The sequence below is a fragment of the Chryseobacterium sp. Marseille-Q8038 genome (assembly GCF_965111995.1).
In genome coordinates, this window is sequence record NZ_CBCOPN010000002.1 from 1 (window position 1) to 57,671 (window position 57,671).

Here is a 57,671-nt window from a genome sequence, read left to right on the forward strand (position 1 = left end):
ATTTAAGAAATCACAAAAACTAAAAGACGAATTATCTAAATGTTTAAAGGAAAATTATATTGAAGGAGTTGCCAAAATTTACATTGAAGAATTAGTGTAATTTACAAATTGGATACTAATTGTTTATAACACCGCATAAAGAGTAAGAAGAAACTTTCTGCATCGGAAAATAAAACCTTAATTCCTATTGACCATCCTAAAAACCGTATTAATTACAAAAAATAATAATTGCTAATCCTGCATACATCTTCACAGTAAGCTAAACAGCTACCTATCTGTATTTTCAGATAAGTAGCTGTCATATTTATCAGGCCTGAGTGATGGCCGTTTCAATGTCTTCTACAGCTTTCAGAAAGCTCGCTTCCCTCAGTTCCGGTATCACTGTACCTTCTGTTTTGAAAACTTCCACATCAGTGATTCCTATAAATTCAAAAAACGTCCTCAGGTATTTTTCCATATTCTCTACGATTCCATTATCATAAACTCCTCCTACCGCAAAATTCAGGTATACTTTTTTATTTTCAAGAAGACCTTTGAGTGTGCCGTCGGAGTAAGAGAATGTTTTCCCTGCAATGGAAATATGATCAATCCATGATTTCAATGTTGAAGGAATCCCAAAATTGTAAAACGGAACACCAATCACAATAATATCTGCTTCCTGGATTTCCTTTATCGCCTGATCTGAGAACCTTGAAACTTCTCTTTCCTGTTCATTTTTTTCTTCGTCTCTTACATTGAAGGCATTGAAGTGCTCAAGTTCCATATGAGGAATGATATCATTAGCCAGGTCACGAACAACAACCTTGCTCAAATTATCTTTTGTCAATAAATGTTCAATTACTGCCTGTGACAGTTTGCTACTTACCGAATCTTCACCGCTGATGCTTGTTTTGATATTTAAAATATTTGCCATTTCTAAATTTTTTGTTTTTGACAGGGACAAAATTATTGTAAATTCACATTCCAAAGTATAGCAGTTACCTAAAGGAAAGCAACATGGAAGAACATCATGATCATAAAGAATGCCTGCAGGCACTTAGACCCATTCGGGACACCCTGGACATCATCAGCGGAAAGTGGAAATTGCAGATTATCATTTCCGTGAATGCAGGAAACAGACGTTTTACAGAAATACGAAAAAGCATTCCAAAGCTGACACCAAAAGTCCTGGCAAAGGAATTAAAGGAACTGGAACAGAACGGACTGATTGAACGGATCGTAACGGAGAGCTATCCCGTCATTATTGAATATTTCCCGACAGATTATACCAGTACATTGGATCAGGTGGTAACTTCATTACAGGATTGGGGCGAGAATCATAGAAGACATATTTTTGGGACAACTCGTACACCTATAGAAAAAAGTAAGGTTACCGAAACCACGAATGAACAACACAAAATTATTTCTTCAAAATAGGAATTTACAGGTTGACTCTTTACCCTCACTACTCCTGGTACATTTCAGTTTCAGAAACGCTCAGTTCAGGAATTCTTCTTTGCTCTCTAAGTAACAGTGATCACTGCAGTTTATTTTTTTGGCCGGAAGTAATTTAATTCCCTTTATTTAATCGTTTGCTTTGAAAAATAGCGAAAAAGGGTAATGTTTTAGTATTTGTTTACAGCGGTAACTTTATCAAAAAATAAGTACCATGAACACAATTATTAAAAAACTATCCATTTTAAGTGTATTCGCTTCACTTATGGGTTTCTGCGCTATCCTTTTTGCTCAAGTTTATCCAATCGGGCAAATGGTTTTGACCACTTACGGTCAGTCTTTTACCATGTATAACACGGGAGTAATTGTTCAAAATGGAAATCCGGGAAATGCAGGCCAGGCAGTATATGACCAAACCGGAATTAATTATCTGTGTTTGCCTTCAGCAGTTCCTTATCAAAAGGCATTTTTTCTTGACTTTGATAGAAATATTATTGAATTAGATTACAGATTGGGATACCGGATTATTGGCTATTCCACGATTCCTGTCCCTCCCCGACCTGTGATGTTCCTGCCAAAACCAACTTACGATAATCAAATAGGGATTGAAACCGCTGACGGATTAAGACCCTTACCTACACAAATTGTGGATGAACAAAAACCTTTCGGGGACGTCATGATGACAAGCGAACAAACGGCTGTAGACTGTTATAAAAACACCATGAATCCTGACGGAACAATCAATCAGCTGGAATTCGGGGATTGTATGGTAACAAATATGGCTGGTAAAAAAGAACTTGAAATTTATAAGTGCGCCAAAAATTCAGAAACCCCTGAGGAACAAAGTCTTTGTATGCTCAGTATATTGGGAGGTTCAAAAGAAAGACAGATTACTCAGGATATGATGAAATGCTATAAAGAATATGGTAATAATTACGAAATGTATCCGCTTTGTTTCGCTGATAAAGTAAATAATCCGGAGTTAAAACAATTAGTTTCCTGCTTTAAAGATCAGGCCAGCAGTGGTCAGGTAACCTTTATGGGAACTGCTGTGTGCTACGGTGCAGGTAAGCTTAATCTGAATACGGAAGCACAAATAGCAGTGGAATGCGCTGTAAGTACCGGAGGCCAGCCTTATGCATTTGCAGGTTGTGCAGGCGGCCAATTGACCTACCGTGAATTAAGCAAATGTTTAACAAACGGTGTAGGTGGAGATCATGGATGTTTTGGAAAGAATAATACGATTGTTAAAGGATTAAATCAAATTGGAGATGCCTTAAAAAATCAGTTCGGACCTACAAATGATATCGTTAAAACATGGAATACGACCGTTCATGATTTGCAATACAGTCCCGGAAAAAACCATGAAGCCGTAAAAGTGGTCAGAAACATAAGTAATGAACTGGGGAAAGCAGGAACTAATGTAGGCAAAGAAATAAAAAAAGTAGTTCCCAAAATAAGAATCAAATGGTAATGAAGAAATAAAACAGATGCACTTACAGAAGTGCATCTGTACAATATTTAATCCTGCGACTACTTCTTCAGCATTTGAAAATTATATTTTATAGGGTTGAAAGGATTGACAGCTGTTCCTTCAACGGTTATTTTACTCGCAAGCAGTTCAAAATTCATATTTTGCGTGTTCTGTTTGGTAAACAATCCTTTTTTAGAAGCTGTGAATGTTATGACAACCTTTTTGTTTACCCCATCAATAGGAACCTGAACCGTTAATTCTTTAGGAAGAAGATTAAGTTCTATTTCCTTTTTATGCTGGTATAAAACTGCCGTATAATCCAGGTCATATTTTATTTTCCCGATGGCTGTTAAGGCTTGATTGGCTTTCACAGGATCAGAAATTACAGAGTAAATAATTTCTTTCATTGGAAATTCTGAATAGGAAATCAGGTTTTTCTTGGCCGTAAAAGCAACCGCTGTTTCTCCGTTTACAGTTCCCTGGGATACACTTGCTTTTCCTGTGTATTCACCATTAAGATCATCAAAACTGATGGTCACAGGATTAGGTTTTGGAGATTCATCATCATTACTGCAGCTTGCCAGAGCAAAAGGAATAGCCAGTAAGATCACAAGCATAGATATCAATTTTACATGAATGAATTTTTTCATTTTGATTTTAATTAATTATTTTGATTAAAAAAATATTTTACTGAGTACTCATCTATATAAATACAGAAATTCCATATCCTTGCTTGCGATTTAAAAAAATAAATTTAATCACTTGATTTACTGCACATTATTTTCAATACGGATTTCTATTGATCATGATTTTTTAAATTAATATCTCAACATTGAGACATTTGTCGTAAATTTGAGCCAATAAAAAATAATGAGTACTCAACAAAAAATTATTGATACCGCTATAACGGTTTTCAATGAAAACTTTTCGGCAACATTTGAAGAGATTGCAGAACATTGTAATCTTAACAGAAGGACATTGCACCGCTATTTCAAAAACCGGAACGAATTACTGGAAGCCTGCAACAAAAATATGATGCAATCCTGGGAAAATGCAGCTATTAAAGCTTATAACAGTTCCACAGATCCGCTGGTACAACTTGAAAACTTATTATATGCAGGAATTGAGAGCGGAACAAAGTATGCTTTTTTGATAAAACTGAATGAAATTGAACCTACCTATAAAACCGAAACAGGTAAGGAATATTTAAAAGTAAGAAATGAGCTGTTCAGTACAATTGAAAAACTACAAAAAGAAGAATTGATAGACAGCCAGTTACCATTAGTCTGGATAAAAATTCTTTTCACAAATACGATCACTGCAACCATCACCGCTTACAGATCCGGAGATATTGCTCCCAATGAAATAAAGAAACTAGCCTGGAATTCTTTTAGCAGAAGCATAGGCATGCAATTAAATAAACAATAATGATACATTCTTTTTTAATGATAGGCCAGTCCAATATGGCTGGACGCGGCTACGCAAAGGAAGTCCCTCCTATTTTTGACGAACATATTAAAATGCTGAGAAACGGATTATGGCAAATCATGTCAGAACCGATAAATTATGACCGTCCAAGTTCGGGTGTCGGGCTTGCTTCTTCATTTGCTGCTTCCTGGAGACTTGATAATGCGCAGAATGAAATTGGATTAATTCCATGCGCTGACGGAGGCACCAGTCTTGATGACTGGGCTGTGGATGGTGCTTTATTTGAAAACGCTATATCGCAAGCCAGACTTGCCCAACGAACAAGCGAAATCAAAGGAATCTTATGGCATCAGGGTGAGAGTGACTGCTCTTCTGAAAAGGCAGAAAAGTATCAGGAAAAGTTTTCTGAAATTATTGAAGCGCTGCGTAAAGAATTAAACAGTCCGGAAATTCCTCTTATCATTGGCGGCTTAGGCGATTATCTATCCCATGGAATATTAGGGCAGTATTTTATTCATTATCCTTTAGTCAATCAGCAATTGGAACAGTTTGCGCAGACTCATGAAAACTGTTATTTTGCCACCGCCAAAGACCTTACTGCCAATCCTGACGGTGTACATTTCAATGCTTATTCACAAAGATTACTGGGAATCAGGTATTATCATGCGTATCGGGATCTGAAAAACATCTTCAATCCTCTGCCTGATGAGGACAGCATACTGGAAAACATCTATAAGCGGTCTTACACTAAGACAGAAAAAATCAAACTGCTGGAACACGAATTTGCGGTCGGGAATATTGAAAGTAAAGATTACTTAAACGAACTAAAAGCGATCAGCCAGGAGTAAAAGAGCACTTTATAATCAGTCATAAAAAATCCAACATCTTTCCGATATTGGATTTTTTTATTCAATCAATTGATTTTACTCAAAATATAATCTAACAAATCAACAGCAACCTGTATGCTCCATCATTTTCAACAGGTGCTCTGTGAACACAAGGCAAGGCTGATTGCTCAGGATGATCTACAGCAATGCGCCAAAGATGGCCAACACCCAAATTGACAGGCTTTGCATCAGGCTTAGGCTGATAATGAAGATCAAAGAAATACTCTTTCAGGAAGTCTTCAAATTCTTCTTCCGGACCGTCGTGTAATGTTTTGAGCTGTTCCCGGATTTCAGGAATTAAAATTTTCTGTTCAACCTCATCATTGGCTATGATATCACTTGCTGCCCCGTGATAAGTACATAAAAAAGTATCTGTTCCTACAGGAGAACGGTCTACATGATATGAGTATACATCTGTTGAAATAAAACCAAGTTCTTCGTCACGTTCATAACATTTCAGTAAATTAAGAACCGGAGATGCTCCAAAATCTGTCAGTAACTGTAAATCATTTAAAATAATTTCCCTTGCGATACTGCCTTCTTCTGATAGTTGCAGTGCTAAAAGATCTTCACTGGTGACTTCGGTGATATTATCTTTTAACTGAAGCTTTGCCACAATTTCTTTAAAATCACCCGTCATATTTCGATGCCAGCAAATGGCATTCATCACTCCCTGAAAATGAGTATTTACAAGTTCAGAAAAGGAAGAAACCACTCCAATTTGACGATTATCAGAAAACATATTGTTCATATTTTGGAATAAACAGTTTAGCCATTTAATTCTGTGCAAAAATACGGAATAGGTTATTCAATTCCATCAACCAGCCATGATAAAAAAAACAGCGCCCTCTTTTGGAGAACACTGTTTTATATATAAGGTTATTAGTTTTCAGTTTTGTTTTTTTACTTCTTCAATATTTTTTCCGTTACTGTTGAAGATTTGGTTTTAAGTTTAACGTAATATACTCCTGTCTGAAGAGAAGATACTACAATCTGTTCCTGCATCATATTCAAAGTTCCCTGTTTTACCAGTTGTCCCGCAGCCCCAAAAATCTCATAAGAAACCAAAGGCTCTCTGCTTCTGATATTGAGCACCTCCTGAACCGGATTTGGGTATAATTGTATTCCAGCCTGAGCAGCAGTTTCTTCTACAGACATCTGGCTGCAAGCTGATTTAGCAAATTTTGTAAAAAAAGACTGAGATTTCCCTCCTGCTACATTAACAGCCATTGTATTGACATTATCATTGGCCTCTGTAAATAACTGATCATGAAAAAAACCGCCTACTACATAATTACCGTCTTTATCTGCGGCCACTGCCGTAAATTCATCGATAACATAATAGTTACTGCGAATCTCCCCTGTTCCCAAAACATCTCCGGTATCTTTGTTAAGTCTCACCAATAAAGGATCTGACCGATCTCCATCAGGGCGCACCATGGCATAGCTTCCCCAGATATCAGACCAGCTTCCTTTCGCAAATGCTATTTCATTTCCATTAATGGCAATTGTTCCTTTGGTAAAACGATAGCCAAACTGAAGGCCAGACATTCCGTCCGGAGTTCTTGCCCATTGTACTGTACCTGCTGCATTCATCTTCATAACAAAGGGAACGGCTTCAACATAGTTTCTCAGAGGAAAAGTATAGCTTCCGAAAGTTGCAGGCACTGTTATTCCGTTAAAATAACGTCCTGAAATATAAATATCTGAAGTCACCGGATCTTTTATAATGGAATGAATTTCATCATCCGTACTTGTGGTACCATTATTAAGTTCTTTTCGCCACACCTCAGCTCCGGTAGTACCATCAAAAGCAAACACATAAGCCGCTTTCGTAAATGGAACATTATTGTAGGAAAGATCAACCAGATTACTGAAGCCGGGATCCATCCTTTTACCTGCAATGTAATAACGATTTAAACCTTCATCATAGACAACATTCACTTTTCCCTCTCTTCCCACAATATTTATTGCATTTCCTGTGATAGGAAGAAGCAACGGAGTTGCTGGTGTCATATTACCATTATCATAATTAAACTTCACTGCATAATACTGATAAGTTGACGTAAAGGTTGAAGGTACCGTAATTAATCCATTTAAATGTGTTCCTGCTCTGAACCCCATTACAGCATGAATATTTTTGGCAGAATCCATATACATCATCTGCACATCGCACATGCGGGAAAAATAGTTAACATCTCCCTGTAAAGGCTTACTCCATGCCAATGTACCGTCCGAAGTATTATATTTCAACAGAAAAGCAGCTTTATGGGCAGGCTCTGTTGTCTGGTCATAATAGGTATACAGCGGTTGTGTGTGGGTATCATCAAAATGTACGGGAACCGCATTTGGATCTCCGATATATGAATTGTTATAAATGGTAGCCATAACGTATAATCCACCGTTATTATCCACTTTAATATGCCATGCATTTTCTCCGTCTCCTGAACCTCCTATTGGCCTGGACCATCTTATATTTCCTGCACAGTCTGCAGAAAACAGAAAAAGATCACTCAGTCCGTAATTGGTTACAGAAGTACCATTCAGGTTTTGTCCCTGTTCACGCATTGTGGCAAGATAGTAGGTGTTATTGTTGTCATCTACTACAATATCCCTTATGGATTCATCAAAGACATAATGAAACCCAGGATCAGCAGAACCTGTAAGCCCTCCTGCCTGTTTTCCCCATTGCCATTGATAATTCTGACTAAAAGATAATCCTGGTAATATCAGCAGTAATCCCCACAGTTTGTTTTTTAGTTGTATCATAAAAATTCATTTAATTATCACATACTATAAAAAAACAGTGCTCTCCGAAGAGAACACTGCTTTATAAGCTACTAATTTTTAATTAGTTTTCCTTGTAATGATGTGTCTCCCGTTTGTACAATAACGATATAAACACCTTGCAGCCAGCTTGTAACTTCTACGTCTACCTCTCCGGAAGCCGTTTTCAGTTCCTTACGGAATTTGACATTGCCCATGGCATCAAAAACTGTAATCTGTTTTGCCAGTAATTTTTCATTACCTGTATTATACGAGATTTTCACTTTTTCCTTCGCAGGATTTGGTATCATTTTCAGAGAAGAAACTGAAGCAGCCATTACACTTCTTCCTGCGCTTCTCATACCCATCCAGTTAGGATCTACCGCTTTGGTAGTAAACTTACATGTTTCATTTGAGAATAAGATCTCATCAGTACCCTGGAAGTTTGAGTTTGGATAGAATGCCAACGGATTAGCGTTCATATCATATACCCCGCCTGCCGGAATAGTAATAATGGACGGAATATAAACTCCAAATCCATTAAGACTTGAAACAGTAAGGCTTATAGGCTGGCTTCCACCATTGTAGATCACACCATATACTTTATAGTGATCTCCAGCCCATTTCATGTCTTTGATATTTGCTTCCAGCTTACATTCTGTTTCGAATCCACATTCTTTACCTGGATAGTAATTCATGGTTCCCGAAGTAAACTGACATCCCAAATGATCGATCTGAAGCTGATATGTTCCCGGAGCATTAATATACAACGGATAGATATAATCATTGTTTCCGCTCTGGATATTGTTTCCGAACAACTGCCACTCATGATGATCAAAGATTCCTTTAGGTCCTAAAACATAATTCTTTCTAAGACATTCATCATAACATCCTGTTGGGAACACCCACATCAGACTCTCAAGGCTTAACGGAACCTGAGTATTGCCTACTACTTTACATCCGCTTGGTGCAGTGTAAATAACCTGATAAGCACCCCCTTCATTTACCGTAATAGACTGACCTGTCATTCCGTTGCTCCAATTGTAAACTCCTGCAGATGGACCTGATGCTGTTAACACAACCTGATAAGGCTGGCAGTTTACCATATTATAGGTTACCGAAATTGGAGCTGGCGGACTATTTACCGTTACGGTAAAGCTTTTACTGCTTGTACATCCTGATGTACCCGGAGTTCTTACTTCCAGAGTATAAACATACGTACCTGCCGTTAATGGCCCTGTACTTAGAGCAATTGGATAAGGAGCAGAAGTCCATGGTACAACTATTGAATTTCCTTTTTTCCATTGATATTCCAATGTATTATCCGTTACAATACCAGTAAGGACTGTTGAAGATCCTTCACAGATATTAGCCACTCCGGATATGTTAACATATGGAGGATTTTTAAGAGTCACAGGGATTGCTTTAGTACTCATAATGCTTGTTCTACATCCATCTGATGATACCAGCACCGGCCAGTAATTACCAGATTGTGTTGGCGTGAACACAGGAGAGTTTGGCGCTCCTGATACAGGCTGAGAACCATTCATCCAGATATACTGGCTAGGAGATCCAAGCGTACTGGTAAATACGATATTAGGAGCACTTCCGATACATGCTACAAGAACAGGAGGCGCTATATCACCATCAAGAGTTGCCTCTTTCACATTCACAGTAATGACCGGAGAAAGATATTCACATCCCTGAGGAGTTCTAATTTTCAGCTGAATGGTTTTTGTTCCTGCAGTATTATACGTTATCGTAGCATCTGACCCTGTCGTAATATACGATGTACCATCAAAGATCCAGGTATATGTATTTCCCGGAACATAGGTTATTGGACTGAACGTAATAGGCGAGCGTGCACATAACCAGGCCGGAACCAGGAATGATGTATTAGGAATCGGAGCTAATGTAATAGTCTGCGTAGTGGTACATGTTGGTTTCCCAGGTGCAGACACTGTCATCGTAAAGGTATAAGTACCTGGTGCCAGATTATAAGTAGCAGATTGCCCTGTTTGAGTAGGCTGTCCCGGCGAAGTAAATGTATATGTAATAGATCCCGGATTAATTTCAAATATTGTAGAAGTGTTGAAAAGTGTTACACTGTATCCGTTTCCGCTACACACTGTACTGATATTGAATTTAGGCTCATAATTCTTTCTTACTTCTACTCCTTTACTGTACCAACATGAACCGTATCTCAGACGCACAAAAACAATGTGTGCTCCTGCAAGATTAGTCTGATATACCGGTGAAGCTGTTCCCTGACCAGAAACTAATGTAAGCATAGGATCAGACAACCATTGGATTTCGTCCGGAACTCCATTATAGGTTAAACCTGAAACTGTAATATTGTTACAAGCTGACCATGCCGGAACGAAGTTAATCTGAGGATTTGCCGTACAGCTTCCACTGCTTGGACAAGACTGAGTTACATTAATGTTTTGTGAAGAAACCACACAACCGTTAATATCTACAGCCTGTACTCTATAAGTTCCAAAAGCACCTGCTCCTGAGATAGTATACGAGTTGGTAGTTGCCCCCGGTATGATTGTATTATTTTTATACCATTGCCATGAAAGAATATTCGTAAGTCCTGTAGAACTGTTAGCCGTAATGGTATACGGTGTCATTGTTGTAGGATCACAAACTGCAATATTATACACCGGAGAAACAGTAATAATCGTTTCAGGGTATACAATAAAGTTAGCACTTGCGGTAGGTTTATAATTACATCCGTTCGTACCTGTATACGTTACAACAACCGTTTGAGAAACATTATTTCCTGAATTGTTCTGGATATATCCGTTATTCGGGAAGCTGTAAATTCCACTAGGGTTAAAGGCTGTAGTATACGTTCCACCAGGGAATGTGAAAGTCACATTCGTTGCTGAGGTAATGGTTCCTTGGTTAACTGTGAAAGTAAGGTTTGATCCTAAACAAATTCCTCCAACATTTGTGAAACTCACTACCGGAAGGGTTATTAAAGATACCGGCATAGTGATAATTTTCGTCACACCACACTTTACTATTTTTAAAACCAAGTCCGTAGTACTGGTTGAAGAAATCTCATTGAAGTTAACTGTAATATTAGCAGTACCCTGTCCTCCGATAACACTTCCAAAGTTGGAACTTGCAAATGACCATTCCATAAAATCCGGAACAATTCCATTCAGATTAGCACTGAAAGTTTGAGTGCTACTCGGACAGAAAGGTCCTGAATTTGGATTAATAACAATCGTGCTAAGATCCAGTTTCGTTACATTGAACGATTTTGGAGCCGAAAGACATGCTGCACTACTGATCGATTTATTCTGTGCAGACACTGTATATGATGTAGCACCAGCGTTAAATATAACCGTTACAGAAGGTCCCGCATTACTTCCCTGAATGGTTCCGTTGGTAACACTCCAAACCGGTACCATTCCCGAATCCACTGAGCTGATCGTATAAACATAAGGTTTTCCAGGGCATACTTTTGTTTCTCCGGAGATTGTTCCGTTGGGAGCCTGTGGAATTGGTAATACCTTAATAATTCTTGCATTGCTTTCACAACCTCCACCCTGCTTAGTAGCTGTAATGGTATACGTTCCTGCTGTCGCAAAGTTGTAGTTGAATATTCCCGTCATTACAGGAGAAGTATAAGTAGAACTTCCTGTGGTTACTTTCCAGATAACAGGCACGTTAGGAGAAGCCGTAAATCCCTGGCTTGTTCCTGCACAGATTTCATCTACGCCTCCACTTATCACTACCGGTGCCTCTACGATGATATCAATAGATGCCTGCCCTTCACATGTCAATAAAGTATTGAAATAATTAGCAGTAAGATGATAAGTACCCGGCTGACTTGCTGAGAAAACAACTTCGTTTCTCTGCTGTGTATTGGTCAGCAGACCTCCTGCAGGCCCCGATACATTCCATTGAACTTTCGTTGTAGGCCATTGAGGAATTGAATACGTGTACTGTCTTCCAGTACATATTACTTCCTGTCCTTTAACTTTTGCATTCTTTAAAACTACAGGAATTTTAATTGTCGTCCACTCAGGACAAGCACAATCAGACATATACATTACGTATCCGAAGCCGTCAAGCGGATCTACCTGATCCCATACTACTTCGATTTCGTTACCGTTATTGTTGATAATTGATCCTCCAATAACTTTCCATTGTCCTTTGTTACATCCATCCTGTGCACTGTATTTCTCAGTACTTCCTTCACATACTACGGAAGCACAGTTGATCTGTACAGGATCTGCTTTTAATACCTTGATCTTTTTTTTAATCCTGTCCTGGCAGCCGCACTTGTTGGTTACCGTTAATTGGATGGTATAATTTCCAGGATTAGCATACAAATGAGAGGGTTCAAAAGCGGTGGAAGTTGTACCATCGCCAAAATCCCAGAAGTAATTGATGATATCCGACCCTCCGTTCTGTTCAGAAAGATTGTCAAAATAAATCGTTGTATTTCTACATACCGTATCACCTAAGTTCAGTAATTCAAATTTAGCGATCGGTCTGTTAATCTTCACAATACAGATCGTCTGTGTTTCAACAGTTCCATCATTGTACGTGATCACAGCCTGTAAAGATCCGTTACCTGCTGATCCCCAGCCCACATTGGCTATGGTATTCGCGGGCCCTGAAGTAGTTACCGTTCCTCCGGAGACTGTCCATTGTACGGCTGAAACATTAGGTCCCTGCACCTCATAGGTGACATTTGATGCCTCGCAGACGCGCAGACATTGGGATGAATTGATGTAGGAAAAGGCGGTTCCGTTATCAGGGACCTGATCATCTTTCTCGCCACGGAATTCCTGGCATCCGACCTGAGCGGTCCATGTAATTCGAGCTTGAGCTTGTAGTACCCATGGTACCAAAAGCCAACATAGCAGGAGCCATCTGAAGATGTGCTGCCTACCAAAATAGGTGTTGTTTTTCATAGTTATTAAAAAAGTGTTATTAATTTTTTGTCAAATTAATAAAAAATTCAATACAATAATCATTTAATAGTGAAAAAATAACATAATTTTATAACTGAATTCCAACAATATAGATAAATTCATGCTTATATGTTATTTCACTACTCTATTAGTTATGCAAAAAAAATCCGCCCTTTCTTAATTTTTATAGCTACAGTCCATTTTAAACCAAATAAAATTCTAAATTTTAATGTATTAAATCCAAAAATAAATAACTAAAAGAACAATTTGTTTATTTTTTACTAATAAAAATGATTTTGAATTAAAATTAATCACATTAAAAAAGCTAAAAATAAAACTGCCTGTCTATTCATTATTCATAAATAACTTTCCATACATTTTAACAGTTTCAGTCTTCATGTATCAATGCGGCCAGCCCAAAATCACAATGATATTCTCAGGCATGATAAAGGAGAATTGCTGACAAGATTAAAAAACTATATCTTTGTTTTTTAAGGCTTATCATAAACATTTTATTTGAAGATCTTCTCTATGAAAAACAACAGCTTTTTATTTTCTGCAAAAGGAATCTGCACTGCCGCTTTTCTTTCCTTAAACACAATCGTTTATGCACAGAAAACAGCAGACCTCTCAACCATTTCAGAAAAAACATTAAATACCATCCTGGAAAAAAACAGAACATATTACACCCAGGGAAAAGTAGCAGATTACATTCCGGAACTGGGAAAAATGGATGCTAAAGCAATCGCTTTTTCAGTGGTAGATAAAAACGGGAAAGTATTCAACACCGGTGATGTAAGTAAGAAATTTACCATGCAGAGTATTTCTAAAATTATATCATTAATGGTTGCTGTAAACGAAAAAGGAGAAGCTCATATTTTTGATAAAATGGGATACTTTGGATCAGATAAACCTTTCAACCACTTTTCAAACCTTGAAACGACAGGAAAACCCCTTAATCCAATGATGAATGCCGGGGCTATTCTTACCACTTCACTGATCTCAGGAGATGGTGAGAAGCCATTCCTTAAAATACTGGATATGGTAAGATATATTACCAAAAATTCATCAATAGATTATAATAAATCAGTTTATGAATCCGAAAAATCAACAGGACACCGTAACCGCGGTATGTTTTACATCATGAAAAACAGTGGACTGATTTCAGGAAATGAAGACCAGCTGGACAACTATTTCAAGCAGTGTTCCATTGAACTTACTGCTGAAGATCTTGCAAAAATAGGCTACTTCTTTGCCAACCAATGTGTAAGATTCGACGGAGATTCCACCTATAAAAACGCAGATATGGCGAAACTGGTAGAATCACAGATGCTGACAGCCGGAATGTATGAATTCAGTGGCGAATATTCCAGAACAGTAGGCCTACCAAGCAAATCCGGCGTAGGAGGCGGAATTACCGTAAGTGTTCCCGGAAAAATAGGAATCGGAGTATTCAGCCCTGCTTTAGATCAGCATGGAAATTCACTGGCCGGATATCATATGATTTTAGATCTGGCAAAGCAGTATGGGTTAAGTATATTTTAATTCCTACCGTTCTTTTCTTTATATAAGCAGCTCACCAGATATTTGATTCAATAAAAGGTATTTTAATATAATTGATCCGAGATCATCTTTAAAATCCTTATTCGTTCAAAAAAACTCAACAATCAACCGATTCAAAAACAGTAAGTATATCAGATACTTACTGTTTTTTTATGAATTTCGGAAAGATATTTAAATTATTCTTAAAAATACCTATCTGTTTATTTATCAAAAAGATAGAAAAAATTCACAAATAATTCAAATTAAATCACATTATATTGATTAATTTTATTTAAATTCGCCTAGCCATTTTATCAGATTGATAAAGGTAATTCTTGCATTTCAGAACCCTATTCATTGTATATTATCTTTTTGTAATATACCTAAAAACAAATCTCTTGTTTTTGAAATATTTTATTTTTTATTCCTATATTTGCTTAACATTTTTTTAACTATAAATATTTATAGTTAAAATTTATAAGATTGTACCGGCCATGTTTCTAAGAATAAGGAAACAATAAATATACTTTAATAGTATTTGAATAATTGATATTTTCATATTAAAAAATCATTATCAAATAGCGTTTATAATTAAAGATATATTATAGTTTTATTATTTTTATTTCCTCATACCAAAAAATTGTTATTTATATGAATAACATTGATATTTTGCTATGAGATATCATTAATCATTTCTATACCGTAAATGCTATGAAAAACTTGACCAAAATCAGGCTGATGTCTTTTGAAAAGCCGGATATAACTACCACAACCCAAAATCTATCCAATACCGATAGATTATTAAATAATTACCACAAAATAACACCTATTGTTAACGATTTAATAAAAACAATTTTTACTATATCGTAGCAAAGAGTAATGGTCTTACGATCGAAAGACCTTGCATTCTGTTATGGAACTCTTGCTATCATTCAATAATTCAATTAACACGCCATGAAAAAATTAACCATTATTGGACTGACGCCTTTTGAAAAGCCGGACGTTAACCTTATATCTAAACTGCACCAGGCGGGTGCACTTCCCGTTTTAAGTTTAGGAAATGAGCTAACGAAAGCCCAGGAAGCGTTACATCAACTTGACCAGATAGACGTACCATCGTATGGTATTTATTTTTCTAACGACAAATTCACTACTCTTCAAATTCCGGAAAAAGTACGATTTGCGATCCTACCATTCGGAATGTCTAAGCCACTCAATGTACCTGTTATTTATCAGGTAACCAGTTTAGAAGAAGCAAGACAAGCTGAACAGGCGGGAGCACAAGGAATTATTATCAAAGGAAATGAAGCTGGCGGATTAGTAGGCTATGAATCCACGTTTGTATTATTCCAGCGTGTGATCAAAGAAATCCAGAGCATTCCGGTGTGGGTACAGGGAGGAATAGGTCTCCATACCGCAGCCGCAGCAAAAGCTTTGGGGGCAACCGGAGTTATACTGGACAGCCAGCTGGCATTGTTCCCGGAAAGTTCCGTTCCTAAGGACCTGAAAGAAGTATGCTCAAAACTGAATGGAACAGAAACTAAAGTGATCGCGAACCATCGTGTATTGGTAAGACCCAATTCACCGGCTTTATCTGAAAACGTAACCGCTGAAGAGCTGAAACAATATTTTACCGGTTTTGACCTTAGCACATGTTACATCCCAATGGGACAAGACATATCACTTGCAATTGACCTGTATGAAGACTTCAAAACACTGAAAAAACTGATTTTCGGATTTAAAGAAGCCATGTATGGACACCTGAAGCAGGCAAAAGCACTGAATGTCATTGATAAAGGCAACTCTTTAGCTCAGGAACTGGGATTACAATACCCTATTGCTCAGGGACCAATGACCCGTGTAAGCGATGTCCCTTCATTTGCCAATGCAGTTGCAGATGCCGGAGCTTTACCTTTTGTTGCTTTGTCATTATTAAAAGGAGAATCCGCGAAGTCTTTGGTAATGGACACCAAAAAACTTGCTGGTGAAAAAACATGGGGTGTAGGAATTTTAGGATTCGCACCACAGGAATTAAGAGATGAACAGACCTCCTATATATTAGAAGCAAAACCTCCCGTAGTTTTAATTGCCGGAGGAAGACCTGCCCAGGCCAAAGTATTTGAAAAGGCCGGAATAAAATCATTCTTACACGTTCCTTCCCCTGCCCTTCTGGATATTTTCCTGAAAGAAGGTGCTAAAAACTTCATTTTCGAAGGACGTGAATGCGGAGGACACGTAGGACCACTTTCAAGTACAGTACTTTGGGAAAAACAAATTGAACGTATTTTAAAAGAAGACCATCCTGAGAACATCAGTGTCTTTTTTGCAGGAGGAATCCATAATGCATTTTCAACGGCATTTGTTTCCATCATGGCTGCACCATTGGCTGCAAGAGGAGTAAAAATTGGAGTATTGATGGGTACTGCCTATCTGTATACTCATGAAGCTGTACAAACCGGAGCCATTCAGGAAGAGTTCCAGTCTCAGGCAATGCAGGCAAAAGATACCGTTTTATTGGAAACAGCTCCGGGACATGAAACGCGTTGTTTAAACACTGCATTTGCCCACCATTTCAATAAAGAAAAAGCAAAACTTCTTGCTGCCGGAATGGATAAGAAACAAGTCTGGGAACAGCTTGAAAAACTAAATGTAGGTCGTTTGCGTATTGCTGCTAAAGGTATTGAACGCCAAGGCGACAAATTGGTCAATATTCCTAAAGATGATCAACTGGATTTAGGAATGTACATGATAGGACAGGTTGCTACGATGCATAATCGTGTAATCTCATTGGCAGCCCTGCATCAAAGTGTGGTAGACAATTACGAATATATTCAGGATGCTGCATTATCAGAGGAACCTGTTTCAACAGAAAAGCCACTGGATATTGCTATCGTAGGAATGGAATGTATCTTCCCGGGCGCTAAAAACCTGGATGAATACTGGAGAAATATTATTTTAGGAAAAGACAGTGTTACTGAAGTACCGGATGAAAGATGGAATAAAGAATTGTACTACAAACCAGATTCCAACGAATCGGATGTATCCCATTCCAAATGGGGAGGATTTATTCCTAAAATTGATTTCGATCCACTGGCATTCGGAATTCCGCCACAGTCTCTTGCAGCGATTGAACCTACACAATTGTTGACCTTATTGGTCGCAAAACGTGCAATGGAAGATGCAGGATATGGTGAAAAACATATCAATAGAGAAAATATCTCTGTAATTATCGGAGCTGAAGGAGGTAATGACCTTGCCAACAGCTATAGTTTCAGAGGATACTATAAACAGGTTTTCGGAGAACTTCATGAAGAAGTAAAAGAAGCCTTCCCGCATACCACAGAAGACTCATTCCCGGGTATTCTTGCCAATGTTATCGCTGGTAGAATTACAAACCGACTGGATCTTGGAGGCAGAAACTTTACCGTAGATGCAGCTTGCGCTTCTTCTTTGGCCGCTATTGATTTGGCATGCCAGGAACTTGTATTAGGTAAATCGGATATGGTTCTTGCCGGAGGAGCCGATTTACACAACGGAATCAATGATTATCTGATGTTCTCCAGTACGCATGCTTTATCCAGAAAAGGAAGATGCGCTACCTTCGATGGCGAGGCAGACGGTATCGCTCTTGGAGAAGGTATTGCCATTCTTGTTTTAAAAAGATATGAAGATGCAGTACGCGATGGTGACCGTATTTATTCGGTAATCAAAGGAGTTGGAGGATCCAGTGACGGAAAAGCATTGGGATTGACGGCTCCTAGACAGATAGGTCAGGTAAGAGCATTAGAACGTGCTTATTCCCAGGCTGGTATCAGTGCTGCTTCTGTAGGTTTAGTGGAAGCTCATGGTACAGGAACCGTTGTAGGGGACAAAACTGAATTAAGTGCCTTAACTAATTTATTCAGCCGTTCAGGAGCTTTACCCGGACAGACTCATTTAGGTTCTGTAAAAACACAGATCGGGCATACAAAATGTGCGGCAGGATTAGCAGGATTAATCAAGGCTTCCCTCGCTGTATATCACGGAGTAAAACCACCTACCCTTCACCTTCAGCAGCCTAATGCTTATTATAATGCAGAAACCAGTCCATTTGCTTTCCATGCAGAAAGTGGACTATGGAGCGAGAAGAACCGTTATGCCGGAATCAGTGCTTTCGGATTTGGAGGAACGAACTTCCATACGGTTATTGCCAACCATCCTAAGCAGGATAATTCAATCGCAATGCAGTCGTGGCCTTCGGAACTATTTGTTTTCCGTGGAGATACGTATGAAGAAGCCAAAGGACAGTCAGGCCAGATTAAGGCTTTATTAGAAATTAATGATGGTATTCCATTAAAAGATATTGCGTATAGCTTAAGCATCAGTTCGGAAAAACCAATTCAGTTCAGTATTGTAGCGGATACAGTTGAAGACCTGATGATGAAGCTTGAGCTAGTACTGCTAGGGATTGAGACAAAAGATACTTTTACTGTAAATAAAAAAGAAGGTAAAGTAGCGTTCACATTCCCTGGACAAGGCAGTCAGAGAATCAATATGGCTCGTGATTTATTCGTCGTTTTCCCTGCTATGCGTAAGATTATAGATGAGTATCCTGAACTTGAAAAAGTCGTTTTCCCATCTAAGACCTTTAATGAGGCTGATTTAAAACAACAAAAAGAAACCATTAAAGATACCCGTTTAGCACAACCTCTTTTAGGAATTGTAGACCTTGCACTGGCTAAATTCCTGGAATCATTGGGTATTATTCCGGATATGCTGGCAGGCCACAGTTATGGTGAAATACCGGCTTTATGTTTTGCCGGAGTATTTGGAGAAAATAAACTGGTTGACTTAAGTATTCAGAGAGCTCAATCTATTTTAGATTCAGTGGAAGGTGGAGATCCGGGTTCAATGCTGGCTGCAAGTGCCACTGCGGAACGTTTACAGCCGATCATTGCTAAAGTAGAAGGATGTTATCCGGTGAACTTCAACGCTCCTACCCAATGTGTCATTGCAGGAAGTACAGAAGCGATTAATACATTACTGGAAGTTCTTAAACAGGAAGGTATTTCTGCTAAAAAACTGGAAGTAGCATGTGCTTTCCACAGTCCATTATTGGCAAAATCCAAGGATTTGTATGCTGAAGTCTTGAAAGACGTTCCTTTCCAGGAAATGCAGATTCCTGTGTGGTCCAATACCACGGCAGAAGTATATCCAGCGAATCCTTCAGAAATAAAAGAAAGACTTACTGATCATCTGGTACAGCCTGTAAGGTTTGTAGAACAGCTTCAGGCCATGTATAACGACGGGGCAAGAATCTTCATCGAAGTAGGACCAGGAAAAGTACTTACCGGACTGGCCAAATCCTGCCTGGAAAAAGATCAGCTGACCTTATACGTTGAAGACAACAGCCGTAATAAATTCAGTCATCTGCTTTGCATGCTGGCTCAATATTTAGGAACAGGTCGCAGCTTCAATATTAATAAACTTTTTGATGGCAGAAGCGTTAAGGTTATTGATATCAACCAACCTGAGCTTTATAAGAAAAGCCCAGCTATCTGGCGTGTTAACGGGCAAACTGCCCATCCAACTACTGGTAATCTGCCATCTAATGGTGCGTTGCCACTAATAAACCCTATTCCCATGAACAATTTTACGAATAATCCACAGGCACCTGCAACTGAAGCTCAGTCTACTGCTGAACGTATGCTGCAGGAATATTTAAACAGCATGAAATTAATGATACAGGCACAGCGTGATGTGATGCTTTCCTTTATGGGACAGAATCCTCAGGCATTCCCTGCTCCTGTATACCATTCACCAATACCAGCTCCTGCACATCAGCCAATATCTACCATTCCGGTTCAGCCTGTTCATCAGGAAAAACCTGTAGCTGCGGCTCCAGTAAAACAAGCTCCGTCAAGAGATATCAAATCCTTATTACTTCAGGTGGTAAGTGACAAAACAGGATATCCACAGGAAATGCTGGGTATGGAAATGGATCTGGAAGCTGATTTAAGTATTGACTCTATTAAAAGAGTAGAAATCATCGGAACACTTCGTAACGAATTGGGAACTCTGGGCAACGGAAACACCAGTGAAGATACTGTTATGGAGCAATTAGCAGGAATAAAAACCTTAAGTGGTCTTGTTTCATGGCTTACTGAATTCTCAGGAGCTGAAACAACTGCTGCCCCTGAAAAAAACGGATCTACAGCTGAATCAATAGCTTCAAAATCACAGGCTCAGCCTGCATTCTCTCTTGAAGACCTTCAAAATGCTATTCTGAATATTGTAAGTGAGAAAACAGGATATCCAAAAGAAATGTTAGGTCTTGATCTTGATCTGGAAGCAGATTTGAGTATAGATTCTATTAAACGTATGGAAATCATCGGTGATCTTAAAACCAAGATCGGTTTTGGTCAAAATCTTGAACAGGCTGATGATGTCATGGAAAAACTGGCTGCCATTAAAACCCTTCGTGGTCTGGCAAGCTGGATCAGCGAAATGAATGGGGAAACCAATGAAGCAGCTCAGGAAGTAAAAGCAACAGACATTGCAGAGCCAGCTCAAAATGTATTATCCCGACTTCGCTTTGACATTACTCCAACCGATGCTTCTTTAGTACAAAATACAGAAGTATTGCAGGGAAAACGTTTTGCCATCACCCAGGATGACAGCAAGCAAACCTCAGCGATCAGGGAAGCACTGGAAAAACATGGAGCCATCGTAGAATTGGTAGACTCAGAAAAAGATCTTTCAAATGTTGATGGATTAATTATGCTGGACCTATTCTCAACAGTTGATAAACCAAGCATTATCGACCATGTAGATCTGATCAAAAAACTGGATTTTGATAAAGCAAAATGGGTATATCTGATCTCTGATATCCCTGCACATCTTCAGGAAATTTCTGATGTAACCGTATTACGCCACCACCAGGGATATCCGGGACTTTTCAAAAGTTTAGCAAGAGAATTTGACAATACAACTTGCAGATTGATCAGCCTGAGTACTCCTCAGGAAGTAGATCAGATTGCTGAGATTACTTTAAAAGAGATTTTGACCAACGATAAACCTGCTGAAATCATTTACAAAAATGACCAGCGACACAAAGTAGATATTATCCCTTCTCCATTATCAACAAGTCTGAATGAAGCGCATATTCAATTGGATAAAAAATCTGTAGTCCTGGTATTGGGAGGTGCTCAAGGAATCACTGCCGAATTGGTAAAGCATATGTCTCAGGCTTATCCGTGTACTTATATTCTGGTAGGAAGATCTGCTGACCCAAGAAATGAACTTTCGGCTAAAGACTTTGAAGGAATGAAAACCAAAGAAGAAATTAGAAGCTTCTTAATCAAGTCAGGTCAATTCACATCTCCTGCAGAAATAGAAAAAGAAACGACGAAGATTTTCAAAAACAATCAGATCCTACGCACTATCCGTGATATGGAAGACCTTGGAAATACCATTATTTACCAATCATTAGATCTTTGTGATGAAGAAGGTTTAAGCAACCTGATCAGCAGTATCTATGAAAAATATAACCGTCTGGATGGAGTAATCCATGGAGCAGGCCTTTTAGAAGATAAATTATTCAAACAAAAGACGACAAGCTCTTTCGGACGTGTATTTGATACCAAAGTAAAACCCCTTCGTGTATTGGCAGAACAGCTTCGTTCAGACTGTCAGTTTGTAGTTCTGTTCTCAAGTATTGCTTCCGTATACGGTAACAAAGGTCAGACAGATTATGCTGCGGCCAACAGTGTACTGGATGATTACGCCAATGCTTTAAATAAAAGATTAAAAGGAAAAGTGATCTCTATCAACTGGGGACCCTGGAAAGGTGCCGGAATGGTTTCTTCCACCCTTGAATCAGAATACGAACGCAGAGGTATTTCTATGATTCCATTGGATGAAGGGAAAGAAATCTTCCTTAACGAAATCAAATACGGAACAGAAAGCCAGGTGCTGATCATGTCAGGAAATAATTGGTAAAACACTGCATAAACTCAATATGAAAAAAACAGATGTTGCTGTAATTGGTTTATCCTGTGTCTTTCCCGGGGCACAGGATGCCAACACTTTTTGGCAGAATATTGTCAATAAAGTTGATTCTACCGAACTGGCTCCGGCCGATCGGATAGATCCCGTGCATTTCAGTGATGCCACAAGTCCCGTTGACCGTTTTTACTGTCAGCGTGGAGGGTTTATCCCTGATTATACTTTCGATCCTACAGCATTTGGTATCTTACCATTGGCCGTTGAAGGAACGGAACCTGACCATTTGCTTACCCTTGATCTGGTGCAGAAAGCCCTGGAAGATGCCGGCGTATTTCAAAAGAACATTTCTCTTGAAAAAACGGGAATCATCATCGGTAAAGGAAACTATACCGGTCCGGGAGCTACCCGCGCTATTGAAATTGTAAGAACCGGAGAACAGATTTCTTCGTTACTGCAGGAATTACTGCCTCATGTTTCTTCCGCAGATATTGAAAAGGTAAAACATGCTTTCCAACAGCGTAAAGGACGTTTTGCAGCCGATACCGCCATGGGATTAATTCCCAATCTCGTTGCTTCTCTTGTTGCCAACCGTTTCAATTTAGGAGGAGCCGCATTCACTGTAGATGCCGCTTGCGCTTCTGCATTAATTGCTGTAGATCATGCCGTGCAGGAACTTCAGAGAGGTCGTTCTGATATCATGATCGCAGGAGGAGTCCACACAGGACAGAACGCTGCTTTCTGGAGTATTTTTGCCCAGCTGGGAGCCATGTCCCGCCAGCAGCAGATCAAGCCATTTAGTATAGATGCTGACGGTCTATTGATTGGTGAAGGTTGTGGTTTTGTAGTCTTAAAAAGATTGGAAGATGCCGTTCGTGATCAGGATAAAATCTATGCGGTAATCAAAGGAGTTGGCGTAAGCAGTGACGGTACCGGAACCAGCGTGATGAGTCCATCCGTGAAAGGTCAGTTAAAAGCTTTGGAACAGGCATGGATCAACGCTGATTTAGATAAAAATAAAGTGGGATATCTTGAAGCTCATGGCACAGGAACACCCCTTGGAGATAAAACAGAACTTCAGACCTTAGCTCAGTTCTTCGGAAAAGAAGGAAACGCTCCGGCAGCGGGTATCGGATCTGTAAAGTCTAATATCGGGCATGCTATGCCGGCAGCTGGAATTGCAGGGTTAATTAAAACCTGTCTGGCTTTACACCATGATATTTTACCGCCAACCTTATATTGTGAGAATCCAACCTCGGAAATGCAGAATACAAGGTTTAAACCGGTACAGGAAGCCAAAAACTGGTCAAAAACCGGACTTCCAAAAGTAGCAGCAGTAAATGCTTTCGGATTTGGAGGAATTAATGCACACGTTGTTCTGGAAGGCTATGATATGCCGAAAAAAGATCATGTACTGATATTAGCCAGACCTACGCACGAAGAATTGCTTTTCGCATTACAAAATAATGAAACCGCCATTGGTGAAGGAGATTTCAGAGTAGCGATATTCGATCCAACACCTGCAAGAATAGAAAAAGCCATTAAAATTGTTTCCAAAAATATTATCTGGAAAAACAAACAGGACATCTGGTACACCTCTACCCCATTATTAAAAGATGGCGGTAAAGTAGCCTTTGTATTCCCTGGACTGGATGGTCTTGCAAAAGGTGAGGTAGAAACGGTAAGCCGTTATTTTGGATTGACAGCGCCAATAGAAACAGAAGGTGAAGGTCTTTTAACCGATGCTTTAAATATCTTCAACAACTGCAGTATCCTTGATAATTCATTGAAAAAACTGGGAATTATTCCCGATATGAATGCCGGACACAGCTTAGGAGAATGGCTGGCAGGATATTCATCCGAATTAGCGGAAGCCAATTCTGTAAAAGCGTTAATTGATGTACTAAATCCTGAAACGTTTGAATTAAAAGATTCCAAATTCATCGCTATAGGAGCCGGAATTGATGTCGTAAAACCTTTTATTACTGAAATTTCAAACCTCTATGTTTCCAATGACAACTGCCCTAATCAGGTCATTCTTTGTGGAAGCAATGCTGCGCTGGATGAATTGGTTCCTTTGTTAAAGGCAAAACAGATTTTCCATCAGGTGCTACCTTTCCAGTCAGGATTCCACTCTCCTTTTATCGCGGATAAACTGGATGTGATCCTTGCAGGAATGGAAAAAGCGCAGTTCCAGCAGACAAAAATTCCACTGTGGTCTGCAACAACCTTAGAACCTTATCCTGCAGATCAGGCAGCGATCAGAAAACTGAGTGCAGAGCATTTGGTTCAGCCTGTTCGTTTCCGTGAACTGACCGATACATTATACGAAGAAGGAGCAAGAGTATTCATTCAGGTGGGTACAGGTGGATTGATCGGATTTATTGATGATACCTTAAAAGGAAAAGCATTCAGTACGATTGCTTCCAGCGTTCCGACCCGTTCTGCATTGGCGCAGTTACAACGTGTGGTCGCTTCATTATTTGTAGAAGGGAAAACCATTGCGCTTGACTTTTTAGAGATTCAGAATCATACGAAGAGAGCATCAGGAAAAGGAATTAAGCTGGAATTAGGTTCGCCTATCATCCGTAATTTTAAAGAAGTGAAAGCGTTGGCTCAATCCTTTGAGACACCAAAACAATATACTGCAACGGCTTCAGCGATTGCCACCAAAAGCGGTCATCCGCTAGTACAGGCATTCCAGGACAACGTTGCCGATATGATCCGTATGCAGGAAGAAGTATTGACTTTATTCCAAAACCGTCCGGAGATTACGATCCAACGTCCTGCAGCTCAGGCAGCTCCTATTGCTCCAAAAGCACCAAGAAGTACAACCTTCTCAAAAGACTTATACGTAACCCTTGAAAGTCATCCTTACCTGATTGACCACAGCCTGTTGAGACAGCCTAAAGGTTGGGCTCATGTAGCAGATATGGAACCGGTAATTCCGATGACGATGATCTTTGAGCAGCTCGCAGAAATTGCAGAAGCCGAAATTCCGGGAACACTGGTTCATAAAATCATGAATGTAAGTGTATTTCAATGGATGAATGTTGCCAAACCTTTTGAAAAAACCGTAAAAGGAGAATGGCGCTCACCGAACCACGCTTACCTCGATATTGAAAACTTTGCCAACGCAGAAGTAATTTTAAAATCGGCTCCTGTTCCAACACCAGCCTTCAATCTTTCCATCGGTAATCTTTTGCCTATCGAAAGAACTCCTGAAGAAATCTATGACATGCATATGTTCCATGGAGATAAGTATCAGGGAATTACTGAAGTTTCAGCGGTTGGAGACAAAGGAATTATCGGAAAAATAAAAGGAAACGGCGGTAAAGGTTCTCTATTGGACAATGCAGGACAGTTATTTGGACTTTGGCTGCAGCTTACTTTGGTGAAAGACCGTATTGCATTCCCTGTAAAGATCAGAGATATTGAATTCTTCGGCGATATGCATGACCAGGAAGGTATTTTTGAATGTACCTGTATGCTGACAGAGCTTAATGATGAATTTGCCATCGCAGATATCATCCTGAAAAGAGACGGAAAAGTATGGTGTGCCATTACGGGCTGGCAGAACAGAAGACTGGAAATAGATGCTCCGTTATGGAATGTTTCCATGTCACCACTTCACAACAGGCTTTCGGAAGAGATTGCTCCTGAAGTATTCTTTTTCCATCAGGCATACACCAGAGTGGCTTCATGGGATTTTATCCTGAAAAGGTACTTCAACCAAACGGAAAAACAGCATCACCAGCAGCTATTACCCAACAAGAAGAAAAGCTGGATGGTAAGCCGTGTAGCCGTGAAAGATGCCGTAAGAAATCTCCTTCGTCAGGAAAAAAATCATGCATGCTTCCCGATCACGTTTGAAATTCGTTCCGATGAAGTAGGAAAACCTTACCTCATCAGTGATTTTACAGAAGATATTCATATTTCTTTAGCTCATAAAGGCAAAGAAGCCGTAGGAATCGCGAGATATGGAAAATCTGTAGGAATCGATATGGAACTGATGGAAGAACGCAGCTCAGGATTCTACGACATGGTATTTACCGACAAAGAATTAACATTATTAAAAGACAGAAATCAGGCAGAATGGACCACACGTTTCTGGGTAGCCAAGGAAGCCTACGGAAAGTTCCTGGGAACAGGACTGAAAGGAAATCCTAAAGCCTTTGAAGTCGAAATGATAAAAGATGATCACCTGTGGATCAACAACATTGAAATCAAAACTATTAAACATAAAAATTATATTATCGGATGGACACTGTAAACGCAACATTAAAAATGAACCACGAAGAACTTTTTACTTTATTAAAAGGTTTTATTACTGAAGTGATTGGGGCTGAATTTGTAGAAGAAATGGATATTACTCCTGAAAGTTCATTCACCAAAGATCTTGAAATGGACAGCATCGAGATTGTTTCTTTCTCAGAAAAAATCAAAGCGCATTTTGGCGATCAGATCGACTTTACAGGTTGGTTATCTTCTATGGATCTTGACCAGCTTATTAATCTTGACCTTAGTATGATCATCAATTATATCTACGAATGCCAATAATCACTGTCAATAACAGACAAGTTCATATACAGGAACTCAACAAAGGAGCTGAACAAACCGTGGTACTGATCCACGGTATGTTCAGTAACCTGTCCATTTATTATTTTAATATTGCCCCTGTGCTGGCCAGGCATTTCCATGTGGTGATGTACGATCTGAAAAGCCACGGTATGAGTGAACGCTTTTTGGATGGGTACGATCTTGACAACATGTCATCCGATTTAATAGGTTTAATAGATCACCTTCAACTGGAAAAAGTACACCTTGTCGGCTATAGTTTCGGAGGTCTTATTGCGCTGAAAACAGCTTTAGAATATCCTGACCGCGTCAATCAGCTCGTGGTGATGGAAGCTCCTGATCCTCAGGACGAAAAAGCCCGTAACATCATTGATGAATACAGCAAAGAATTTCTGGAGCATTACGTAGCCAATTTTACAGATACTACCAAAGTGCAGATGGGTAAAAGACAAATGGAAAAGAACCATCGTATGTATGAATTTCTCTTTAATCAGACCACCATTAAAGCAGATATGATCAGGGAAAAACATTTCCTGGGTGAAGCTGACTTCAAGGAATTGGAAACTTCCACTTTATTGCTTTATGGAGCTAACTCCAACTGCAGACCTACCGGTGAGTGGCTTCAGTCTCAAATCAGCGGATCTGAACTTGAATTAATTCCGGGCGATCATAACATTCCTATTCAGGAACCCAATCTGATTGCGGAAACAATCGCTCAATTTTTATCTAAAATTTTAACACAAAACCATGGCTAAATTTGCATTTATAGTTCCACCATTAACAGGACATGTCAACCCTACCCTAAGCATCGGTGCTACGCTGCTGGAAAGAGGACATGAAGTAGCCTGGATCAGCCTTGACCCAACGTTAGAGGCCAAACTTCCCGAGGGAGGAAAATTATTACTGATCCAATACGATCAGACCGACGAAGAAAAGAAAGAAAGTGAACAATATCTCGATATCATTTCAAAGAAAGTAGTCTACGGCATAGACAGCGTTAAGTTCCTGTACGAAGAGGTTCTTATCCCGCTGAACAGACATTGCTATAACGGAATTATTGCCTTACTGAAAACATATCAGCCTGATTTGATTATCGGAGACCATCAGTTATTTGCTGCTCCTGTTGCCGCTAAAACTCTTGGAATCCCTTATGCTACTTCCGTTACTGCTCCGGCCGCCATTAAAATCATGAATGAACTGCCAAAAGTACACGAGTGGGAAGTGAATCAGATCCTAGATTTACAGAAAGAACTTGGTTTCCAGGAAGAATGCTCTCTGGCAACCTCTGACCTATTAACACTTGTGCTGACCTCCAATTATTTCTTTGGGGAAATGGATGATCTGCCTTCTCAATATCAGTTCACAGGTCCCGTTCTTACCGAAAGACGTGTTTCATGTGAGTTTGACTGGGAAAAGTTAAAAAGTAAAAACAACAAAAAGATCCTGGTAAGTATTGGTACTACCTTCGATCATGATCATAAAAAAGCTTTCTTCCAAAAGGTCATTGATGCCTTTAAAGATGAAGATTTAACCGTTATAGTGGTTTCCGATCCGCAGCTTTTCGAGGAATGGCCGGATAACTTTATGGTGTATCAGCAGGTTCCTCAGCTGGATATTCTGCCTCATCTTGACGGTGTGGTGTGCCATGGCGGTCACAATACCGTATCCGAAACACTATCACACGGTATTCCTTTGGTCGTGATCCCGATTGCCTATGACCAGTCACATGTTGCCGGACGTGTTGTACGTACAGAAGCTGGTGAACGTCTTAATTTTAACAGATTTAAAGGAAATCACCTGAGAGAAGCGGTACAGCAAATCCTGAACAATCCGAGCTACAAAGAAGCGGCTCAGAAAGTCGGACAGTCTTTTGTGGAAGCAGGAGGTTCTGCTACAGCAGCCAACTTATTGGAGCAGGCAATATTGAAGGCTTCAAAACCTGAAAAACCGTCTAAGTTTTTATTCGTAGTTCCTCCGTTCTTCGGACATGTGAGCCCTACTTTAAGTGTTGGAGCAAGTTTAATTGCCCGTGGCCACGAAGTAAAATGGTTCGGAATTACGCCTTTAGACAGCAAACATATTCCGGAAGGAGGTTCTTATTTCTATCCTGAAGAAGATCTTATTCCGTATCAGGAGGAAATTGCCCGCATTCTGAAAAGACAGGATGACGGACCCGCATGTTCCGGACCTGAAGTGATGAAACTGGCACTGGAAGAAACCTATGTTCCTTTTGCTAAAATGATGATGCCGGGACTTACCAGACTGACCGAAAGCTGGATGCCTGATGTGATCGTGAATGACTGTATTACATTCGGAGGAGCTCTTTTCGCTCACAAACATAATATTCCTTGTGTAACCACTACTCCGGTGCCACCGGATGTGATGGGAGATACAGAAAAAAGTGCTCCAAAAATCTGGGAATGGCAACAGAACTTAATCAAAGATCTGCAAAAAGAAGTAGGCATTCATGAAGAAGGAATTTATATCCATTCTCACAAACTGAATATGGTGTTTACATCACAGGCTTTCGCTGGCTTTGAAACGGTTCCATCTCATATGAAATTTGTAGGTCCGGTAAAAGGCCGTCCGAATGATGCCCAATTCGACTGGGATAAACTGAATGCATCTACCACTCCGAAGATATTTGTATCATTGGGAACGCTACTGGTAGATATCAGAAAAGCTTTCTTCGAAAAGATTATCGCTGCATTTAAAGACCAGCCGGTTACGGTGATTGCCGCTACTCCACCGGAAATCTTTGAAGAATGGCCGGATAATTTTATTGTGAACAGTTTCGTGCCTCAATCTGCAGTGATGCAGAGAATGGATATGGTGATCTGCCATGGTGGTTTCAATACCGTTAACGATACTTTTAGAAACGGATTACCGATGTTAATCACTCCTATTGCTTATGATCATTTCCATATTGCAAAACTGATCGAGCAGGCAGGTTGCGGAATGAGTATCCGATATAAAAGACTTCGTGTAGATGCTCTTCGTGAAACTACTTTTGAATTATTGGAAAATCCGAAATACAGAGCCGCCGCTCAGGAAGTCCGAAACACATTTACCCTTGCCGGAGGGAACGATAAAGCGGTAGAACTGTTAGAAAATTTTGTGCAGGAACATTCAACATTAGCTTCTGTATAGCCTATGAATCAACACATGAAAAGAAAATTGTTATTTGGTGAACGCATGTTATTGGGAGACGGTACAGAACCCTTTAACGCGGTCATTCCGTTCAGACTGAGAGGTACTTTCACCTTAAAAGAGATCCAGCAGGCTCTGGCTCAAATTCAAAATAAACATCCATGGCTGAAAGCATTGATCAGCCATGATGAAAAAAATATTCCATGGTTTAATGTTCCTGAAAAACCTATTTCTATTCCCGTAAGAATCATCACCCGACAAAGTGAAGATCAATGGCAGGAAGAATCCAGGAGAGAATGGAACACCATTTTTAATTACGAAAAATTACCTCTGATCCGGTTTGTATGGATCAAAGGGGAAAACGTTTCTGACATGCTTTTTGCGTTCCATCATTGCTTATGCGATGGTGGTTCTGCAATGGCTTTTTTAAAAGAATTTCTTCTGGTACTGGATAATCCGGCTGCCGATATTGGAACTGAAAATCCAATCTTAGGTATTCAGGATGTTGTTCCCTCCAATATTCTGAACAGCCGCAGGCAGAAACTGAAAGCTAAGTTTATCGGAAGACTGGCCGCTACCGCAATCAAATGGATTCCGGTAGGTAAAAAAGCGGTGGAAAGACAGAATGACTATCTGATCAACTGGAAACTGGATGAAACCCTGAGCAAAGAGTTGATTAATTACTGTAAATCCCAGGAAGTGACCGTCAATACATTTTTGAGTGCATCCGTATTGCTGGCATTTAAAAAAGTAAGAGGAGAAAAATCCTTTAACAAAGTTTCCTGTCCGGTAGATATCAGAAGATTTGCCAATCAGATCAAAGAAGATCATATTTTCGCTTTCGGGCTGATGATTGTGGTTTCTTCTGATGAGAAGCTAAGTTTTGAGGACAATCTCAGGACAATGCAGAAATCTGTGGAACAAAAGACTTCAAAGCTGAATCCTTACATCACGATGATGGTGATGGAATCAGGGCATGATGCACTGAAGAATTTTACCAGGCTGTTAAAAAACGGAAAGTCATCCAATGACTGTATGTTTTCCAATCTGGGACGGATACAGATTCCTCACGAATACAAAGAGTTTACGGTGGAGACGATTTTCAGTCCGTCAGTTATTGGCCCATTAGGAAATACAACGACTCTTGTAGTCTCTACTTACCGTGGAAAAATGGATTTTTCATTCATGGGAAGCGAAGGATATCTGCCTTACACCGATGCTCTGGCAGTCCGTGATGAGGTGATGCAGATTATACATTCACAACTGAAACAAATGGCAGTATCATGATCAAAAGACCTTTAATGATGGTGGAAAGGATCATGTATGTAGATCCTGAAACGCCTTTAAACTGTGTTTATACAGCAAGAATCAACGGGGAGATTCCCGAAGAAAATTTTAAAACAGCTTTAGTAAGAATTCAGCAGAAACACCCGATGCTGAGAGCTAACATTGATCATAGCAATGGACGATATCCTTTCTTTATGGGACAGAGAGATATCGAACCCATTCCGCTTCGTATTGTAGAGCGAAAAACGGATGAAGATTGGTTCAAAGAATCTGAAAAAGGATGGTTCCAGCTTTTTGAAACTCCTAAAAAACCACTGGCTGAAGTAGTCTGGGTAAAAGGACAGAACACTTCCGAAATCCTTTGGATCATGCCTCACTGTATTTCTGACGGAACCACCGGAGTGACTTTAATGCGTGAACTTTTGAGTTTACTAGATAATCCTTATGCTCCTTTAATTCCTTATGTTGCTTTTGAATCTGTTGATGATTTTCTTCCTTCAGATTTTAATACGGGAATTAAAAAATATAAAGCCGGTCTTTATCTGCTGTTTGCTAAAATTTTCTTTGCAATCCAACGAAAAAGTAAAAAGAGAAACATAGGAAAAAACTACGCGATTCACTGGAAAATGACACCGGAAGAAACCCGGCTGATCACTGAAAAATGTAAAGCCAACGGAATCTCTGTACATGCTTTACTGTGTTCTTCTGTGATGCAGGCATTCCGTGATGTTCAGGGAGACCGTGCCAAAGGTAAGGTGATCAGCCCTGTAGATGTGCGTCATTTTATTCCGGAAATTAAAGAAGATCATTTATTTGCTTTCGCTCCAACGGTAGAGCTTTCTGTGAAGAAAGACAACAAAAATGTGATGAGCAATGCCAAAGAAATCAAAAGGAATCTTATTGAGAAAATCAGTAAAATGGAAGCCCGTGAACTCCTCTGGATGGGCGAACATATGCATCCCATCGTGGAACGCATGATCCATATGCTGAAATCCAGCGAAGGCGGACATGATGTAACCTTATCCAATATGGGAAAGGTCAATATCCCGAATGATTACAAAAATTTCAATCTGGAAACGGTATTCAGTCCTACTGTGGCTTTCCCATGGCTGAACTCAAATACCTTAGTCACCAGTACGTACAACCAGCAGATGGACTTCACCTTTATGTCCAATGAAAATTTTCTTCCCAAAGAGGAAGCCCATCAGATAAAAGATAAAGCCATCGAGCTATTGACCACCTCTCTATGAAATTTAAAATAAAGCCGCCGAAGCCGAAACTCATTAAGAAAACTACCCTCAAACGCTTTCTCATCAAGCGTACGATTTACTATGTCCTTCCGAATGTGTTTTTTAATTTCATTATCGCCTACGCCAGCTTCAAAGAATTAGGGTACACCCATTTTTTTTCGGGAACTCAAAATCTGGCGCGTCTTACCCTGCCTATGGCTATTTTTCTTCCCGTTGTTCTTACCATTGACATTATTAAAAGAGTAACGGATGCCGCCAGTCAGGAAGCGATAGAGTTTACAGTAGATGAACAGCTGAATATTAAAAAACTGATGACCAGGCTAAGCATCTTACATGGTTTGATTACAGGGTTGCTTGTACTATCCCTGCTCTTTATCGGACAGTACAATTTCTCCAAAGATTATAAACTGGATGCTACCGCCATGGCTGTAGTGGTGGGTATATTGGCAGGAGTGTTATCTGTGATTTTTGTGTATCTGCCCGTGTGGAGATTGAGAAGGTGGATGTCCAGAGTAAGACCTCTGCCCGCAGACATCAACCCATAACCCACGGCCAAACAAACTTACAGCACTGTATTTCATTTCATTACGAATCAAAAAATACTGAATATTCCCGGATGACTTAGTAGCCATCCGGGATTTTAATGCATTAACCAACTTAATTTTTTCTTTAAAACTCAATATTTGATAAATTTTTTATATTTATATCAATAATTTTCCAGAATTTTTCTTGGGCAGAATGAGCAATAATGTATGTACAAAATCACGGATCAGTTAAAAAATATAGGATTCAGTATCAATCGTTTAGATTATATTATTACCAGAAATAATTACAGAAGAGAATTCAGCACATTAGACTATTTTTGTATTTATATTATTCTTGAAGACATCCAGTTAACGGTAGAAAATGTTCCGTATTCATTAAAAAAGGGAAATATAGCCTTCGTAGGACCACAAAAGAAGATCGTTTTTGGGGAGACCAAAAGATCAGATGTCTATTCCATTGCTTTTTCATCAAGTTTTTATGAAAGATCAACCAAGGACAGCCTTTTTATCAATTCACAGCTTTTTTACAATTATAATTCTGAAATATTTATAGCGCCATTCAACAATATAGAACAGATGAGGGTCATATTTCTGGAACGGATGGAAAGTTTCCGGAAAAAGGATGAAAGTCTCTATATATCTGCTGCACACAATGCTATAGAAAGGCTGATGCTGGACGCATTTTTTCATATTCCCACTGAAGATATCAAAAAAGATATCAAATTCAACTATATGTATTATGTGAACCGCTTCAAAGTGCTTTTACAAAGAGATTATAAAAAAGCAAAAAAGGTAGCCTACTATGCAGGAGAATTGAATATCTCCTCAAGAAAACTGACCGAGATGACAGAATATGTACTGGGAAAAACAGCCAAACATATCATCATTGAAAAGCTGATTACCGAGTGCAAAAAAGCACTGGCCTTTTCAAACGCTACCATCTCTGAAATCTCTTATGAGCTGGGTTTCAGCAATGAAGGAAACTTTACCAATTTCATCAAAAAACATACAGGAAAAAATCCCTCAGAAATGAAATAATTTGTATATTTACATAAGTAACCTTTTGGGGAAAAATATAGGTTATATGCTTGCAAAGTACATTTTATTCATTTTGTTATATTTTGCTTTTACAAAATCATTTGCACAGGCAGCAGACGGTTTAAGGCTTAACGTAAGGCTTTATCCGGTACAGATGCTTGCCATTGGCTCAGGATTTTCTGACGATGGGAATGAGTCTTCCTCCCGGGAAGTTCAGTCTGTGACGATCTCAAGTCCGTCAGGGTTTCAGCTGAATGCACAATATAATGAATATCGTGATACAATCGGACATTCCGAAAGCAACCGGGAAAGATCTGATGAATATCATCTTATCAACCATCATAAAGGAGTGGTTCAGAAGAGATATCCCATCAATCATGAGATTAAAAATGCAATAAAAAATTTAGCCACTAATCCGAGTGATGAGCGTAATTTTTTAATATTAACTCTAATTTCTCAGTAAAAAATTAAGCAAGGCCTATAAAAATAACTATGCAACGAATAACACTTTTGCAATTTATTCATTCCCTTTGTATTAAGTAAGTTTAGTGTTTAAGATTAATAAAACATTAAATTTGCTTTATGGTGATTTTATCAGTATTTAAATGATACTTTTTATGTAATTATTCATAAAAGGTATTTATTGCTGTGCACTAATCTGTTTGTAAAAATTCACAAATAATAAGTATCTTTTCACAAAGGCCCTGATGTTCTTTGTATTTACCTTTGCATCCGCAATTTTAAAAACAATTAATACAAAAAAAACATCCTTAACCTTATGAAAAATTTAATCTTAGCATCTTTTGCTATCCTGGGATTCACTACATTACAAGCACAAAAGAATGTAACCCTTAACGTGAGACTTAAACCTATTCAGACTCTTGTTGTGAACAACGCTCAAAAAGTCGTTAATTTAGACTACATCACTAAAGATGACTATGCCAATGGTGTATCTTCTGTAAACGCAGATCATTTAAGCATCTACAGTACAGGAGGATTCCAGGTAAAAGTAAGAGGTGGTAACGATGCATTAGAGTATGGAGGTAAAAGCATCCAGGCTAACACCATCCAGATTAAAGCAAGCGCAGGTTCTGACGCTGTAAACGGTGCTCAATATGCTCAGAATGTACAATTATCAACTAACGAAGCTACTTTGGTAACTTCTTCTACCGGAGGAGTAGACAAAAAAATCAACATTGAATACACAGGAGCCGGAGATAATAAGTACCTGAACAATTATATTGCCGGACAAGATCCTACAGTATACACTACTGAACTTACGTATACCATTATTTCTCAATAATAGCTATCATTTTGTAATGATAAAGTGTTGTACCTACCACAGCACTTTATCAACACTTAAAAACTAATCTCCGCCATGAGCAGATTCTCTCTTCTCCTTTTCAGCCTTCTTTTCCTATCCTCTTTTCATGGATATGCACAAACAGGAGTTTCGGTTTCACCGCCAAGACTGTACTTTGAGTCGGGAAACGGAAACAGTAATACCCAGACCATAACGGTAACGAATGTAAGTGCCAAGAATTCTCTGGATCTTGCCATAAGTTTGGGAGACTGGGAGTATGACGGCAAAGGTGAGAATATAACGTATCCCGCCAATACGCTTCCCACTTCCTGCGCAAGTTGGGTTTCGGTCAAAAAAGAAGAGAATTACTTTACCCTGGCTCCCGGAGAAAAAAAAGATATTGAGGTAACTCTTACCGCTCCGAATGCGCTTTCAGACCAGCTGGCTACCCATACGGCCGTTCTGTATGTAAGCCAGATGAATCCGGTAGATGACGTGGATCATAAAGGAGCGAATATCAAAGTAAGCATCCGCTCAGGAATCAAATTATTCCACAAGCTGCCTGCAGCCAAAACCAAAAAACTTGAAATCCAGAATCTGGTACATGGAAAAACAACCCATACCATCAACCTCTTTTTTGAAAATCAGGGTGACGTATGGGGAGACGGAAAAATATACACCGACTTTGTGAATACGCAAACCGGAAAAAAAGTATCGCTGGATCCCGTTATCTTTTACACCATGCCCGGAAATAAAAGGGAAATGAATATCCCTATTCCGGCAAGTCTTGAAAAAGGAAAGTATACCGCTTCCGTCATGATTGATTACGGAGACAACAACAATCTTGAATTAGGAGAATTAAGTTTCAGCTATGAGTAGTAAAAATTTCTTCTGCTTCTTTCTGTTGGTTTCTCTGAACTGCTTCTCACAGGTCAATTACAACTCATGGATAAACAGCTATCTGCAGATTAATTCTTACAGCGGAAATACCAATCCTGACGCCTATACTTTTACTCTGGCCGGTAATGGAGCGTTTAATATTCCGTACTGGAAAATATCCATGAGGCTGAAACAGCCTATCACTTCTACTGAAGGAAACTATACGATGCCTGCCAACAAAATATCATTTCAGCCCGTTTCCACTTCAGGACAAGCTTATCCGGGGCCCGTTCCCACGATTCCTCAGATCGGAATGCCGCTGAATACTTTTCTTCAGGCCAACCAGGAAGTCTTTTTAATTCCGCAGTCCAATGCAGCGCTGTACAATCAGCCGCCACAGCCCAATGGCTACTATAACCTGCAGGTAAAATACAGCCTGACCGTTATGGGAGGATCCTATCTGGGAAGCTACCCTTCCTGGACCAGATTTAATGTTCCGGTACAGTTTACGGCGTATGACCAGTACAATAATATTATCGGCAGAGCTGATCATAATTTTCAGATTCACATCGGGCCACTCAGCGGAACTCCGACTGATGTACCCGAAATGTCGCTTCAGTTTTCAGCAAAAGCAGTCAACGGATCACTGGAATTCAAAAGCATGTCAGATTATGTAAACGGAGTAAGTGTCACCTATTCTAATGGACTGATTGTAAAAAGCAATACCAATTACCAGATCAAATTACATTCTCTTCAGGGACAATTCAGCTCTCCGGCAGGAAATTTCATTCCTTTAGAAACCGTAAAAATGAATCTCATTCCCGTTTCGGGAAACACAGGCAATGTATATCCTATCCTGCTGAGTGCTTCTCCCCAGCTTATTGCTACAGGAGGCTCTACAGGAAACTCAAGCCTGTATTACGATATCAGATATTCCACCAAAGCTAATGATGAAAGACTGATTAATGCCAAATCAGAAGAATATTCTACCACCCTTCAATACGAGATTATCCCCCAATAACCATGCTTCAAGACCTGTTCAAAAAAATCTTTTTCATTTTTTTGATTTCGTTTCAGATATGGATTCCGGCACAGAACAGCTCCGGAGTAAGTCTTGATATCCGTAATGAATCCAGAACAGATAAAGCAGGTATTCTAGATCTGATCATCGTTCTTGACAATCAAAGCACAAATGATTTTAAAGGAAAAATAAACATTACGATTCCTAAGGGCTTCAGAAATATTTCAGGAAACAGTCTTCAGGTCGAAATGAAATCCGGGGAACACCTTTTTTTACCGGTAAAGATTGTGGTCAGCAACAATGCCGTTTCAGGAGATGCCCGACTTACGTTCCGACTTTTGGACTCGCAGAATAAAACAGCTGCAGAAAAAGAAATCCTGTATACAGTCACAGAAAATAATGCAATGCGCATCACGGCAGAAAACCCAGTGATCTATATGAATAAAGTCACTGATTCAGTAGAGGTCAGAGCAAGAGTTTCCAATCTGGGCAACAGAAAACAGAAGGTAACGGTTGTATTTAAAATTCCCGAAGCAGAACAAGGAAATGCTTTCATAGAGAAAAAAGGAAGTATCAGCGTGCAGACGGATTCGGTGTTTGTATTTCGTTTTCTGCCATCCAGAATACGATCGCGGGGCAACCAGCTTTCCGTCAATATTGCAGGTTTCAGGGAGCCGGATAGAGAAATATTCGGCAATACCTCAGTAACTGTACAGAATGTTTCTTCGGTACAGCGTTATGAAGATCTTGAATCTACCGCTTTCTCAAATTTCACCAGGAACAGCATCACGGCAAGCTACAGACATGCCGGGGAAAATCTGGATATGTATCAATTGGTAGGTTCAGGAGGATTCAATCTTCCGTCAGGATATATTTTCATCCGGGGAAATATCTATACCATGACGAATCAGAGCGATCCTATTGTCAACAATACCTATCTGACCTATCGCCGCGAAAACAGTGAATTCACCATCGGAAACATCAACAAAATGCTCGAACTTTCCCTGTTTGGAAGAGGGCTAGAATATGCCTACACTTCTCCGGATAAGGACACAAAAATTGAAGCAGGTTTTGTAGATCAGACCTATAGCCTTATAGAAAGAAATTCATTTCTGAAGTATGGCTACGGATTCTATACCAGAGGAACCCTTGGAGCCCAAAACGCGTCCCGCAATATCTCCGGAACGTATATTTTCAGGGATGATCCTTATGAAAAGGCCAGACATCATGTGGCCGGAACAGACCTTCAGCACGCCTTCGGGAAAGACTGGAAAATAAATACAAAAGTGTACGGCGGACTGAGTTTTTACGAAAATAACCAGTCTACCAAACCTTCTCTCGCTTTGGAATCCCAGTATTCAGGGAAGATCAGAAAGGTCAATCTGAACGGAAATTATTTCTACAGCACCGATTATTACCCTGGAAACAGAAGAGGAATTTTACAGATCCAGCAGAATTTTTCCACGATAATTTTCAAAGACCATTATGTGTATGCCAACATCATGGCTTCCCATTTTTCGCCCAAGTTCTACTTTTACGACAACACTTTGAATTCAAGCAATGTAAGACTGGATACAGGAATCAATTTCCCTAAAAAAGGGAATTTCGGGATGGGACTCGGCTATCAGTATCAGGAAGAAAATTCCAACTCTTACAATAATTTTTTCAATGCTCAGCCTTACGAGAATACAAAACAACTCAAAGCACAACGTTTTACGGAATATCTTACCTGGCTGAGCCCTGATAAACAGCATACCTCTATCCTGAGCATGGAGACAGGATGGGTGCAATATCCGGACAACGACAAACAGCAGTTCCAGATGAAGGTAAGCGGAACCTATGGCTACAAATGGCTTACGGTGAATGGTATTTATCAGCATGGAAGTTATTTTCTTTCCGAATATGCTTTTTCAAAAATGATGAACCAAAACACTCCCTACAAAAAGCTTTCGCTTTCCGCTTTTGTCAATAAAAACTTCTTCGACAATAAGCTCAATGTGACCACAGGAGTTTCTTATACGGATGATGTTCTGTACGGAAAATCGCCTTCAGGCTTTATGAATCTGAAATATTCAAGGGAAAGATATGCCCTGTATCTGAATTCTTCCTACTTCAGTTATACGGCAGGAAGTTTTACCAATAATCTTTTGACCGTTGAAGCCGGAGTGACCGTCAACCTTAGAAACAGCACCCTGGATCCAGGTAAAAAAGGCGATATCAAAGCGTTCGTCTATTATGACCTGAACGAAAACAATACCTATGATGAAGGCGACAAAGAAGCGGCAGGCTACCTTATTATGCTCAACAATATTTCATTTAAAACTGACCCTTCAGGTTCTATCAGTTACCGCTCTATCCCCTACGGAAAGTATGCTCTGAAACAGGTGATCCAGCAAGGCTGGTATTATGATGAAACCGAATTTACCGTAGACAAGCACCACTACTCTTTTCAGATTCCCCTTCATCAAAACGGAACTACCCAGGGAAAAGTAACCTATGATTTTGATTCCAAAACCGCAGTAGATTTCACCCCAAAAACCGGAGGCATTCTGTTCAATATTTACCGCAACGAACAGTTAGTACATCATATCATTACCGATGACAACGGTGAGTTTGCCTCCTTCCTACCTTCCGGAAATTACAGGATTGAACTCAACAAAAACTCCCTGCCTGCCAATACCTATTGTGAACGCTCTACTGATACTTTCAAAGTGGAAGCCGGGAAAATAGTACGACTGGAGCCTTTTGTGATTAAAGTGAGGGAGAAGGCGATTAGGGTGAAGAAGTTTGGGGGTTAAATTATGACATCTTATTAGTATTTCCCTTGCATTAGTAATAACTTTATCTGGCATTCTGCTCATACCACGATTGAAGATACTAATGTGAATAAAGACGACAGTTTTATTTATTAATCAAATATTTTATAGATACACAAAGGTTTCCCGTTTGTTTTATACCACAATTTTGTCTAAATTAATCCCCTCTTATTTTAGACAATAACACATGAAAATTAATAAGCTCGAGCCACAGAAAGCATTAAACCCTGCATATAAAAAATTTAAACCTTTAAGAGCAGATATCGATGATTTTTCAGTGAAACTTCAAGACTGCATTAATACTATCAATTTAGTTGACAGTAGGAATGAAAGTGAAGAGCATTTAAAATCTCCAATATCAAAATTTCTTTCGTCTACATTCTATTCTGAAAATGAAATCAATACAAAGGAAAGAATTGATTTGGCAATTTATTTAGGTAAAGATGCAACTTCTGACGTGGGAGTTTTAATAGAAGCAAAAAAACCTAGTAACAAAGCTGAATTCCCGACAGAAAAACAACTTAATAAAAAGGCATTTCAGGAAATGCTGTTATATTATCTTAGAGAAAGAGTTGATTATAAGAACAACAATATTAAGCACCTTATTATAACTAATGGTTTTGAATGGTTCTTTTTCAATGCAAGTGATTTCTACAACTTATTTTATAAAAACAGTGAATTAATTAAAGAATACAAAGCGTTTAGAGATGGTCTAAAAGATACCATAAAGAACGAACTTTTCTATAATGAAATAGCAAAGAAATATATAGAACAGGTAGAAGATACTCTTCCGTTTGTTTATCTTGATTTTAGAAATAAAGAAGTTTCAAAATTCAAAGATAAAGAGCTTGTTAATATTTATAAGTTATTTTCTGATGTTCATTTACTGGGAAAAAGTTTTGGTAATGACAGTAATCAACTTAATAAAGCTTTTTATAATGAACTACTTCACATCATAGGACTTGAAGAAGTAAAAGAAAGTGGTAAAAAAATTATCCAAAGAAAAAAGAATAAAGAAGAAGACTATGGCCCTTTGTTAGAGAATGCAATTTTTACCCTTGAAGACAAAGATTATCTTATCAAGGTTAAAAATATTCCTAACAGTGAAGAAAAATCGTTTACCGTTGGGTTAGAACTTTGTCTGACATGGGTTAACAGAATTCTTTTCTTAAAGTTACTGGAATCTCAATTGAGAAGTTATAATAATGATTCTCCGGAATATAAATTTTTAAATTCAGAATTTATTCCTGGTTTTGATGCACTGAATGAAATGTTTTTCTCAGCATTAGCAAAGCCAATAAAAGAACGTCACCAACGATACGCAGAAAAATTTAAATATATTCCTTATCTAAACAGTAGCTTATTTGAAAAGAGTGAGCTTGAAGATCTTACTTTTGACATTACAGCATTGATGGATGAAGAAATGGAGGTTTATTCATCTACAGTATTAAAAAATTCCAATGGAAAAAAACAAACAGGAAAGCTTAATACTTTAGAATATCTATTTAAATTTTTAGATGCTTATGATTTTTCTGCGGATGCATCTGTTGAAATTAATGATAAGCAACAAAATAAAACATTAATTAATGCCTCTGTTTTGGGATTAATTTTTGAAAAAATCAATGGTTATAAAGATGGATCTTTCTATACTCCTGGTACTATTACCATGTTTATGTGTAGAGAAACATTGAGAAAATCTGTAGTTCAAAAATTTAAAGAGGAAATTACAGAAACCATTGAAACATTTGAAGATGTTATTGATTATTGCAATACTTTTTTCAAGAAGGAAGATCGTAAAAAATTCAATGAAGTAGTTAACTCTATCAGAATTTGTGATCCTGCAGTAGGATCAGGACATTTCCTTGTTTCTGCTCTTAATGAAATGATTGTCATAAAAAGCGAACTGGGAATTTTAGGAGATGAGGACGGAAAAAAACTGCCATGTACAATAGAGATTGATAATGATGAAATTTATATTTCTGATGCTGATGGAGAATTATTCAGCTATAACCGTAAAGACCCACAAAGTCTAAAAATTCAAAAAGCAATTTTTCATGAAAAGGAAACTCTTATTGAAAACTGTTTATTTGGTGTAGATATTAATCCTAACTCAGTAAATATCTGCAGACTGAGACTCTGGATCGAGCTTCTTAAAAATGCTTACTATACAGATGAAGGAGAACTGCAAACCCTTCCTAATATTGACATTAATATTAAATGCGGAAATTCACTCATCAGTAAGTTTAAATTGAATGACAGTTTAAAGAGTGCATTTAAAAGCAAGGAAATTACATTCTCAGTCGAAGATTACAAACAGGCAGTAAAAGACTACAAAACCACCAACTCCAAAACTAAAAAGAGAGAAATTGAAGATATTATCAGTACCATCAAAAACAATCTTAAATCCAGTCTTGACAATAAGGAAAAAGAAAAGGTTTCTAAAGCATTAGGCGAATACCAAAATGAAGAGCAAAGACAAAACAACTTAATTGCTTTTGGAGAGACTATAAAAAAAACAGAGAAAGATAAACTCAAAAAACTCAAACTAAAGGCTGAACAAGCTAAAAAACAAAAAGAAGAAATTCTGAATAATGTTATTTATCGTAACGCTTTTGAATGGCGTTTCGAATTTCCGGAAGTACTGGATAATGATGGTAACTTCACAGGTTTCGATGTTATTATTGGGAATCCTCCATACATCCAGTTACAAAAGATGGGAGCAGCTAGCGATGCATTACAAACATTAGATTATGAAACTTTTGCCAGAACGGGGGATATTTACAGCTTGTTTTATGAGCTAGGATATAATGTCTTAAAAGAAAAAGGACTTCTCACCTTTATCACTTCTAACAAATGGATGCGTGCAGCTTATGGAGAAAGTCTAAGGAAGTTTTTTGCAGATAAAACAAATCCTGAAATTCTTATAGACTTTGGTGGAACTAAAATATTCGATACGGCAACGGTTGACACCAATATTCTAATGTTTTCAAGGGATAAAAATAGACAACAAACTTTAGCTTGTATTATAAAAGAAAAGGAGTTAAAAAATTTGAGCGATTATTTTAGACAATTTGTTGTTCTTACAGATTTCAGTTCCTCGGAAAGTTGGGTGATTTATCATCTATTGAAAAAGAGATTAAAAGAAAAATAGAATCAATTGGCATACCTTTAAAAGCTTGGGATATCAATATTAATTATGGAATCAAAACTGGCCTTAATGAAGCTTTTATTATTGATGGAACTAAGAGAAGAGAACTTATTGAACTAGATCCCAAATCTGATGAAATAATACGACCATTATTAAGAGGACGTGATATCAAACGATATTCCTATGAATTCGCAGATTTATATCTTCTATTTATTCCCTGGCATTTTCCATTACATAATGATCCAAATATCAAAGGAGCTTCTTTAGATGCAGAAAAAGCATTTGAAAATCAATATCCTGCAATATTCAACCATTTACTTCAATATAAAAAGGAGCTCTCTAGTAGGAATAAAGTTGAGACAGGAATTCGCTATGAATGGTACGCATTACAGCGGTGGGGCGCAAATTATTGGGAGGATTTTTATAAACAGAAAATTGTTTGGAAAATAATAGGTTCGAATATAAACTTTTTGATAGATTCTGAAGGGTTTTTCTATAACAATGCTGCTAATATATTGACAAGTAAATCCGAATCATTGGAGGTATTAATAGCTTTTTTAAATTCTAAATTATTTGAATGGTTTTTTAAAAAAATAATGTTTATTGAAGTAGAGGGTGGTGGAATTCAGATGTTTAATACTATTATGGAAAAAATACCTCTCCCTCAAGTAGATGAAAAATTGAAATGTAGATTTATAGAACTAATCGAAAAAAGAATACGGGAGAATTCACCAGATAAAATATTTATTTTAGATCAATTAATTAATAATTTAGTCTATAATATTATAGATATAAATCAAGAAGAAATAGAATTTATTGAATCTCAATAAAACCAATTTCTTTTCTTTCATCATCAGACAACTCATATAAGTTAAAAATTATTTGATCTATTTGCTTTTCAATATCTATCGTTGATCTATTATTTACTTTTAGATATTGTAAATTCATCACTAAAATTTTAAACTCATTTTCTATTTCATGGTTAATTTGAATTATTGGGATTCTTTCAAGAAAAACTTTCCTTAATTCTCTTGTTCCTCCTAATAATTCAGGGAAATTGTCAATAAAACAATATTTAAATAGACTGGAATTAAGAAATGAGATTAAAAAAAATATAAATTGACCGGTAAGGATAAAGCATTTATTATTAATTAAAAAATTACTTTCATCATAGTAAAAATTTAAAAACTTTGTTATTTCTGGATAAATGATTTTAGGAATAAAAAAATCGTCCAGGTAAGTACAATTACGTAGATTGTATGGAGTATCACCCCGATCGCTCCTTTTTTCTAATTGGGGGTAGAATTCATCAAGATGTTTTTTAATTGCAGGATATTTTTCAATATCTACTGGTCTTATACCTTTTTCTTTAATACCATTATGCGAATTAATAATCCACAAATCTACAGCTTCATAATCATATTTTTTTATATCTCTGCCGCGTAAAATAGGTCGTATGATTTCGGCAGATTTAGGATCTTCTTTTATTAATTCATTTCTCTTATTCCATCAATAATAAAAGCTTCATTAAATCCAGTCAAAATTCCACGATAGATATTAATATCCCAGTTTTGTAAAGGAGTTCCAATAGATTCGATTTTATCTTTTATCTCTTTGTTCTATATTACTCAGAATAACTTCCGAGGAACTGAAATCTGTAAGAACAACAAATTGTCTAAAATAATCGCTCATTTCCTTGTTATTATTATTGCATAGAATTATTTTAGACAGTATAGGTATAAATTAAATCAAAATAGCATAACAATTTTTAACAACAAATACAATGATTTACGGATACATCAGAGTAAGTACAGACAAACAAACAGTAGAGAACCAACGTTTTGAAATCAATCAATTTTGCCAGTATCAGGAAACTATAGTAGACAAATGGATTGAAGAAACGATCTCCGGTGCAAAAAATGTGGATGATAGAAAGCTGGGTAAGCTTTTAAAAAAGATGAAGAAGGGAGATATTCTTATTTGCTCTGAGCTTTCCAGACTAGGAAGAAATCTATTAATGATTATGGGTATTCTTAATGAATGCATGAATCGGGATATACAAGTATGGACTATCAAAGACAATTATCGATTAGGGAGTGATATTAGCTCTAAGGTGTTAGCCTTTGCTTTCGGACTTTCTGCTGAGATCGAAAGAAATTTAATTTCCCAACGAACTAAAGAAGCTTTAGCAAGAAAACGGGCGGAAGGAGTTATTTTAGGAAGACCTAAAGGAAGTAAATCTTCAAAAACTAAACTTACAGGTCATGAAAAGAAAATTCAGGAGTTACTTGATAAAAAAGTATCCTATTCTGCAATTGGAAGAATCCTAGGGGTACACAGATTGACTGTAAGCAGCTTTGTAAGCAGACAAGAAAGTCTCCATTTAAATTAAAAATAAAAGGTTCAGCTTGTGCTGAACCTTTTTTATATTTTAAATAAGTTATCCCTTCTCAATCAACCTCTCCAGCCTCCCCATCATTTCATCCTTCTCCTTCAGCATCCTTTCATAAAGTTCCATCTTTTCTTCATGCAACTTCTTTATTTCATCAATTGGGTTTACATTAAAAGTAGGAGTATGTCCTGTGTTCAGGAAAGAACCGTTATCAAACGTATTAGAAATAATATTCACCGCCTGCTCCTCATCAAAATTCTGAAATGCTTCCACCGGAATTTTCAATACTTCAGAAATTCTTTTCAGTAAAGGGTCTTCAATAATTTCTTTCTGTTCCAGCAGAGAAACTTTCTTCTGGTTCCAGTCGTCCCCAAGGTCAAGAGCCAATGCTTCCTGCTTGATGCCCAGCATTTCTCTGAATCGTTTTACATTGCGTCCCTGATGTATTTTATGTTCCATGATAATTCAACATTTATGAGGCTTAAATATAGAAAAATATTTATAAAAACGGTGCTTAAAAAACAGCTTAATTACAATCTCTGTTCTTCATGATGATCCTGTGAAACGGGTCTCCTCTCCTATTTCGCCATTTCCGTTTTTATACCCTCTTTTTTTCTTTAAAAACCCAGAAAAAACAAACCCCATTATCCCAATTTCATTTTCTGATGAACACCCTCTGAAAATCTTACAACACCCTATTTTTCTATACTTTGCACTCGCTATATTTGATTCAACAAACAACCAAAAAACACAATATTATGGCACTAGACAATTTAATCAGTGTAAGCTTTTCAAAAACAGATTTGGAAACCATTGACAAAGCGATTCAGGACATCCAGTCTGTACTTACAGGAAAAACCATCAATCTTACTCCTGAACAGCGACAGCAATACGGAAGAATTGCAGAACAGAACAAACTCTTCGTGAATAAAGCCAAAATCTATATGGAACAGTATACGCAATATGTTCCTCCCTTCCTGGATAAAGCAGAATTCGACAAAGATTATACCGCCAGAGAACAGATTGAACAAAGACTGCAACAGATGGATTCCTTAGCAGAACAGCTTTCAGATACCAAAGTATTGCTGGATCACGACAATTATCACAACTCGATCAGCTTTTACAGGAATATCAGATTTCTTTCTGAAGAGAATGTACCGGGAACCAATGTCATTTATGATGATATGAGGCAGTTTTTTGTAACCACACAAACTCCTCAGCAAATTCAAACTCCTCCATCTTCCACAGATCCTAATACTCCTTCTTAGTCAATAGTACTAAAACAAATACATCTTCTCTCCACATGAGCACGTGAAAACGTGCTTTTTTTGTGATTATTCATCTGCCGATTTTTGGTTGAAAACCTCACATTGAGGGAAGTCGAAATGTTCTTGCGTCTTAAAAATACAGTAAGCCTAAAAAACTTTGCGCCTTTGCGTTTCAAACAAATTTCTGATTAGATTTTTTTAAAACGCAAAGTTCTATTAGCTATAATGGATGATTTGAGGAAGCAAAGAAGAGTAGCTACTCTACTGATGAAGCTGTATGGATAGTGAAACGGCTTTTTACAATAGCATTTTACCCCCTCTACCCTCTTCCCAACCCTCTCCAGGCAGTATAACAACCGTCCCGAGCCCCTTATATAACGGCCTGGAGCCTCTTCAGAAGTCCCTGGAGCCCCTTATACAAGTCCGTCTACCCCCTTACCCAAGGGGGTATAGCCCCTTCATGAAGGGGGTGGAGACCGTTCGGAAGTCCCTCCAGAGGCTTATTGAAGTGGCTGGAGGGACTTCCGAAGAGGGTAAAGCCCTTTTTAAGAGCCATTTTATTAAAAAATCTTGTATTTCCGTAAGCAGAGGATGAAGAGGTTTAATAGTATCGCTGCTTCCAATAATTTCTCTTTTAAAAATTTAATAGTCATAAAAAAGCAGATGTTTTTAAATAATACAAAACATGCTATTGCTTCACGAGAATATTTTTGCATATACCAAAGTAACATTCATACAAATAGGTCAGATTTTTACCATCGCCCCATTAGGGTTAAAAAGCAATAACTATAATTTTTTTAGTCAGTTACACCCATTCGGCGGATATTCTTAAACACCTTTTAAAACACTCAAAATCAGTTTAATGTGTACACATTGACGCTCAATTTTATGCACATAAATTACAATATTTTTCACCCCTAAAAAATATTATTATAAATAGTTTTGAAACATTTCTGAGCCTATAAAAGCATCTGATTCTCAAAAAAAGGATAATAAAAGAATTGGATTAACCATGATCTATCAGAACAAACTATGTTAACTTAAAACAACACGGGAATGAAAAAAAATTATCTCAGTGCATTCACTCTATGCACAATCCTCGGCGTATCCGCTCAGGAAGTAGTGTGGCAGAAAGACCTCAAATCCTCCACTCAGGATTTTCTCAGCCAGGTCACTACCACCATCGATCAGCAGTATCTGATCACCGGAAGTTCTATACAGTCAGGAAGCAGAAAGCTGGAGGCTGGAAGTAAGCAAAACAACGGTTACGATTTTCACCTGGTAAAACTGAACCAGCAGGGACAGGAAGTCTGGGAGAAATACTTCTCTGGATTCAACCATGATTATTTATCTGCAACCGTCACCACCCAGGATGGCGGATTTTTATTAGCCGGAACATCGTATTCAGGAAAAGGACTGGATAAAAAAGAAGATTCCAAAGGAGGCTCCGATATCTGGCTGATCAGAATCAATGAATTTGGCGACGAATTATGGCAGAAAACTGTGGGAAGTTCTTCTGATGATGAAGCCAGAGCGGTGATTCAAACCACAGATTTAGGATTTTTTATAGCCGGATCCTTCATCTCCGCCCAGGATTCCAAAATGAAAGGATATGGTTCAAAAGATGTTTTAATAACAAGATTGGACAAAGACGGAAAAGAATTATCCCAATTAATTCTAGGGGGAAAAGGGTTAGATGAGGTAGAAAAAATGATTCCAACCCGTGACGGAGGAGCCTTACTCGGAATTTATTCAAGAAGCTCATCTGTTAAGACAAATAATCAGCAATCAACGACCAACACTAATATTCCGTCTGACAGACCTGCAACCCATAACCTGTTATCTGCAACCTCAAAGCAAAGCGACAGCTTCGGTGAAGGCGACTATTGGATTGTAAAACTCGACAAAAACGGAAAAGTAGAATGGGAAAAGAGCTTTGGAGGGAAAGCAGATGATCATATCAGAACCTTGGCGTTAACTTCAAATGGCTTTGTGATTGGGGGAGAATCCAGATCAGAAAGATCAGGGAATAAAACGGCAGGCCTGGAAGAAGGAACAGATCTCTGGCTGATCGCACTGAACGACAGAGGCGAAGAACAATGGCAGAAGTCCTACAACTTTGGAAACCGTGATGTGCTGATGGGGATGAGTGTGATTCAGAGCCAGGATGCAAGAACCAAGAATCAGGACTTTACCAAAGGAATATTGCTGGGAGGGTTTACTCAGGCAGAAGGAAGAATAGAAAAGGATGATGAAACATTTTGGCTACTGTACATTGACCAGTTAGGGAACGAAGCATGGAGAAAGCATGTGAATGGAGAATCAAGACAAAAAGAGGAAAGACTTTCTGATGTAAAACTGAACAGAGACGGCTCTATTATTCTGGCCGGAACCAGTGCAGAAGAACTGGGGAAAGAAAACTGGAAGATTGTAAAACTGGGAGACAAACAGGTTGACCAGTTGATTGAAAAATACGACATCAAAATTTATCCAAACCCTGTTTCGGATTATGCATATGTTGAAATCGGCTTTGATTTCAAGGATGCTGACATTCTGTTGTATGATATGTCTGGAAGACAGCTTCAAAATCTGAAAACCACAAACAAAGTAACCAAGATCAACACCCAGGCTTTAGTTCAGGGAGCTTACTTGATCACCATAAAAACAGATACCAACAAAACGGCGAATGCCAAACTAATTAAAAAATAACACAAACAATGAGAAAAATAATTATCTGTGCCGGAATATTACTTGCTAATTGTCTTTCTGCACAAGGTTCGACAACTCCTAATGATGTTGGTAAAAATGTACCTGCAGTTTTCCCTCCAACGCCAGAGTCTTTCAAATTCGGAACATATGGAAATATCCCGACGGGATTATTTACCGGGAGTACTAATATTGATATTCCTCTCACTACATTTTCCTCAGGTAATATTGATTTTCCCATTTCCTTAAATTATTCTTCTAATGGAATAAGAGTGGATGATACTAACGGTTCTGTTGGTTTGGGATGGAGATTTATAAATGCCGGAGTGATTACACGAGTTATCAGGGATATGCCTGATGAACTCAATACTCAAGGGAATATTGATACACCTAATATCGACGCATTAGGCTTGAATGATCCCATTGTAAAAAATTATCTGACATTATGTAAAAATGATGAATTTGATTCCGAGCCTGACTTATATATGGCAAATTTTGCAGGAAAAAATTTAAAATTTATTATTAAAAAGAATGGTGAAATTGTACAATTAGAAAAGTCCGGGTGCAAAATAGACAGAGTAAATGGAGGATTTGTTGTAAAGACAGAAGATGGTATGGAGTATACTTTTAACAGTATTGAAAAGGTACGAAATTTCATGACCAATACAGGTGAGCATCACGGATCTACTTTAATAAACACCACCTCATGGTATCTGTCAAAAGTGAAAAGCATTGAAAATAGAGAAATAAATATTGATTATTACGATGTTAATTTTACATCTGTCAATGGAAAATCTCAGTCTATGATTTTTACCAGAGGAAATGGTTCACTAAAATATGGAAATCCTACTTCAAATCCAGATCAGGTAGCATGTTCTGTATCTTGTAATACGTTTTTATATTCTCTTCCTCCAGATATAGGAATGGTATCAGATTCCAATCAGTCGGTTTTAGGAAAACAGATCAAAAAAATCTACGATCAGGACGGAAACTATATTTTCTTTGAATATCAGCAGCGAAATGAAGATTATTACTTACTGAAGACCGTTAAAAAATATGCCTCATCACAACTGATAGAAAATTTAAATCTAACTTATGATATAACAGCCAATGACAGGGTATTTTTAAAAAGTGTTAATGAAGCAAACTCAGGAAAGAAATATTCATTTGAATACAACAACATAAACGGCTTCCCTAATAAACTGAGTTTTGCCAGGGATATGTGGGGATATTATAACGGAGTTATGAATACTAACTTAGTTCCTCAGATTTATAGAAATGACGATCCTCATAAAATTAATTATTACGGAGCCGACCAGCATGTTGATACATCACTGGGACAATTAGGATTATTAAAAAAAATAACATATCCTACGGGAGGATCTACAACTATTAATTATGAAAATCATAAAGTAAGGGAATCTGTTACAGTTTTCACTCAGGGATCGGCAGGAGCTGAAACATTTAATGATATACATACCTATTCAAGCTCATCTCAGGTAACGGTAACCCCCGGAATGGATGGGCCTATCCAAATTAGTGGAGGGAATGCAATTTATGCAGAAGGAAACTGTGCAAATTCACCTATTACTGAAACGGGAAAACAGAGAGCTGATATTACTGTTTATGATTTTAACGGGGCAATAATTGAATCTAAAACCTATTCAACTGATTCCGGAGGAGTTTTTACAGTATATGGGCAAAAGAATAAGCCGGTTACTATTAAAGCAACAGCAGCATTTGCCTGTTCATTTGCATCTGCACATGTCAGCTACTATACTTCAGAGCCTACACAAAGTTATCAGGATCAGTTACTCGGAGGTTATCGTGTTGCATCAACCGTAGATGAGTCAGAGGGTAGCCTTCCCATTACTAAAACTTACGATTATACAAATGCCGATGGTTCGTATTCAACTATTCAGGCTTACAAGCCCTATTTTCTTGAAGATAGAAGCAGTATTTCAACTTGTACGGGAAGCTGTCTGCCTCCTTTATCTTATAGCTATAGTGTTTTAACCTCAACCAATGTTAATCAATATAACTCGTTTAATCCTAATGTTTTCTATAGTAGAGTTGTTGAAAACTTAGGAATAAGAGGGAAAATCATTCATGAATTTGATACAAGCATTGACGATTATGGAAGTATTGCTGGTGATGTGATTTCGGGAACACCTAATTCTAATACAGCATGGAAAAACGGACGAGAGCTTTTTACAACCTATATGGACGGAAATGGGAAGCTACTGAAAAAGATAGAAAATAATTATACTGAAGACAATTCTGTAAGTACAGTATTTTCTCTGGCTACCAGAAAGAAATTTGAACTTATTGGCGGAGGTACAGGTGGCGTTGGAGAGTTTGATAATCTGGATTTTGTATTGTATAAAAATATATCCCGTTTTTCATACCTGCAAAATCAGAAAACAAAAGATTATCTGAATGGTAATACCATGAAAACGGAAACCCAGTATTTCTATAATAATCCTAACCATACCCAGATAACTTCGCAGAAAACCATATTCCCGGATTTGTCTACAACAGAAAAGACCTATCAGTACGCCCATGAAAAAAACAACCAGCTGATGATTGATAAAAATATGGTGGGCATACCTTTAGAAACTCAAACACAGCAAACAGCAAATAATATCACCAAAGTGATCTCCCGTGAAGAAACGGTTTATCCTACCGCTTTGCCCCATGCAACCACGGGAAATTTAGTTCTTCCATTAGCTGAATATTCTTATGATACCCTTAACCCAGCTATTTCTTCTAAGGATGTTACCTATGAAAAATATGATGAAAAAGGAAATATTCTCCAGTACAGGGAGAAAGACGGTACTCCGGTAAGTATTGTCTGGGGCTATAACAAGACCAAGCCGATTGCAAAAATTGTAGGTTCATTATATAGCCAGGTCGAAGGAATGATAAGTACTATCGTGACGAAATCCAATGAAGATGCAGTAGATCCCACCAAAGAAGCTGAGCTATTACAAGCTCTTGATGCCTTTCAGCCTGTGGGAATGGTGACCAAGTATACCTATGATCCTTTGGTTGGGATAACCACCATAACTCCGCCGTCAGGAATCAGGGAACTCTATGTTTATGACAGCGCTAACAGACTGAAACAGGTTCAGGTAAGGGAAAGAGATAATGCAGGAACCAACAGCTATAAAGTGGTGAAAGAATTCAGGTATCACTATAAACAGTAAGCACCCATGAAAAAAACACCCATGAAAAAAATACACCTATTAGGTCTGCTGTTGATCGCCATGCTGACCTCTGCACAAAGTATCTCAGAAAACTATATACAATCCCAAACCTGCCTGAGCGGAGACTGCAGCAAAAAGACAGAAACCCTTACCTATTTCGATGGACTGGGAAGACCCAAGCAAATTGTCAGCGTAAAAGCGACCACAACAGGAAAAGACCTGGTAACTCCCATCACTTATGATGCCTTCGGTAGACAGGTAAAGGATATTCTTCCAGTTCCTGCCAATACCCTCAATTCAGCGATCCATACCGGGATTACCAATGAAACTGCGGCTAATTCTTACTACGGAACAGCCAATGCCTATACAGAAAAGGAGATGGAGAATTCTCCCTTAGACAGGCTAAAGCAAGTGGCTCAGCCTGGTGACCCCTGGAAAATGGCTGGCGGACATACACAAAAGCTTAAATATGAAGTGAACCTTGGTTCAGAGGTAAAGAAATTTATCACGAGTACAACCACGGCTACATCTGGAACAGATCATAAAACCATTTCCTCTGTATCCATAGTACCGGGCAGTGAGTTTTATGCTCCGGGAACTTTATACAAGAATACCGTAACCGATGAAGACGGAACTCCTGTTATTGAGTTTCAAAATGGACGTGGTGAGGCTATTCTGGTACGCAGAACAGATGGAACCCAAAACATTGACACCTACTATGTCTACAATGAATACGGGCAAAAGGCATTCGTCATTCCTGCTTTAGCAGTAAAGAAAATTGAGCAGAATAATAATGTGGTTTCCACCGATATTCTAAACAGCCTTTGCTACCAATACTGCTACGACGGCCAGTACAGGCAGGTGGAAAAAAGACTGCCCGGAAGGGATGATTGGGAATCTGTAGTATATGATGCTTCTGACCGTCCGGTGCTTACCCAGGATGTGAACCTGAAAAATAAAGGGCAATGGCTGTTGACCAAATATGATGCTTTTGGCCGTGTTGCCTATACCGGACTTATTGAAGGAGGAAGCCGCGCAGATCTACAGGGACAGATTACCAATCTTGTTATCAGCGAAACCCCTACAGCTGCAGGTTTTAGCAAAAACGGGATTGTGGTGTATTATACCAATACGCTTTTTACCAATTTCCAGACGCTTCTTTCTGTCCATTACTATGATTCCTATCCAAGAGATACCAAAGAATTTCCGCCTGCAAAAATCCTTGATCAATATGTAATTAACGAAGACAAAGCTCTGAACGGAAGTGCCAATACCCAAGGGCTGCCCACGGCATCTTATGTAAAAAATATTGAGGATGATAACTGGACCAAAACCTATTTCTATTATAACACCAAAGGGGAAAAAGTAAGTGAAAAAAGCTGGAATCACCTGGGTGGATATACAAAAAAGGAATTCAAACTTGATTTTTCCGGTGCTGTAGAAGAAAGCTATACCTACCACAAAAAAGGGGCTTCCGATGCTGAGGTTACCATTCAGGAAAGGTTTGTGTATGATGATCAGAAAAGACTGCTGAAACACTATCACAAGGTGAACAGCCAAATGGAAGAACTGCTGGCAGAAAACACCTACAATGACCTGGGACAGCTTATCAATAAAAAAACAGGAAATACCACGGGTACTCCTTTACAGTCGATAGATCAAACCTACAATATACGTGGATGGCTTACCAAAGTGAATGATCCTGCCAACCTGAACGGAAAGCTCTTTGCCTATGAGCTGAAATACCATAATCCCGCGTATTCTACGGTGTCTACAGGGAAATACAATGGGAATATTGCAGAAATAGACTGGTCAAGCGCAGATACCGGAACATTCAGAAGATATAATTACCAGTATGATGGATTAGATCACCTAAAAAACGGAATCTATTCTGAACCCAATGCCACCGTTCCACAGAATGATTATTACAATGAATCTTTGACCTATGATCTCAACGGGAATATCCAAACCCTTAAAAGAAACAGGTTTTTGACAGGGTTTGGGGCACAGCTGATTGATGATCTTACTTATACTTACAATGGCAACAGAGTAAATACGGTGAGTGATGCTTCAAGTAATTATGCAGGGTATCCCGCTTCAGTATCCACCGCAATTCCTTATGACGGTAACGGAAATATGATCAGCCATGAGGATAGAGGGATCCTGCAGATAGACTATAATTACCTGAATCTTCCCAACTCCATAAAATTTAATAGATTATACAATAGCCATGACTTTGTAAATACCTATAACTTCAACACAAAATACCTGTATAATGCTGCGGGAATCAAGCTAAGAAAAGTTTACACCTATGGAACTGGCAGAGCACAGATTGAAGCCGTCAGCAAAACAGATTATTTAGATGGATTTCAGTATACCAATGAGGTATTAAGCTTTGTCCCAACCTCAGAAGGCTACTATGACTTCATTCAGAATAAGTATATTTACCATTATACCGATCAGGTAGGAAGCATCAGAGTTGCGTATTATAAGGATGCTTCCGGAAACCTGAAAATAGACAGGACTACTCATTTTTATCCTTTTGGATTGGAGTTTGGAGGAGATTTAAGTACTTCCAATTCAATAACACCGAACTATAAATATACTACCCAAGGGCAGGAAAAGCAAACGGAAACGGGATGGAGTTCTTACCGATGGAGGAATTATGATGCTTCAATGGCAAGGTTCTTTAATGTTGATCCGTTAAGTGAGAAATACGCTTATCAATCACATTATAATTTCTCTGAAAATAAAGTAGTAGATCATAGGGAGTTAGAAGGATTGGAGGCTTTGCCTACAAATGCTGCAAAGGTTTATGAAGAAAGATTAAAACGTGCTAATAGTCTTGATGCACGGGGTAATACTGTAGAAGCTTCCAGATTAAGAGAATATGCTGATGCAATACAGGAACTGAACACTTTAATAGTCTCCGCACCTATTTTTGAGATTGAGGAAGTTGTATTAACAGTTAGGGCTGCACAGGGCACTAGTTTTCTTGGAAGGGTTTGGTCTGCAATGAAGGGAATTTTCACAGGAGCGGAAGCCAATGCCGGAATTGCAGAAACAACCATGGGGAAAGTACCTAATCCATATGGGAAAGCAGGAGGACCACTACATCAATCCAAAATAGAAGAAGTTGGGAAAAAATTAGAAGCTGATGGATTTACAGAAATACGACAAGAAGCAATGGTAAGAACTCCAAATGGGAGTAAGTCGAAGAGATTTATTGATATACAGGGAAGAGATCCAAAAACTGGGGAAATTAAACGTTTTCAGGTTGGTAGACAGAATAAAAACGGAACGCCAGTATCAAGAGAAAGAAAAGCATTGGATGATATTGAAAAAGCAACTGGAACACGACCTGAATTTGTTCCATACAATCAAGTTACACCCAAAGTTTTCCCTACTAGAGTAGGTGATGCAGGCAAAATTGCACCTTAATATTTAAAACATAAATAAAATGGCTTCAAAGCAATTAAATTTTTTTATTACACCAGATGATCATAATAGAATCAATGAGATGATTTTAGAAAGCAATATTTTGGTGATACTTAAACAAAATATTTCAGGCACTTCTGAGATTGTTCCTTCTAAGGCATTACCTTCAATTGAAGCTAATATATTTCAACTATACTTAACCACCTCCCAATTCTTAGACAAGATAAAAATTCTTGAAACGGACAATGGTATAAAATATTTTGACATTAATAGGAGTCATTTGTTAGAATTCAGTTTGGGGGCTACTATCCATATGATAGAGATATATTAAATAGTGGCAGACTATATTATGTCAAATCATTTTATAACAATTTGGACGAACTGGAAGAAAAGTCTAATGTATTTTGTGAATGGAGTGATGGTGTTATCAGAAATTTTAAAAAAGAATTTTTGCAAAGATATTCTAATGATAAAGATTTTTTATATTCAAAATCTGCGATAGAATGGATTGAGAAAAATAACGCGGAAGAAATGGGAGGTGGTGTAGGATGGAAAAAGAAGGTTTAAATATTTTATTATAATTTTTCAACTATGCAAGAAATAATTTAGGGTATTGAAATCAATACTCTAAATTTTAACAAAGCACTTTCCGATCAGGTCGGAAACATCAGATTAGCGTATTACAAAGATGCTTCCGGTATACTGAAAATAGACAGAACCACCCATTTTTATCCTTTCGGGCTAGAGTTTGGAGATTATTTAGGGACATCTCTTTCAATATCTCCGAATTATAAGTACTCTTCCCAAGGACAAGAAAAGCAAACGGAAACAGGCTGGAGTTCTTACCATTGGCGTAATTATGATGCTTCAATGGCAAGGTTCTTTAATGTTGATCCATTAAGTGAAGACTATGCTTATCAGTCACATTATAATTTCTCTGAAAACAGAGTTGTAGATGGTAGAGAGCTGGAAGGCTTAGAATGGCAAAGCACAAAAAGAGCACAAGATCTTCCTGGTGATCCTGCAGAATTTGCAGAAATGATTGGTGGCGGGATTAACAGTCTAAGAGCTGCAGTAGCCAATAATGTTGCAAGAACAGCTAACTTTTTCTCGAATGATGCTGTAAGAAATAAACTTGTAGTTGGTGAAGATGGCGGTTTAACTCTGTTAACTGGAGTTCCTAAAG

36 protein-coding genes (1 of these 36 running past the window's edge) are annotated in these 57,671 nt (G+C 38.3%); 29 read left to right on the top strand and 7 right to left on the bottom strand.

Annotated features, from left to right (window positions below; translation table 11 throughout):
* Positions 1-307: 307 nt before the first annotated feature.
* A complete protein-coding gene (locus ACWPWS_RS13925; RefSeq protein WP_454046902.1) occupies positions 308-913 on the bottom strand; it encodes an FMN-dependent NADH-azoreductase in 606 nt (201 codons plus the stop codon).
* Positions 914-996: 83 nt separating this feature from the next.
* Here ACWPWS_RS13925 and ACWPWS_RS13930 point away from each other — a divergent pair, with 83 nt between their 5' ends.
* Both ACWPWS_RS13930 and ACWPWS_RS13935 read left to right on the top strand, forming a co-directional pair.
* Positions 997-1,416: a winged helix-turn-helix transcriptional regulator gene (locus ACWPWS_RS13930; RefSeq protein WP_454046903.1), complete on the top strand. Its 420-nt coding sequence runs from the start codon at positions 997-999 to the stop codon at positions 1,414-1,416.
* A gap of 232 nt (positions 1,417-1,648) precedes the next feature.
* On the top strand, positions 1,649-2,908 hold the full coding sequence (locus ACWPWS_RS13935) for a hypothetical protein (RefSeq protein WP_454046904.1): 1,260 nt from the start codon (positions 1,649-1,651) through the stop codon (positions 2,906-2,908).
* A gap of 59 nt (positions 2,909-2,967) precedes the next feature.
* Here ACWPWS_RS13935 and ACWPWS_RS13940 read toward each other — a convergent pair whose 3' ends face one another.
* A complete protein-coding gene (locus ACWPWS_RS13940; RefSeq protein ID WP_454046905.1) occupies positions 2,968-3,558 on the bottom strand; it encodes a DUF4840 domain-containing protein in 591 nt (196 codons plus the stop codon).
* Between the two features lie 220 nt (positions 3,559-3,778).
* On the opposite strand from ACWPWS_RS13940, the gene ACWPWS_RS13945 reads away from it, so the two are divergent.
* Both ACWPWS_RS13945 and ACWPWS_RS13950 read left to right on the top strand, forming a co-directional pair.
* Positions 3,779-4,336, top strand: a complete 558-nt coding sequence (locus tag ACWPWS_RS13945; RefSeq protein WP_454046906.1) for a TetR/AcrR family transcriptional regulator — start codon at positions 3,779-3,781, stop codon at positions 4,334-4,336.
* A complete protein-coding gene (locus tag ACWPWS_RS13950; protein ID WP_454046907.1) occupies positions 4,336-5,184 on the top strand; it encodes a sialate O-acetylesterase in 849 nt (282 codons plus the stop codon). Before ACWPWS_RS13945 ends, ACWPWS_RS13950 begins: the two co-directional genes overlap by 1 nt.
* A gap of 91 nt (positions 5,185-5,275) precedes the next feature.
* Here the strand turns inward: ACWPWS_RS13950 and ACWPWS_RS13955 are convergent, their stop codons facing one another.
* From ACWPWS_RS13955 to ACWPWS_RS13965, 3 genes are all read right to left on the bottom strand, one after another.
* Complete coding sequence (locus tag ACWPWS_RS13955) at positions 5,276-5,974, bottom strand: DUF1826 domain-containing protein (protein WP_454046908.1); 699 nt, start codon at positions 5,972-5,974, stop codon at positions 5,276-5,278.
* A gap of 152 nt (positions 5,975-6,126) precedes the next feature.
* A complete protein-coding gene (locus ACWPWS_RS13960) occupies positions 6,127-7,992 on the bottom strand; it encodes a T9SS type A sorting domain-containing protein (protein ID WP_454046909.1) in 1,866 nt (621 codons plus the stop codon).
* Positions 7,993-8,063: 71 nt separating this feature from the next.
* The gene (locus ACWPWS_RS13965; protein ID WP_454046910.1) at positions 8,064-12,932 is read right to left on the bottom strand and encodes a PKD domain-containing protein; all 4,869 of its coding nucleotides are present in this window, start codon (positions 12,930-12,932) and stop codon (positions 8,064-8,066) included.
* 531 nt (positions 12,933-13,463) lie between these two features.
* Here ACWPWS_RS13965 and glsA point away from each other — a divergent pair.
* From glsA to ACWPWS_RS14050, 17 genes are all read left to right on the top strand, one after another.
* Positions 13,464-14,477 (top strand): glutaminase A, encoded by a 1,014-nt coding sequence (gene glsA / locus ACWPWS_RS13970; protein WP_454046911.1) that lies wholly within the window; start codon positions 13,464-13,466, stop codon positions 14,475-14,477.
* Positions 14,478-15,428: 951 nt separating this feature from the next.
* Positions 15,429-22,454 carry an SDR family NAD(P)-dependent oxidoreductase gene (locus tag ACWPWS_RS13975; protein ID WP_454046912.1) on the top strand — a complete coding sequence of 2,342 codons (7,026 nt, stop codon included), beginning with the start codon at positions 15,429-15,431 and terminating at the stop codon, positions 22,452-22,454.
* A 19-nt stretch (positions 22,455-22,473) separates the two neighbouring features.
* Positions 22,474-26,730: a beta-ketoacyl synthase N-terminal-like domain-containing protein gene (locus tag ACWPWS_RS13980; protein ID WP_454046913.1), complete on the top strand. Its 4,257-nt coding sequence runs from the start codon at positions 22,474-22,476 to the stop codon at positions 26,728-26,730.
* Positions 26,718-27,017 carry an acyl carrier protein gene (locus tag ACWPWS_RS13985; protein ID WP_002977699.1) on the top strand — a complete coding sequence of 100 codons (300 nt, stop codon included), beginning with the start codon at positions 26,718-26,720 and terminating at the stop codon, positions 27,015-27,017. The genes ACWPWS_RS13980 and ACWPWS_RS13985 overlap by 13 nt, the downstream gene beginning before the upstream one ends.
* A complete protein-coding gene (locus ACWPWS_RS13990) occupies positions 27,008-27,790 on the top strand; it encodes an alpha/beta fold hydrolase (RefSeq protein ID WP_454046914.1) in 783 nt (260 codons plus the stop codon). The genes ACWPWS_RS13985 and ACWPWS_RS13990 overlap by 10 nt, the downstream gene beginning before the upstream one ends.
* Complete coding sequence (locus ACWPWS_RS13995; protein WP_454046915.1) at positions 27,783-30,185, top strand: glycosyltransferase; 2,403 nt, start codon at positions 27,783-27,785, stop codon at positions 30,183-30,185. Before ACWPWS_RS13990 ends, ACWPWS_RS13995 begins: the two co-directional genes overlap by 8 nt.
* Before the next feature lie 15 nt (positions 30,186-30,200).
* Complete coding sequence (locus tag ACWPWS_RS14000; RefSeq protein ID WP_454046916.1) at positions 30,201-31,472, top strand: condensation domain-containing protein; 1,272 nt, start codon at positions 30,201-30,203, stop codon at positions 31,470-31,472.
* Positions 31,469-32,722, top strand: coding sequence for a phthiocerol/phthiodiolone dimycocerosyl transferase family protein (locus ACWPWS_RS14005; RefSeq protein WP_454046917.1), 1,254 nt, complete (start codon positions 31,469-31,471; stop codon positions 32,720-32,722). Before ACWPWS_RS14000 ends, ACWPWS_RS14005 begins: the two co-directional genes overlap by 4 nt.
* The gene (locus ACWPWS_RS14010; RefSeq protein WP_454046918.1) at positions 32,719-33,267 is read left to right on the top strand and encodes a hypothetical protein; all 549 of its coding nucleotides are present in this window, start codon (positions 32,719-32,721) and stop codon (positions 33,265-33,267) included. Before ACWPWS_RS14005 ends, ACWPWS_RS14010 begins: the two co-directional genes overlap by 4 nt.
* 207 nt (positions 33,268-33,474) lie before the next feature.
* On the top strand, positions 33,475-34,305 hold the full coding sequence (locus tag ACWPWS_RS14015) for a helix-turn-helix domain-containing protein (RefSeq protein WP_209788763.1): 831 nt from the start codon (positions 33,475-33,477) through the stop codon (positions 34,303-34,305).
* A gap of 46 nt (positions 34,306-34,351) precedes the next feature.
* Complete coding sequence (locus tag ACWPWS_RS14020; protein WP_209788759.1) at positions 34,352-34,768, top strand: hypothetical protein; 417 nt, start codon at positions 34,352-34,354, stop codon at positions 34,766-34,768.
* A 315-nt stretch (positions 34,769-35,083) separates the two neighbouring features.
* The gene (locus ACWPWS_RS14025) at positions 35,084-35,608 is read left to right on the top strand and encodes a hypothetical protein (protein ID WP_454046919.1); all 525 of its coding nucleotides are present in this window, start codon (positions 35,084-35,086) and stop codon (positions 35,606-35,608) included.
* A gap of 75 nt (positions 35,609-35,683) precedes the next feature.
* Positions 35,684-36,487, top strand: coding sequence for a fimbrial biogenesis chaperone (locus tag ACWPWS_RS14030; RefSeq protein WP_454046920.1), 804 nt, complete (start codon positions 35,684-35,686; stop codon positions 36,485-36,487).
* Positions 36,480-37,508, top strand: coding sequence for a hypothetical protein (locus ACWPWS_RS14035; protein WP_454046921.1), 1,029 nt, complete (start codon positions 36,480-36,482; stop codon positions 37,506-37,508). Before ACWPWS_RS14030 ends, ACWPWS_RS14035 begins: the two co-directional genes overlap by 8 nt.
* A gap of 41 nt (positions 37,509-37,549) precedes the next feature.
* Positions 37,550-40,306: a COG1470 family protein gene (locus tag ACWPWS_RS14040; protein WP_454046922.1), complete on the top strand. Its 2,757-nt coding sequence runs from the start codon at positions 37,550-37,552 to the stop codon at positions 40,304-40,306.
* A gap of 205 nt (positions 40,307-40,511) precedes the next feature.
* Complete coding sequence (locus tag ACWPWS_RS14045) at positions 40,512-43,475, top strand: type IIG restriction enzyme/methyltransferase (RefSeq protein ID WP_454046923.1); 2,964 nt, start codon at positions 40,512-40,514, stop codon at positions 43,473-43,475.
* The gene (locus tag ACWPWS_RS14050; RefSeq protein WP_454046924.1) at positions 43,430-44,302 is read left to right on the top strand and encodes a TaqI-like C-terminal specificity domain-containing protein; all 873 of its coding nucleotides are present in this window, start codon (positions 43,430-43,432) and stop codon (positions 44,300-44,302) included. The genes ACWPWS_RS14045 and ACWPWS_RS14050 overlap by 46 nt, the downstream gene beginning before the upstream one ends.
* Here the strand turns inward: ACWPWS_RS14050 and ACWPWS_RS14055 are convergent.
* Entirely contained in the window at positions 44,286-44,873 is a 588-nt protein-coding gene (locus ACWPWS_RS14055; RefSeq protein WP_454046925.1) for a TaqI-like C-terminal specificity domain-containing protein, read from the bottom strand. The two genes, ACWPWS_RS14050 and ACWPWS_RS14055, sit on opposite strands and share 17 nt — an antisense overlap.
* Positions 44,874-45,255: 382 nt before the next feature.
* On the opposite strand from ACWPWS_RS14055, the gene ACWPWS_RS14060 reads away from it, so the two are divergent.
* Positions 45,256-45,864: a master DNA invertase Mpi family serine-type recombinase gene (locus ACWPWS_RS14060; RefSeq protein ID WP_454046926.1), complete on the top strand. Its 609-nt coding sequence runs from the start codon at positions 45,256-45,258 to the stop codon at positions 45,862-45,864.
* A gap of 48 nt (positions 45,865-45,912) precedes the next feature.
* Here the strand turns inward: ACWPWS_RS14060 and ACWPWS_RS14065 are convergent, their stop codons facing one another.
* Positions 45,913-46,323: a helix-turn-helix domain-containing protein gene (locus ACWPWS_RS14065; RefSeq protein ID WP_454046927.1), complete on the bottom strand. Its 411-nt coding sequence runs from the start codon at positions 46,321-46,323 to the stop codon at positions 45,913-45,915.
* Positions 46,324-46,622: 299 nt separating this feature from the next.
* Between ACWPWS_RS14065 and ACWPWS_RS14070 the strand changes: the two genes are divergently transcribed.
* From ACWPWS_RS14070 to ACWPWS_RS14100, 7 genes are all read left to right on the top strand, one after another.
* Entirely contained in the window at positions 46,623-47,132 is a 510-nt protein-coding gene (locus tag ACWPWS_RS14070; RefSeq protein ID WP_454046928.1) for a hypothetical protein, read from the top strand.
* Positions 47,133-48,188: 1,056 nt separating this feature from the next.
* The gene (locus tag ACWPWS_RS14075; protein WP_454046929.1) at positions 48,189-49,841 is read left to right on the top strand and encodes a T9SS type A sorting domain-containing protein; all 1,653 of its coding nucleotides are present in this window, start codon (positions 48,189-48,191) and stop codon (positions 49,839-49,841) included.
* A gap of 8 nt (positions 49,842-49,849) precedes the next feature.
* Positions 49,850-53,047, top strand: a complete 3,198-nt coding sequence (locus ACWPWS_RS14080; RefSeq protein ID WP_454046930.1) for a hypothetical protein — start codon at positions 49,850-49,852, stop codon at positions 53,045-53,047.
* A 21-nt stretch (positions 53,048-53,068) separates the two neighbouring features.
* Positions 53,069-56,488 (top strand): DUF6443 domain-containing protein, encoded by a 3,420-nt coding sequence (locus ACWPWS_RS14085; protein WP_454046931.1) that lies wholly within the window; start codon positions 53,069-53,071, stop codon positions 56,486-56,488.
* Between the two features lie 19 nt (positions 56,489-56,507).
* Entirely contained in the window at positions 56,508-56,816 is a 309-nt protein-coding gene (locus ACWPWS_RS14090) for a hypothetical protein (protein ID WP_454046932.1), read from the top strand.
* A 41-nt stretch (positions 56,817-56,857) separates the two neighbouring features.
* The gene (locus tag ACWPWS_RS14095) at positions 56,858-57,052 is read left to right on the top strand and encodes a hypothetical protein (protein WP_454046933.1); all 195 of its coding nucleotides are present in this window, start codon (positions 56,858-56,860) and stop codon (positions 57,050-57,052) included.
* 303 nt (positions 57,053-57,355) lie between these two features.
* A protein-coding gene (locus ACWPWS_RS14100; RefSeq protein WP_454046934.1) for an HNH endonuclease crosses the window boundary here: on the top strand, positions 57,356-57,671 show its 5' portion. The gene runs 449 nt beyond the window's last position; 316 of the gene's 765 nt are visible here — the first part of the coding sequence; the start codon lies at positions 57,356-57,358; the stop codon falls past the right edge of the window.

Coding starts and splice junctions, on each gene's coding strand:
- ACWPWS_RS13925 (WP_454046902.1), bottom strand. CDS start 913: ATGGCAAATATTTTAAATATCAAAACAAGCATCAGCGGTGAAGATTCG.
- ACWPWS_RS13930 (WP_454046903.1), top strand. CDS start 997: ATGGAAGAACATCATGATCATAAAGAATGCCTGCAGGCACTTAGACCC.
- ACWPWS_RS13935 (WP_454046904.1), top strand. CDS start 1,649: ATGAACACAATTATTAAAAAACTATCCATTTTAAGTGTATTCGCTTCA.
- ACWPWS_RS13940 (WP_454046905.1), bottom strand. CDS start 3,558: ATGAAAAAATTCATTCATGTAAAATTGATATCTATGCTTGTGATCTTA.
- ACWPWS_RS13945 (WP_454046906.1), top strand. CDS start 3,779: ATGAGTACTCAACAAAAAATTATTGATACCGCTATAACGGTTTTCAAT.
- ACWPWS_RS13950 (WP_454046907.1), top strand. CDS start 4,336: ATGATACATTCTTTTTTAATGATAGGCCAGTCCAATATGGCTGGACGC.
- ACWPWS_RS13955 (WP_454046908.1), bottom strand. CDS start 5,974: ATGAACAATATGTTTTCTGATAATCGTCAAATTGGAGTGGTTTCTTCC.
- ACWPWS_RS13960 (WP_454046909.1), bottom strand. CDS start 7,992: ATGATACAACTAAAAAACAAACTGTGGGGATTACTGCTGATATTACCA.
- ACWPWS_RS13965 (WP_454046910.1), bottom strand. CDS start 12,932: ATGAAAAACAACACCTATTTTGGTAGGCAGCACATCTTCAGATGGCTC.
- glsA (WP_454046911.1), top strand. CDS start 13,464: ATGAAAAACAACAGCTTTTTATTTTCTGCAAAAGGAATCTGCACTGCC.
- ACWPWS_RS13975 (WP_454046912.1), top strand. CDS start 15,429: ATGAAAAAATTAACCATTATTGGACTGACGCCTTTTGAAAAGCCGGAC.
- ACWPWS_RS13980 (WP_454046913.1), top strand. CDS start 22,474: ATGAAAAAAACAGATGTTGCTGTAATTGGTTTATCCTGTGTCTTTCCC.
- ACWPWS_RS13985 (WP_002977699.1), top strand. CDS start 26,718: ATGGACACTGTAAACGCAACATTAAAAATGAACCACGAAGAACTTTTT.
- ACWPWS_RS13990 (WP_454046914.1), top strand. CDS start 27,008: ATGCCAATAATCACTGTCAATAACAGACAAGTTCATATACAGGAACTC.
- ACWPWS_RS13995 (WP_454046915.1), top strand. CDS start 27,783: ATGGCTAAATTTGCATTTATAGTTCCACCATTAACAGGACATGTCAAC.
- ACWPWS_RS14000 (WP_454046916.1), top strand. CDS start 30,201: ATGAAAAGAAAATTGTTATTTGGTGAACGCATGTTATTGGGAGACGGT.
- ACWPWS_RS14005 (WP_454046917.1), top strand. CDS start 31,469: ATGATCAAAAGACCTTTAATGATGGTGGAAAGGATCATGTATGTAGAT.
- ACWPWS_RS14010 (WP_454046918.1), top strand. CDS start 32,719: ATGAAATTTAAAATAAAGCCGCCGAAGCCGAAACTCATTAAGAAAACT.
- ACWPWS_RS14015 (WP_209788763.1), top strand. CDS start 33,475: ATGTACAAAATCACGGATCAGTTAAAAAATATAGGATTCAGTATCAAT.
- ACWPWS_RS14020 (WP_209788759.1), top strand. CDS start 34,352: ATGCTTGCAAAGTACATTTTATTCATTTTGTTATATTTTGCTTTTACA.
- ACWPWS_RS14025 (WP_454046919.1), top strand. CDS start 35,084: ATGAAAAATTTAATCTTAGCATCTTTTGCTATCCTGGGATTCACTACA.
- ACWPWS_RS14030 (WP_454046920.1), top strand. CDS start 35,684: ATGAGCAGATTCTCTCTTCTCCTTTTCAGCCTTCTTTTCCTATCCTCT.
- ACWPWS_RS14035 (WP_454046921.1), top strand. CDS start 36,480: ATGAGTAGTAAAAATTTCTTCTGCTTCTTTCTGTTGGTTTCTCTGAAC.
- ACWPWS_RS14045 (WP_454046923.1), top strand. CDS start 40,512: ATGAAAATTAATAAGCTCGAGCCACAGAAAGCATTAAACCCTGCATAT.
- ACWPWS_RS14060 (WP_454046926.1), top strand. CDS start 45,256: ATGATTTACGGATACATCAGAGTAAGTACAGACAAACAAACAGTAGAG.
- ACWPWS_RS14065 (WP_454046927.1), bottom strand. CDS start 46,323: ATGGAACATAAAATACATCAGGGACGCAATGTAAAACGATTCAGAGAA.
- ACWPWS_RS14070 (WP_454046928.1), top strand. CDS start 46,623: ATGGCACTAGACAATTTAATCAGTGTAAGCTTTTCAAAAACAGATTTG.
- ACWPWS_RS14075 (WP_454046929.1), top strand. CDS start 48,189: ATGAAAAAAAATTATCTCAGTGCATTCACTCTATGCACAATCCTCGGC.
- ACWPWS_RS14080 (WP_454046930.1), top strand. CDS start 49,850: ATGAGAAAAATAATTATCTGTGCCGGAATATTACTTGCTAATTGTCTT.
- ACWPWS_RS14085 (WP_454046931.1), top strand. CDS start 53,069: ATGAAAAAAATACACCTATTAGGTCTGCTGTTGATCGCCATGCTGACC.
- ACWPWS_RS14090 (WP_454046932.1), top strand. CDS start 56,508: ATGGCTTCAAAGCAATTAAATTTTTTTATTACACCAGATGATCATAAT.